Annotated in this window: 55 protein-coding genes and 2 pseudogenes (1 of these 57 only partly in view); 31 read left to right on the forward strand and 26 right to left on the reverse strand. The window is 70.8% G+C overall.

Features of this window, described 5'->3' with window-relative positions; translation table 11 throughout:
• A pseudogene (locus tag ACWEFB_RS24965) lies at positions 1–170 on the reverse strand (IS5/IS1182 family transposase); the annotation flags it as partial.
• Positions 171–526: 356 nt separating this feature from the next.
• Here ACWEFB_RS24965 and ACWEFB_RS24970 point away from each other — a divergent pair.
• Positions 527–1414: an NUDIX hydrolase gene (locus ACWEFB_RS24970; RefSeq protein ID WP_452289134.1), complete on the forward strand. Its 888-nt coding sequence runs from the start codon at positions 527–529 to the stop codon at positions 1412–1414.
• 132 nt (positions 1415–1546) lie between these two features.
• Here the strand turns inward: ACWEFB_RS24970 and pstB are convergent, their stop codons facing one another.
• From pstB to ACWEFB_RS25005, 7 genes are all read right to left on the reverse strand, one after another.
• Positions 1547–2323 (reverse strand): phosphate ABC transporter ATP-binding protein PstB, encoded by a 777-nt coding sequence (gene pstB, locus ACWEFB_RS24975; protein WP_326562324.1) that lies wholly within the window; start codon positions 2321–2323, stop codon positions 1547–1549.
• 20 nt (positions 2324–2343) lie between these two features.
• Entirely contained in the window at positions 2344–3426 is a 1083-nt protein-coding gene (gene pstA, locus ACWEFB_RS24980; protein ID WP_452289136.1) for a phosphate ABC transporter permease PstA, read from the reverse strand.
• Positions 3423–4520, reverse strand: a complete 1098-nt coding sequence (pstC, locus tag ACWEFB_RS24985) for a phosphate ABC transporter permease subunit PstC (RefSeq protein ID WP_452289138.1) — start codon at positions 4518–4520, stop codon at positions 3423–3425. Before pstC ends, pstA begins: the two co-directional genes overlap by 4 nt.
• 44 nt (positions 4521–4564) lie before the next feature.
• A complete protein-coding gene (pstS, locus tag ACWEFB_RS24990; protein WP_452289140.1) occupies positions 4565–5668 on the reverse strand; it encodes a phosphate ABC transporter substrate-binding protein PstS in 1104 nt (367 codons plus the stop codon).
• A 212-nt stretch (positions 5669–5880) separates the two neighbouring features.
• A complete protein-coding gene (mshD, locus tag ACWEFB_RS24995; RefSeq protein ID WP_452289304.1) occupies positions 5881–6822 on the reverse strand; it encodes a mycothiol synthase in 942 nt (313 codons plus the stop codon).
• A gap of 104 nt (positions 6823–6926) precedes the next feature.
• Complete coding sequence (locus ACWEFB_RS25000) at positions 6927–7868, reverse strand: polysaccharide deacetylase family protein (RefSeq protein WP_452289306.1); 942 nt, start codon at positions 7866–7868, stop codon at positions 6927–6929.
• Between the two features lie 250 nt (positions 7869–8118).
• Complete coding sequence (locus ACWEFB_RS25005) at positions 8119–8847, reverse strand: winged helix-turn-helix transcriptional regulator (RefSeq protein ID WP_326562328.1); 729 nt, start codon at positions 8845–8847, stop codon at positions 8119–8121.
• Between the two features lie 261 nt (positions 8848–9108).
• On the opposite strand from ACWEFB_RS25005, the gene ACWEFB_RS25010 reads away from it, so the two are divergent.
• The 5 genes from ACWEFB_RS25010 to ACWEFB_RS25030 all read left to right on the forward strand — a co-directional run bounded on the left by ACWEFB_RS25010 (position 9109) and on the right by ACWEFB_RS25030 (position 12690).
• The gene (locus ACWEFB_RS25010; RefSeq protein ID WP_452289143.1) at positions 9109–10215 is read left to right on the forward strand and encodes a hypothetical protein; all 1107 of its coding nucleotides are present in this window, start codon (positions 9109–9111) and stop codon (positions 10213–10215) included.
• Between the two features lie 154 nt (positions 10216–10369).
• Positions 10370–11194 carry an LmeA family phospholipid-binding protein gene (locus ACWEFB_RS25015; RefSeq protein WP_452289145.1) on the forward strand — a complete coding sequence of 275 codons (825 nt, stop codon included), beginning with the start codon at positions 10370–10372 and terminating at the stop codon, positions 11192–11194.
• 81 nt (positions 11195–11275) lie between these two features.
• Positions 11276–11353: an Ms5788A family Cys-rich leader peptide gene (locus tag ACWEFB_RS25020; RefSeq protein WP_311202345.1), complete on the forward strand. Its 78-nt coding sequence runs from the start codon at positions 11276–11278 to the stop codon at positions 11351–11353.
• Between the two features lie 164 nt (positions 11354–11517).
• Positions 11518–12366 carry a sulfurtransferase gene (locus ACWEFB_RS25025; protein ID WP_326562331.1) on the forward strand — a complete coding sequence of 283 codons (849 nt, stop codon included), beginning with the start codon at positions 11518–11520 and terminating at the stop codon, positions 12364–12366.
• A 3-nt stretch (positions 12367–12369) separates the two neighbouring features.
• Complete coding sequence (locus ACWEFB_RS25030) at positions 12370–12690, forward strand: DUF1416 domain-containing protein (RefSeq protein WP_326562332.1); 321 nt, start codon at positions 12370–12372, stop codon at positions 12688–12690.
• A 235-nt stretch (positions 12691–12925) separates the two neighbouring features.
• Here ACWEFB_RS25030 and ACWEFB_RS25035 read toward each other — a convergent pair whose 3' ends face one another.
• A complete protein-coding gene (locus tag ACWEFB_RS25035; protein WP_452289147.1) occupies positions 12926–17320 on the reverse strand; it encodes a S8 family serine peptidase in 4395 nt (1464 codons plus the stop codon).
• Between the two features lie 350 nt (positions 17321–17670).
• Between ACWEFB_RS25035 and ACWEFB_RS25040 the strand changes: the two genes are divergently transcribed.
• A complete protein-coding gene (locus ACWEFB_RS25040; protein WP_442792161.1) occupies positions 17671–18105 on the forward strand; it encodes a winged helix-turn-helix domain-containing protein in 435 nt (144 codons plus the stop codon).
• A gap of 79 nt (positions 18106–18184) precedes the next feature.
• Here the strand turns inward: ACWEFB_RS25040 and ACWEFB_RS25045 are convergent, their stop codons facing one another.
• Complete coding sequence (locus tag ACWEFB_RS25045; protein WP_452289149.1) at positions 18185–22300, reverse strand: S8 family serine peptidase; 4116 nt, start codon at positions 22298–22300, stop codon at positions 18185–18187.
• A 324-nt stretch (positions 22301–22624) separates the two neighbouring features.
• Here ACWEFB_RS25045 and ACWEFB_RS25050 point away from each other — a divergent pair, with 324 nt between their 5' ends.
• The 4 genes from ACWEFB_RS25050 to ACWEFB_RS25065 all read left to right on the forward strand — a co-directional run bounded on the left by ACWEFB_RS25050 (position 22625) and on the right by ACWEFB_RS25065 (position 25595).
• Positions 22625–23110: a winged helix-turn-helix domain-containing protein gene (locus tag ACWEFB_RS25050; RefSeq protein ID WP_326562336.1), complete on the forward strand. Its 486-nt coding sequence runs from the start codon at positions 22625–22627 to the stop codon at positions 23108–23110.
• Positions 23111–23160: 50 nt separating this feature from the next.
• Entirely contained in the window at positions 23161–24033 is an 873-nt protein-coding gene (locus tag ACWEFB_RS25055; RefSeq protein WP_452289152.1) for a hypothetical protein, read from the forward strand.
• 174 nt (positions 24034–24207) lie between these two features.
• Positions 24208–25005, forward strand: coding sequence for an inositol monophosphatase family protein (locus tag ACWEFB_RS25060; protein WP_452289154.1), 798 nt, complete (start codon positions 24208–24210; stop codon positions 25003–25005).
• A 26-nt stretch (positions 25006–25031) separates the two neighbouring features.
• Positions 25032–25595 carry a GNAT family N-acetyltransferase gene (locus tag ACWEFB_RS25065; RefSeq protein ID WP_452289156.1) on the forward strand — a complete coding sequence of 188 codons (564 nt, stop codon included), beginning with the start codon at positions 25032–25034 and terminating at the stop codon, positions 25593–25595.
• Here the strand turns inward: ACWEFB_RS25065 and ACWEFB_RS25070 are convergent.
• A complete protein-coding gene (locus ACWEFB_RS25070; protein ID WP_452289158.1) occupies positions 25589–25963 on the reverse strand; it encodes a DsrE family protein in 375 nt (124 codons plus the stop codon). The genes ACWEFB_RS25065 and ACWEFB_RS25070 overlap by 7 nt on opposite strands.
• 14 nt (positions 25964–25977) lie before the next feature.
• On the opposite strand from ACWEFB_RS25070, the gene mtfM reads away from it, so the two are divergent.
• Together mtfM and ACWEFB_RS25080 are read left to right on the forward strand one after the other, a co-directional pair.
• Positions 25978–26082, forward strand: a complete 105-nt coding sequence (gene mtfM / locus ACWEFB_RS25075; RefSeq protein ID WP_308714086.1) for a small membrane protein MtfM — start codon at positions 25978–25980, stop codon at positions 26080–26082.
• A gap of 29 nt (positions 26083–26111) precedes the next feature.
• Positions 26112–26687: an FABP family protein gene (locus ACWEFB_RS25080; protein ID WP_452289308.1), complete on the forward strand. Its 576-nt coding sequence runs from the start codon at positions 26112–26114 to the stop codon at positions 26685–26687.
• A gap of 141 nt (positions 26688–26828) precedes the next feature.
• Here ACWEFB_RS25080 and ACWEFB_RS25085 read toward each other — a convergent pair whose 3' ends face one another.
• Positions 26829–27686 carry an aminotransferase class IV gene (locus tag ACWEFB_RS25085; RefSeq protein WP_452289160.1) on the reverse strand — a complete coding sequence of 286 codons (858 nt, stop codon included), beginning with the start codon at positions 27684–27686 and terminating at the stop codon, positions 26829–26831.
• Between the two features lie 118 nt (positions 27687–27804).
• Between ACWEFB_RS25085 and ACWEFB_RS25090 the strand changes: the two genes are divergently transcribed.
• From ACWEFB_RS25090 to ACWEFB_RS25105, 4 genes are all read left to right on the forward strand, one after another.
• Positions 27805–28230 (forward strand): Fur family transcriptional regulator, encoded by a 426-nt coding sequence (locus tag ACWEFB_RS25090; RefSeq protein ID WP_326562342.1) that lies wholly within the window; start codon positions 27805–27807, stop codon positions 28228–28230.
• Between the two features lie 19 nt (positions 28231–28249).
• Complete coding sequence (ygfZ, locus tag ACWEFB_RS25095) at positions 28250–29362, forward strand: CAF17-like 4Fe-4S cluster assembly/insertion protein YgfZ (RefSeq protein ID WP_452289163.1); 1113 nt, start codon at positions 28250–28252, stop codon at positions 29360–29362.
• 86 nt (positions 29363–29448) lie between these two features.
• The gene (locus tag ACWEFB_RS25100; RefSeq protein WP_326562344.1) at positions 29449–30288 is read left to right on the forward strand and encodes a BKACE family enzyme; all 840 of its coding nucleotides are present in this window, start codon (positions 29449–29451) and stop codon (positions 30286–30288) included.
• Positions 30289–30333: 45 nt separating this feature from the next.
• On the forward strand, positions 30334–31296 hold the full coding sequence (locus ACWEFB_RS25105) for an asparaginase (protein ID WP_452289165.1): 963 nt from the start codon (positions 30334–30336) through the stop codon (positions 31294–31296).
• A 79-nt stretch (positions 31297–31375) separates the two neighbouring features.
• On the opposite strand, the gene ACWEFB_RS25110 is transcribed toward ACWEFB_RS25105, so the two are convergent.
• Positions 31376–32173 (reverse strand): alpha/beta fold hydrolase, encoded by a 798-nt coding sequence (locus ACWEFB_RS25110; RefSeq protein WP_452289167.1) that lies wholly within the window; start codon positions 32171–32173, stop codon positions 31376–31378.
• Positions 32174–32345: 172 nt separating this feature from the next.
• On the opposite strand from ACWEFB_RS25110, the gene ACWEFB_RS25115 reads away from it, so the two are divergent.
• From ACWEFB_RS25115 to ACWEFB_RS25130, 4 genes are all read left to right on the forward strand, one after another.
• The gene (locus ACWEFB_RS25115; RefSeq protein WP_452289169.1) at positions 32346–32966 is read left to right on the forward strand and encodes a helix-turn-helix domain-containing protein; all 621 of its coding nucleotides are present in this window, start codon (positions 32346–32348) and stop codon (positions 32964–32966) included.
• A 2-nt stretch (positions 32967–32968) separates the two neighbouring features.
• Positions 32969–33793 carry a hypothetical protein gene (locus ACWEFB_RS25120; RefSeq protein WP_452289171.1) on the forward strand — a complete coding sequence of 275 codons (825 nt, stop codon included), beginning with the start codon at positions 32969–32971 and terminating at the stop codon, positions 33791–33793.
• A 70-nt stretch (positions 33794–33863) separates the two neighbouring features.
• Positions 33864–34178 carry a DUF2516 family protein gene (locus tag ACWEFB_RS25125; RefSeq protein ID WP_326562349.1) on the forward strand — a complete coding sequence of 105 codons (315 nt, stop codon included), beginning with the start codon at positions 33864–33866 and terminating at the stop codon, positions 34176–34178.
• A complete protein-coding gene (locus ACWEFB_RS25130) occupies positions 34175–35065 on the forward strand; it encodes an alpha/beta fold hydrolase (protein ID WP_452289174.1) in 891 nt (296 codons plus the stop codon). The genes ACWEFB_RS25125 and ACWEFB_RS25130 overlap by 4 nt, the downstream gene beginning before the upstream one ends.
• 30 nt (positions 35066–35095) lie before the next feature.
• Here the strand turns inward: ACWEFB_RS25130 and ACWEFB_RS25135 are convergent, their stop codons facing one another.
• Positions 35096–35794, reverse strand: coding sequence for a nucleotidyltransferase domain-containing protein (locus ACWEFB_RS25135; protein ID WP_452289176.1), 699 nt, complete (start codon positions 35792–35794; stop codon positions 35096–35098).
• Between the two features lie 85 nt (positions 35795–35879).
• On the opposite strand from ACWEFB_RS25135, the gene ACWEFB_RS25140 reads away from it, so the two are divergent.
• Positions 35880–36827 carry an SDR family oxidoreductase gene (locus ACWEFB_RS25140; protein ID WP_452289177.1) on the forward strand — a complete coding sequence of 316 codons (948 nt, stop codon included), beginning with the start codon at positions 35880–35882 and terminating at the stop codon, positions 36825–36827.
• A 32-nt stretch (positions 36828–36859) separates the two neighbouring features.
• Here the strand turns inward: ACWEFB_RS25140 and ACWEFB_RS25145 are convergent, their stop codons facing one another.
• Complete coding sequence (locus ACWEFB_RS25145) at positions 36860–37867, reverse strand: helix-turn-helix transcriptional regulator (RefSeq protein ID WP_452289179.1); 1008 nt, start codon at positions 37865–37867, stop codon at positions 36860–36862.
• 148 nt (positions 37868–38015) lie between these two features.
• Here ACWEFB_RS25145 and ACWEFB_RS25150 point away from each other — a divergent pair, with 148 nt between their 5' ends.
• The 3 genes and pseudogenes from ACWEFB_RS25150 to ACWEFB_RS25160 all read left to right on the forward strand — a co-directional run bounded on the left by ACWEFB_RS25150 (position 38016) and on the right by ACWEFB_RS25160 (position 39106).
• On the forward strand, positions 38016–38870 hold the full coding sequence (locus tag ACWEFB_RS25150) for an EI24 domain-containing protein (RefSeq protein ID WP_452289181.1): 855 nt from the start codon (positions 38016–38018) through the stop codon (positions 38868–38870).
• Positions 38845–38955: pseudogene (locus ACWEFB_RS25155) on the forward strand (macro domain-containing protein); the annotation flags it as partial. The gene ACWEFB_RS25150 and the pseudogene ACWEFB_RS25155, both read left to right, overlap by 26 nt.
• Before the next feature lie 19 nt (positions 38956–38974).
• On the forward strand, positions 38975–39106 hold the full coding sequence (locus tag ACWEFB_RS25160) for a hypothetical protein (RefSeq protein ID WP_452289183.1): 132 nt from the start codon (positions 38975–38977) through the stop codon (positions 39104–39106).
• 20 nt (positions 39107–39126) lie between these two features.
• Here ACWEFB_RS25160 and ACWEFB_RS25165 read toward each other — a convergent pair whose 3' ends face one another.
• The 5 genes from ACWEFB_RS25165 to ACWEFB_RS25185 all read right to left on the reverse strand — a co-directional run bounded on the left by ACWEFB_RS25165 (position 39127) and on the right by ACWEFB_RS25185 (position 44511).
• The gene (locus ACWEFB_RS25165; RefSeq protein WP_326562356.1) at positions 39127–40143 is read right to left on the reverse strand and encodes a LacI family DNA-binding transcriptional regulator; all 1017 of its coding nucleotides are present in this window, start codon (positions 40141–40143) and stop codon (positions 39127–39129) included.
• Positions 40144–40181: 38 nt separating this feature from the next.
• On the reverse strand, positions 40182–41606 hold the full coding sequence (locus ACWEFB_RS25170; RefSeq protein ID WP_326562357.1) for a GH1 family beta-glucosidase: 1425 nt from the start codon (positions 41604–41606) through the stop codon (positions 40182–40184).
• A 323-nt stretch (positions 41607–41929) separates the two neighbouring features.
• Complete coding sequence (locus ACWEFB_RS25175; RefSeq protein WP_326562358.1) at positions 41930–42691, reverse strand: maleylpyruvate isomerase family mycothiol-dependent enzyme; 762 nt, start codon at positions 42689–42691, stop codon at positions 41930–41932.
• A gap of 229 nt (positions 42692–42920) precedes the next feature.
• Positions 42921–43712 carry a class I SAM-dependent methyltransferase gene (locus ACWEFB_RS25180; RefSeq protein ID WP_452289186.1) on the reverse strand — a complete coding sequence of 264 codons (792 nt, stop codon included), beginning with the start codon at positions 43710–43712 and terminating at the stop codon, positions 42921–42923.
• Between the two features lie 34 nt (positions 43713–43746).
• Entirely contained in the window at positions 43747–44511 is a 765-nt protein-coding gene (locus ACWEFB_RS25185) for an SDR family oxidoreductase (protein WP_452289188.1), read from the reverse strand.
• Between the two features lie 185 nt (positions 44512–44696).
• Here ACWEFB_RS25185 and mshA point away from each other — a divergent pair, with 185 nt between their 5' ends.
• Together mshA and ACWEFB_RS25195 are read left to right on the forward strand one after the other, a co-directional pair.
• Positions 44697–46082 carry a D-inositol-3-phosphate glycosyltransferase gene (gene mshA, locus ACWEFB_RS25190; protein ID WP_452289190.1) on the forward strand — a complete coding sequence of 462 codons (1386 nt, stop codon included), beginning with the start codon at positions 44697–44699 and terminating at the stop codon, positions 46080–46082.
• A gap of 25 nt (positions 46083–46107) precedes the next feature.
• Positions 46108–46641 (forward strand): YbjN domain-containing protein, encoded by a 534-nt coding sequence (locus tag ACWEFB_RS25195; protein ID WP_452289192.1) that lies wholly within the window; start codon positions 46108–46110, stop codon positions 46639–46641.
• Positions 46642–46736: 95 nt separating this feature from the next.
• On the opposite strand, the gene ACWEFB_RS25200 is transcribed toward ACWEFB_RS25195, so the two are convergent.
• Positions 46737–47147 carry a hypothetical protein gene (locus tag ACWEFB_RS25200; protein ID WP_452289194.1) on the reverse strand — a complete coding sequence of 137 codons (411 nt, stop codon included), beginning with the start codon at positions 47145–47147 and terminating at the stop codon, positions 46737–46739.
• A 27-nt stretch (positions 47148–47174) separates the two neighbouring features.
• Positions 47175–47360: a hypothetical protein gene (locus ACWEFB_RS25205; protein WP_452289196.1), complete on the reverse strand. Its 186-nt coding sequence runs from the start codon at positions 47358–47360 to the stop codon at positions 47175–47177.
• 10 nt (positions 47361–47370) lie between these two features.
• Between ACWEFB_RS25205 and ACWEFB_RS25210 the strand changes: the two genes are divergently transcribed.
• Positions 47371–47628, forward strand: a complete 258-nt coding sequence (locus ACWEFB_RS25210) for a hypothetical protein (protein ID WP_442792105.1) — start codon at positions 47371–47373, stop codon at positions 47626–47628.
• A 369-nt stretch (positions 47629–47997) separates the two neighbouring features.
• Here ACWEFB_RS25210 and ACWEFB_RS25215 read toward each other — a convergent pair whose 3' ends face one another.
• Together ACWEFB_RS25215 and ACWEFB_RS25220 are read right to left on the reverse strand one after the other, a co-directional pair.
• Complete coding sequence (locus ACWEFB_RS25215) at positions 47998–49278, reverse strand: MFS transporter (protein ID WP_452289199.1); 1281 nt, start codon at positions 49276–49278, stop codon at positions 47998–48000.
• 110 nt (positions 49279–49388) lie between these two features.
• Complete coding sequence (locus ACWEFB_RS25220; protein ID WP_452289201.1) at positions 49389–50675, reverse strand: MDR family MFS transporter; 1287 nt, start codon at positions 50673–50675, stop codon at positions 49389–49391.
• A gap of 142 nt (positions 50676–50817) precedes the next feature.
• Between ACWEFB_RS25220 and ACWEFB_RS25225 the strand changes: the two genes are divergently transcribed.
• The gene (locus ACWEFB_RS25225) at positions 50818–51576 is read left to right on the forward strand and encodes a phosphoglyceromutase (RefSeq protein WP_442792162.1); all 759 of its coding nucleotides are present in this window, start codon (positions 50818–50820) and stop codon (positions 51574–51576) included.
• 91 nt (positions 51577–51667) lie between these two features.
• Here ACWEFB_RS25225 and phoU read toward each other — a convergent pair whose 3' ends face one another.
• Positions 51668–52357: a phosphate signaling complex protein PhoU gene (gene phoU, locus ACWEFB_RS25230; RefSeq protein ID WP_452289203.1), complete on the reverse strand. Its 690-nt coding sequence runs from the start codon at positions 52355–52357 to the stop codon at positions 51668–51670.
• 220 nt (positions 52358–52577) lie between these two features.
• Here phoU and ACWEFB_RS25235 point away from each other — a divergent pair, with 220 nt between their 5' ends.
• Positions 52578–53867 (forward strand): sensor histidine kinase, encoded by a 1290-nt coding sequence (locus ACWEFB_RS25235; RefSeq protein ID WP_452289205.1) that lies wholly within the window; start codon positions 52578–52580, stop codon positions 53865–53867.
• Between the two features lie 31 nt (positions 53868–53898).
• Complete coding sequence (locus ACWEFB_RS25240; protein ID WP_326562369.1) at positions 53899–54582, forward strand: response regulator transcription factor; 684 nt, start codon at positions 53899–53901, stop codon at positions 54580–54582.
• A gap of 120 nt (positions 54583–54702) precedes the next feature.
• On the opposite strand, the gene ACWEFB_RS25245 is transcribed toward ACWEFB_RS25240, so the two are convergent.
• Positions 54703–55536: the 3' portion of a cellulose binding domain-containing protein gene (locus ACWEFB_RS25245; protein WP_452289207.1), read on the reverse strand. The gene runs 690 nt beyond the window's last position; only the last 834 of its 1524 coding nucleotides appear in the window; its start codon lies beyond the right edge, outside the window; it ends in the stop codon at positions 54703–54705.

A 55536-nucleotide genomic window follows, 5' to 3' on the forward strand; every position in this document is an offset into this window, starting at 1 on the left:
AGCAGTACCCGGTCCGGTAGGTCGAGAGACCACTGCCGGCCCGGCCGGCCGTCAGCGATCGCGTCCCCGCCACGCTCGGCGACCAGCGTGACGAGTCTGCGGAACTGGACGGGCTGCAGCCCGGTGAACGGGAAGATCCACTCCGGGCGAGCTGCCGAGATCACCTGCACACCGACATGATCCACCATGGACCACCTATCGAGTTACGAGACGTCCTTTAGGCTGGCCAGGTCGCCATGGGGCCCGCTCCCGATTTTTTCCACCATCACGGTCGTCCACCCTTGCTTGGCTTTCTTGAGTGCCACCACCTTATTGCAAGGTAGTGGCAACAAGGCTGGCGGGTGGTGCGTGAGCATCGGACCCGGTAGCCCTACCCCGACACGCGATTAGGTGCACGCTTTTGCCGCGATCCGCGCGCATCTCCCCGGCATGCGGGCTACCCAAGGTAGCGAGGTTGGCAAGCGCTTTCGTGGGCGTTCCCAACCGGCGCGTTCACCAGTCAAGATCTCCCACTAGGCTCGGCGGCATGACTATCGACAGCGGCGGGTCGCCGACTCGACCGGCGGTCACCCCGCTGACGTACGCCGCACCGGAGTCGCTGGTCGAGCACGCCCGCCGGTTCTACGCCGAGGGCGGGTCGCCGGCCACACCCAGGGTGGCCGCGACCGTACTGCTGGTCCGCCCGGCCCCGGCCGCCGACGGCGAGGCCGGGGACGACTTCGAGGTGTACGTGATCCGCCGGCTCGCCGCGATGACGTTCGGCGGCATGCACGCCTTCCCCGGCGGCGGCGTCGACCCGTCCGACTCGCGGGCCGCACTCGACTGGTCCGGCCCTCCGGCGGCGAGTTGGGGTGACCGGCTGGGCCTGGCCCCCGATGCCGCCCAGGCGGTGCTCTGTGCCGCCGCGCGGGAGGTATTCGAGGAGGCCGGGGTCCTGCTCGCCGGACCGGGCGCCGCCACCATCGTCGGCGACGTGAGCGGTGCCGAGTGGGAGTCGGCCCGGCAGGCGCTGGTCGACCGGCGGGCGAGCTTCGCCGAGCTGCTGAGCGAGCAGCGGCTCACCCTCCGGGCGGACCTGCTGCTGCCCTGGTCGAGGTGGGTCACGCCGGAGTTCGAACCGCGCCGCTTCGACACGTACTTTTTCGTGGCCCTGCTGCCGGCGGGGCAGCGGACCCGCGACGTCTCCGGCGAGGCCGACCACACGATGTGGATCCGGCCGACCGAGGCGCTGGCGCGGGCCGACGCGGGCGAGATCTCGATGCTCCCGCCGACCAGGGTGACGTTGGCCGAGATCGCCACCGCCGGTGGGCTGGCCGGGTTGCCGGCCGCCGCCGCCGAGCGGGACGCGGCCACGCCGGTGCTGCCCCGGTTCGAGTTGGCCGCGGACGGCACCGGTCGGTTCCTGCTCGGCTGACCGGCCGGGCGGGACCCCGAGGGGACGGGCGGATACCCGCCGAGCCCAACCGTCCGCGTGGGCCGAGAAACGGAAATGGCCTTCCGGTGACCCGAGCGGGTCGCCGGAAGACCACGTACGTCGTGCCGCCGGTCAGCCGAAGCGGCCGGTGATGTAGTCCTCGGTCTTCTTGACGCTCGGGTTGCTGAAGATCTTCTGCGTGTAGTCGTACTCGATCAGGCGGCCGGGGTCACCGGTGCGCTCGATCGAGAAGAACGCGGTACGGTCCGACACCCGGGCCGCCTGCTGCATGTTGTGCGTCACGATGATGATCGTGTACTGGTCCTTCAGCTTGAACATGAGGTCCTCGATCGCCAGCGTGGAGATCGGGTCCAGCGCCGAGCACGGCTCGTCCATCAGCACGACCTGCGGCTCGACCGCGATCGTCCGGGCGATGCACAACCGCTGCTGCTGACCGCCGGACAGGCCCGCGCCCGGCTTGCCCAGCCGGTCCTTGACCTCGTCCCACAGGTTCGCCGAGCGGAGCGCCTTCTCGGCCGCGTCCTCCAGCACCGACTTGCGGCGTACGCCGTTGAGCTTCAGCCCGGCCACCACGTTGTCGAAGATCGACATGGTGGGGAACGGGTTCGGGCGCTGGAAGACCATGCCGATCAGCCGCCGTACGGCGGTCACGTCCACGTCGTTGTCGTAGATGTTCTGACCGTCGATGGTCAGCTTGCCGTCGACCCGGGCCCCCGGCAGCACCTCGTGCATCCGGTTGATCGAGCGCAGGAAGGTCGACTTGCCGCAGCCGGACGGCCCGATCAGGGCGGTCACGGTCTTCGGCTCGACGGTCAGGTTGATGTTCTCGATCGCCTTGAACGACCCGTAGTACGCGGTGACGCTCTCCGCCTCGACACGCTTTGCCATGGTGATTGCCCCTCCGGGGTTCATCGGGAGATCTGGCTGCGGCGAGCGAGCAGCTTCGCCGCGATGGTGAGGACGAGTACGAGGGCCACCAGGGTCAGCGCGGCGGTCCAGGCCCGGTCGGGCGAATACCGCCCCGCCTCGGTCGCCTGCCCGTAGACGAACAGGGACAGCGACGACTGGTTGTTCTCGAACGGGTTGAAGTTGATCGCCGCGGTACCACCCGCGACCAGTAGCACCGGAGCGGTCTCGCCGGCGGCACGGGCGACGGCGAGCATCACGCCGGTGACGATGCCGGGCAGTGCGGTCGGGAGCACGATCTTCAGGATCGTCTTCCACTTCGGGATGCCGAGGGCGTACGAGCCCTCCCGCAGCGGCGCCGGGACGAGCCGGAGCATCTCCTCGGTCGACCGGACGATCGTCGGCAGCATCAGCACGCTCAGCGCCAGTGCGGCGGCGAAACCGGAGTAACCCGGCCGTCCATCCGCGCTGAAGTGCGGGGAGACGATGAGCACCCAGAACGAGAGGATGAACAGACCGGCGACGATGGACGGGACACCGGTCATCACGTCCACGAAGAAGCGGATCGTGTTGGCGAACCGGCCCCGGCCGTACTCGACGATGTAGATCGCACCGGCGACACCGAGCGGAACGGTGATCAGCGTGGCGATGCCGACCTGCTCCAGCGTGCCGATGATCGCGTGGTACGCGCCACCGTTCGCGTCCCGGGCACCGATGTTGTTCATCGAACTGCCGAAGAAGTCGCCGTCCAGCCGCGCGGTTCCCTTGGAGACCAGCGTCCAGACCACCGAGCTGAGCGGGAGTACGGCGAGCACGAACGCGGAGTGGATCAGTGCACTCCAGGTCCGGTTGTTGGCCGCCCGCTGCCCCTCGACGTTCCGGGCCACCAGGTAGAGCGCGACCAGGTAGAACACGGCGCCGAGGACGACCACCAGCACCCAGCCACCGATGCCGGTGCCGTAGACCACGACGGCCGCGAGAGCCAGCGCGAGTACGGCGATGCCGAGCGGTGCCCACTTGGACAGCCGCCGGCCGCGCAGGTCAACCCCGGTTCCGCTGGGGCTGACCAAGGTCGAGGCGCTCATGCTGCCCCCTCGGTGAACTCGCGGCGGCGGTTGAGGATCACCCGGGCGGTCATGTTGACCACCAGCGTGATGGTGAACAGGACCAGGCCGGAGGCGATGAGGGCGCCCCGGCCGATGTCGTTGGACTCACTGAATCCGTTGGCGATGTTGGCCGCGATCGAGTTGCCACCGGACTGGATGAGGTTGAACGAGATGGCGAAGGTGGCGCCGAGGGTCATCGCCAGGGCGATCGTCTCGCCGAGTGCGCGACCCAGCCCGAGCATGACCGCGGCGACCACACCCGGCCGCCCGTACGGCAGGACCGAGGTGCGGATCATCTCCCACTTGGTGGCGCCCAGGGCGAGGGCGGCCTCCTCGTTGGCCGTGGGGGTCTGCATGAAGACCTCGCGGGAGAGCGAGGTGACGATCGGCAGGACCATGATCGCCAGGACCAGCGCGCCGAGCAGGATCGCCCGGCCGAACGGCCCCTCCCCGCCGAAGAGCGGGATCCAGCTGAAGTATTTGTTGAGCCAGACCGAGAGGTCGGTGACCGGTCCGCTGAACACGTCGCGACCCCAGAGCCCGAACACGACACTGGGTACGGCAGCGAGCAGGTCGATGAGGAAGCCCAGGGTGTTGGCAATCCGCCGGTGGGCGTAGTGCGAGAGGTACAGCGCGATGCCGAGGGCCACCGGCACCGCGAGCAGCAGCGCGATGACCGCGCTCAGCACGGTGCCGAAGGCCAGTGCGGCGATGCCGAACCGGGGCTCGCCCTCGTTCGGCGCCCAGTTCTTGAAGGTGAAGAAGTTCTCGTGGTTGGCCTGTAGGGCAGGGACAGCCTTGCTGACCAGGAAGATCGCGATCGCCACGATGATGACCAGCACCATCGTGCCCGCGGCCAGGGTCAGCACGCGGAACAACTGCTCGGCGCCGAATGCGCGGCGCCGGGGCAGGGCACCGCCGCCGCCCAGTCCGCCCCCGTCGGGAGCACGGTGGGACGGTGTCGCTGAATACTCGGCCGATTGCGCCGAAGCACCGACGGGTCGGTCGTGACTCGTTGTCACGCCCGATCCGCCGGTGCCGGCGTCGGCCGAGCGGGGAGGGGTTTCACCCATCTGCTCGCTCGCTCCGTGTGGTGTCCGGGGGCTGGGTTACCGGGTCAGGCGAGGGTCTTGACCGCGGCCTCGACCTTGGTGCGGACCGACTCCGGCAGCGGGGCGTAGCCGAGGTCGGCCAGATCGGCCTGACCCTCGCTGCTGGCCGCGTGCCCGAGGAAGCCCTTGACCAGCGCCAGCTTGTCGGCGGCGAGGCCCTTGTTGCAGACGATCTCGTAGGTCACCAGGACGATCGGGTACGCCCCGGCCTCCTTGGTGCTGTAGTCGATCGACAGCTTCAGGTCGTCGCCCTGGCCGGTGACCTCGGCGCTGGCGATGGTCTTGCCGGCCGACTCGGCGTTCAGCGCGACGAACTCGCCGGAACCGTTGGCGACCTTGGCGGTGCTGAGGGAGGAGTTCTCGGCGAACGAGAGCTCGACGTAGCCGATGGTGCCGGCGGTCTGCTTGACCAGGGCGGCGACGCCGTCGGAGCCCTTGGCGCCGGTGCCGCCCGGTGCCTTCCACGCCTTGGCCTTGCCGAAGGTCCAGTCGGTCTCGGCGGCCTTGCTCAGGAACGCGGTGAAGTTGTCGGTCGTACCCGACTCGTCCGAGCGGTGCACGGCCTGGATGGCGGTCGACGGCAGGGTCGCGCTGGGGTTGTCGGCCTTGATCGCGGCGTCGTCCCACTTGGTGATCTTGCCGGAGAAGATCTGTGCCAGGGTGGCCGGCTTGAGCTGCAGGCCGTCCACGCCGGTCAGGTTGTAGGCGATCGCAACCGGGCCGATGACCATCGGCAGGTGGATGGCCTTGCCCGACGGGCACTTGGCGTCGGCCTGCGGCTGCTCGGTGTCCTTGAGCGCGGAGTCCGAGCCGGCGAAGTCAGCGGTGCCGGCGATGAAGGACTGGATGCCCGCGCCGGAACCCGAGGGGTCGTAGTTGATGGTCACGCCGGTGCACTGCTGCTGGTAGGTCTTGACCCACTCGGCAACGGCGTTCTTCTGCGCGGAGGAGCCCGCGGCGTTGATGGTGCCGGTGGCGCAGTCGGCTGCGGCGGCGGACCCGGAGGCCGAGGGCCCGGCGGGCTCGTTGTTGTCCGAGCCGCACGCACTGAGTGCAAGTGCCGCAGTCAGAGCGAGGCAGGCAAGAATGCCGTGCCGCTGGAGCTTCACCTGAGGGGTTTCCCTTCACATGGACGGAGCGCCGGGAACTGTGCCCCGGGAGCCGGCTATCCGCTGGCTACTACGCAAGTTAGAAGTGCCAGGTAGCCGGTTCGCCGGGCGCGAGTGAACGGGGAGTGAACAGGTGCGGCCGGCTAGATGGACCGCAGCTGAGGGCGAGTTGTCCGTTCCGTGAACTGAGGGGCGGGAGTTCGCTACGTCCGTTATGCGGCGCGCTGGTACTGCACGTGCGTCGTCCAACGGGAAAAGCCGAGTCGCCGGTAGAGCGCCACCGCCGAGGCGTTGGATTCGTCCACGTAGAGCATCACCCGGGTCAACCCACGGTCACCGAGATGACGCAGTCCGGCCGAGGTCAGGGCCTTGCCGAGGCCGAGACCGTGGGCCTCCGGTTCGACACCGACCACGTACACCTCGCCGACCGGTTCGCGCCGGACCCCGTCCGGTTCGACCCCGTCCGGCTGACCGTGCACCTTGGTCCAGTGGAAGCCGAGCAGGCGACCGGTCGACTCCTGCACCGCGAGCAGGAAGCCGGCCGGGTCGAACCACGGCTCCGCCATCCGTACGGCGAGGTCGGCCGAGGTCCACCGGCCCTGCTCGGGGTGTTCGGCGAAGGCCCGCCGGTTCACGTCGAGCCACGCCTCGTCATCCGTACCAGGACGGAACGCCCGTAGGACAACTCCGTCGGGCAGGGTGGGCTCGGCGAGGTCCCGGCCGAGTGGCCGACGCATCTGCCACAGTTCCCGGGCGCGGGTGAAATCCAGGTCGAGGGCGAGCGCGGCGGCGGACGGGTGGTCGCCGTGCGCCCAGAGCCGCAGTTCGGTGCCGACGCTCGCGGCGGTCAGCGCGGTGACCAGGGCGCGGCCCACTCTGGACCGTCGGTGGTCCGGATGTACGACGAGTTCCGCCTCGGCCCCGGTCGGGTCACCGGTCCGGTCGAGCTGGGCGTAGCCGACCGCCGTTCCGTCCTGGTCGCGTACGACCAGGTGGTCGACGGGGGCGGGGTCGTCCGGCCGGAGCCGGAGCGTCACGTGTTCGGACAGGGGGACCGCGCCGTCGGCGCGGTCCGCTGCCCGTGCCAGGGCCAGGATGTCCCGGATCTCGGCGGGGCCGAGTCGATCGGTCCGGACTACCTCTGGCACGCCCATGGTCACCCGGCCACCGTAGCCCGAGGGCGCCAGGTGCGGCGGGTGGGATCACCGGGCCGAGGGCGACGTCACTGTGGTGGCAGGTGCGGCACGTCCGTGGCCGCCTACGGGGATGTACCGCCCGACGCCTCGGGTCCGGCCGCCCGCGTGTCCGCCCGGTCGGTGTCGGAGGAGGTGTCCCGGGGCAGTCCGGTCGGCAGGGACTCCAGCTCGAACCGGCGGAGCAGGTTGGGCAGGATGGTCCGGAGCGCGGCGACCGTCTGTTGCCGGTCGCCGCCCGCGTCGTGCATCAGCACGATGGCCCCGGCACCGACGCCGCCCGTGACGGTCGAGGCGATGCTGCCGGCACCAGGCCGGGTCCAGTCCCGGGGATCCACGGTCCAGTGCAGCGAGGTCATCCCGAGTTCCCAGGCGGTTGCCACGACTGAATTGGTCCAGTTACCACCGGGCTGGCGGAAGTAGACGATCCGGGCGCCCGGCACCGCCGCCCGGATGGCCGTGTTGGTACGGGCCAGATCCGTCCGGATCGCCGTACGGGACCGGGCGCCGAGCGCGATGTCGTGCGACCAGGAGTGGTTGCACAGGGTGTGACCGGCATCGGCGATCGCCCGTACCAGGTCGGGGTGTGCGGCTGCCTGCTGGCCGACCAGGCAGAAGGTGGCCTTGACCCGGTACTTGGCGAGCAGCTCCAGCACCTGCGGGGTGTAGCCCGGATCCGGCCCGTCGTCGAAGGTGAGCGCGACCTCCCGTACGCCGGTGCTGATCCGGCTGCCGTACGGGCCGCCCTTTTCCAGGGCGAGCCGGGGGCGGTCGTCGGTGGGGATGGTCTCCCCGTCGGGGTTGGTGGGCGCGACCGACGAGGGGCTGGCCGACGGGGTGGCCGGTGCCGGGGTGCCGGTGGGGGAAGGCGTGCCGGTGGCGACCCCGGACGGGCCGGGTGTGGCGGCGACGCCGTTGCGGTCGGCTGCCGGGTCGGAGGTGCTGAGGGTACGGCCGAGCACGTACACGCTGCCGAGCACGGCGCCGACCGCCAGGGTGAGCACCATGATCAGTCGCAGGTGGGCCGAGCCAGCTCGGCGGTGTCCGTACTGGTAGTAGGCCGACGCCCGGCCACGTATCGATGCCACTGCCGTCCCTCCTGACGTCGCACCTGAAAACTCAGGGTACGTACGTTTTTGTCAGGTAAGAGGCGTTTCCAGGCATTAGACCGATTTGTCGAGCCTGACACGCCGAACGCCACCCAGTTGTTACACCGGATGGCGTTCGGGAGGGCTGCGGTACGGGGGTGGTGACGGATCAGACGGACATGGCCGCCGCCACGGCCGCCTCCGACTCCGACAGGGAGCGGGACGACGACGGCGGTACGACGAACTTGTAACCGACCTGGCGGACGGTGCCGATCATCGACTCGTACTCCGAGCCGAGCTTGGCGCGCAGTCGCCGGACGTGGACGTCGACGGTACGGGTGCCGCCGAAGTAGTCGTAGCCCCAGACCTCGCGCAGCAACTGGTCCCGGGTGAAGACCCGGCCCGGGTGCTGGGCGAGGAACTTGAGCAGCTCGAACTCCTTGTACGTGAGGTCGAGCGGGCGACCCTTCAGCTTGGCCGCGTAGGTGTCCGGGTCGATCGAGAGCTCACCGGCCCGGATCTGCCCGCCGGCACCGGCGATGGCGTTGGTGAGCCGGCCCACGGCGAGCCGCAGCCGGGCCTCGACCTCGGCCGGCCCGGCGCTGGCCAGGATCACGTCGTCCACGCCCCAGTCGGCGTTCAGGGCGATCAGTCCGGCCTCGGTGACGACCGCGATCAGCGGTACGCCGAGCCCGGTGGCGTGCAACATCCGGCAGGTGGCCCGAGCCTCGCTCAGCTCGGAGCGGGCGTCCACGAGTACGGCGTCCGGGCTGGGCCCGGCAACGAGGGTCCGGACGTCGCGGGGTGCGGTACGAATCGAGTGGGGGAGCAGGTCCAGAGCGGGCAGTACGGCCGACGGCTCGCCTGCACGCGCGGTGACCAGCAGCAGGATCTCCACACATCACCTCCGTCCCGGCGGCGCATCGCCGCGCGGTGGGCCAGCGTGTCTCCGGCTCTCGGCCGGCTGGCGTCACTGGTCAATGGTGTCGGTCCCGGCGTCGCTGACGGGGCGGGGTAAGGCCCGAGCTTATCGGATCCGTTGCGGACCGATCCCGGACGATCGCCCCTTCAGCTGTGTTCTCTGACTCAACGGGGGAGGTTTTTACCTCCCCGTAACCAGAATCCGTGCGTCTGCGGCCCGATCTGGCACGATCAGTGCGTGTTCCCCTCGACGTCACCCGAGACCGGTCGCGATTCCTGGGCCGACGGGCCCCGTACCGGGCAGGCCGGACCAGCGCCCGGCCCTGCCCCCCGTGGCGGTTACCCGCCCGGGCCGGGCCAGTCCGGCATGCCCTACGACGAACCGCCGGTCGCGGTGGAGGAGGAGCCGGAACTCGAGACCGGCCGGCGGCGGCTGCGCGGCAAGCGCGGCTCCGACGACCCCGTACCCGGTAGTGGTCTCGACCCGGACACCGACGACGAGGACGAGGAGGAGATCGAACCGGTCCCGATCCGCCGTCCGCTCGCGCTGGCGGTCGCCGGTTTCGCCGGCCTGCTCGGCCTCGGGCTGGTCTTCGGCGCGCAGACCTCTGGTCCGGGCGCCCGGGTCCCGTTCGCCCTGGTGGTGTTCGGGGTGCAGTTGCTCTACATCCTGGCCTGGACGATGGCGATGCGACCGCCCGCGCTGCCACTGGTGGCCGGGGTCTCGGTGGCGGTCGCCGCGGGAGCGGACGTGGCCGCGATCGTGCCGGACGTGGCCGCCCTCGGGCCGGTCGGCTTCGTGGCGGTGGCCGGGTTCGTGGCCGGTGTTCTCGGCCAGTTGGTCCGCCGGACCGACCGGGCGCGGGTCACCGAGTCGCTCGGTGCCACCCTGCTGATCGTGATCGGGGTGGTCGCGTTCGCGAGTCTGATCGTGCTCAGCCGGCTCCCGATCGGCACCCAGGCGATCTTCGTCTGCCTCGGCGGGAGCGGGGTCGCCCTGGTCGTCGCCCGGCTCACCGACGCGGTCCTGCCCTGGCCCCGGCTGGCGCCACAGGTGCCCCGCGGTGCGGCCGGGGTGGTCCTCGGCGCGATGCTGGGCACCCTGGCCAGTAGCCTGATCGGCGGTTACGTGGTCGGCTTCACCCCGACCAGCGGTGCGATCGTCGGGCTGGTCGCGGCGACCGCGGCGGTCCTCGCCGACCTCGGCGTCGGCTACTCCGAGGCGGGACGCCTGATGGCCGGTGAACCGCCGACGATGTGGGTGGCCCGGCACATGCAGGGCCCGCTCGGCGGCTTCGCCCTGGCCGCCCCGGCGGCGTACGCGATGAGCGTCTTCTTCCTCTGACACGTCGACACGGCAGGTATCCGGGCATCGACACGACCCCTCGGCCCGCCGTAGGGGATCATGGGATTTCCCGGGTTGAGCCTGACACGGGCCGGGTACATAAGCGGTTCCCGATCGGTCGCTCCGCCGATCCGGGCAGGCGGAGGCGGGTGGCGTGACAGACAGTTATCCGGCACAGGGTGAGAGTTATCCGCGGCGGTTGCCCCGGTCCCACCGGACCGAGGACCGCCCGCGTCGGCGGGGTCGCAAGGTGCTCATCGTCCTGCTGATCCTGCTGCTGGTGCTCGTCGCCGCGCTGGTGGTCGCCGACCGGTACGCGGTCGGCTTCGCCGAGCGGGAGATCGCCACCCGGATCAGCCAGGAGACCGCCCGGCAGGGGATCAAGACCGGTCCCCCGGACGTGACGGTGAACGGCACGCCGTTCCTCACCCAGGTGATCGCCGGCAACTACCAGTCGATCGTGATCGTGCTGCGGGACGTGGAGGCACCGGTTCCCGACGTGCAGGCGACGGTGGCCCTGCCGGAACTGCACGTCGACGCCCGGGACATCGCCGCGTCGATCAACACTCTGCGTACCGGGCAGGGGCAGGTGACCGCCGGGACCGTCAACGGCACCGCGACCATCTCGTACGACAGCGTGGTGAAGCTGATCGACCAGCCCGGCATCCGGTTGCGGGAGGAGGGCGGCAAGCTCCTGGTGGACGCCCCGCTCCAGTTTCTGGGGCAGCAGTTCACCGTGCACGGCGCGGCCAACGTCAAGATCGAGGGCGCCGAGGTGGCGCTCAGCTTCAGCAACGTGACCGTGGACGGACTGCCGGAGATCCCGCTGGCCCGCCTGGCGGTCCAGGAGGCGGCCCGCCAGATCGGTTTCCGGGTGCCGCTGCCGGAACTGCCGTTCAACCTCCAGGTGCAGGAGGTCACGCCGCGGCCCGAGGGGCTGGCCGTACGGGCCACCGCGAAGGACGTACCGATCAGCTAGCCCGCGTTCACCCGATCGTCGCCGTCCCGGATCGTGGTTGCCTGGTGACGCGAATATTTCCGGCTGGTAAGCTCCCTGCCCATGGGGACGCTCCTCACCAAACGGCGCGCGGTCGACCTGTGCCGCGTGGCCACCTGCCTGTGTCGCCCCGTCATCTGACGGCGGGGCTGCTCTCGCGTACCCTCTGATTTCCCTCACGCCCGGCAGCGGCGCCGTCGCACGAACCCGTGATCCTCTCGCTATGGGTCCCGCGCGTGGTGCGACGAAAAACATCGATACCCGCGCTGGCTCACCAATCCGTCATCCTTATTAGGAGTGATCTGATGAGTCGCGACACCGCACTCGTCTCGGCCGACTGGGCCGAGAAGAACCTCGACACCCCGGGCGTGGTCTTCGTCGAAGTTGACGAGGACACCACGGCCTACGACGGCGGCCACCTCGCCGGTGCGATCAAGCTCGACTGGCGCAAGGACCTCCAGGACCCGGTACGCCGGGACGCGGTCAACAAGGAGCAGTTCGAGGCACTGCTCTCCGAGCGCGGCGTAAGCAACGACGACGTCGTGGTCCTCTACGGGGGCAACAACAACTGGTTCGCCGCGTACGCGTACTGGTACTTCAAGCTCTACGGCCACCGCGACGTGAAGCTGCTCGACGGCGGTCGCAAGAAGTGGGAGCTGGACGCCCGTCCGCTGGTCAAGGACGCCGTTTCCCGCCCCGCCACCCAGTACGTCGCACAGGAGCCGGACCTGAGCATCCGCGCCTTCCGTGACGAGGCGGTCGCCGCGATCGGGGTCAAGAACCTGGTCGACGTCCGGTCCCCCGACGAGTACGCCGGTCGCCTGCTCGCCCCCGCGCACCTGCCGCAGGAGCAGTCCCAGCGGGCCGGTCACATCCCGACCGCGGTCAGCGTGCCGTGGTCGAAGGCGGCCAACGAGGACGGGACGTTCAAGTCCGACGACGACCTCCGCAAGATCTACGGTGAGGCCGGGCTGGACGACGGCCTCGACACCATCGCGTACTGCCGGATCGGCGAGCGCTCCTCGCACACCTGGTTCGTGCTCAAGGAGCTGCTCGGCCACCAGAACGTGAAGAACTACGACGGATCCTGGACCGAGTACGGCTCGCTCATCGGCGTCCCGATCGTGCTCGGCGACGAACCGGGGAGGGCCTGAGCCATGACAGCTCCCACCGCCGCCGGTTGCGCGGCTCCGGACCAGTCGGCCCCGCTGCCGGCCGGTCTGGACCTGAACCGGGAAACCGTCATCACCGGCGTGGTCCGGGCCGACTCGGGCGACGCCGTTCCCGGCGCCTACGTCCGGCTGCTCGACTCCACCGGCGAGTTCACCGCCGAGGTCGTCACGTCGCCGGAGGGCCAGTTCCGGTTCTTCGCCGCACCCGGCACCTGGACCCTGCGGGCCCTGTCCCGCCACGGCAACGGTGACGTCCTGGTCACCGCCGGCCGGGGCATCAACGAGGTCGGCGTCACGGTCGTCTGACCAGCGACAACAGCAGCGGATCCCCGCCCGGGCCGGTTGGCTCGGGCGGGGATCGCTTTTTGCGTACCCGGGTTACCCGCACACGGCGGTGGCCGCCGGACTCGGGTGAGTCCGACGGCCACCGTGGATCAGTAGCGGGTCAGTCGGTCCCGGGTTACCCGCACACGGCGGTGGCCGCCGGACTCGGGTGAGTCCGACGGCCACCGTGGATCAGTAGCGGGTCAGTCGGTCGGGATCAGATCCCGCCGACCCGGGTGTCGCAGGGCGTCACCGGATCCAGGGTGAAGTTGATCGTCGAAACGAAGCCGGCCGAGATGGTGATGCGCTGCACCTCGGGAATCCAGCCGTCCTTGGCGACGATCAGGTCGTACTTCCCCTTCGGCAACCAGAGACCGTAGGCCCCGGCGGCGTCGGAGGAGAGGGTGTAGCCGGTGTCGGGGTTGCCGTTCAGGTTCGCCCGTACCGTCGCCTTGACCGGTACGTCCGCGCCGGAGCAGCTGTCGCCGAGCACCGTGCCCTGGACCTTGCCCCAGCCGTTCGGCGGAGACACGTTCATCTCCACCGGCACGGACGAGACCGGGTACGGGGTGTCCGAGCCGAAGCCCAGCTCGGCGGTGTACGTACCCGGCTGGAGGACGCCGGCCTCGGCCGTGGCGGTCAGGGTGACCGTCACCTGCTTCGAGGCGCCCGGAGCCAGGGTGAAGGTGGACGGGGCCGTGGACAGCCACGACACGTCGCCACCGGCCTCGTCACAGAGCTCGAGACCACCGAGGTACTCGGTCTCCACCGAGCCGACGAACGAGCTCGGCGAACCACCGATCTTGTACGCACCACACGCACCGGCACCCCGGTAGCGGGTGAACGCCGCGTTCGGCAGGTTCTGCCAGGCACCGGTCGCCGGGTCGTACGCCACCGTCCGGTTGGTGATGGTGGCGGAGTTCGCGGTGACCCCACCGGCGATGACCAGCAGGCCACCGGCGGCGGCGTACTGCGAGCCCCACAGGTCGATCGGCAGGTCCGGCAGAGCCGACCAGGCGTTGGCCGCCGGGTCGTACTCGAACGCGTCGGTGGTGGTCGCCGAACCGGCCGTGCCGCCGCCGCAGTAGACCTTGCCACCGATGCCGCCGCAGGACATCCAGCCGATGACGAACGGGTAGTCGGCACCGGCGCTAAAGGTGTTGCTGGCCGGGTCGAAGATCACCGTGTTCTTCGTGCTGGTGCAGGTACCGTCGGCGCAGCCACCGACCAGGTAGATCTTGCCGTCGAGCACCGCCGTACCGGCGGCCGAACGCGCCGCCGGGTTGGTGACGCCGGCCAGGGTGCTCCAGGTGCCCGCCGCCGGGTCGAACACGTCGACCGAGGCGACCGGGGTGCCGCTGGCGCTCCAGCCACCGAGGACGTAGAGCTTGCCACCGACGGCTGCCGCGGACGCCTTGGAGCGGGCGCTCGGCATGTCGGGCAGCGTGCTCCACGCGTTGGTTCCCGGGTCGAGCACCCAGGTCTTGCGCTCGTTGCCGCTGCCGGAACCACCACCGACGGAGTAGATCTTTCCGTCGATCACGGCGGCGGCGTTGTCGAAGACCGCGGCCGGGGTGTTGGCAACCCGGGTCCAGGCGGGGTCGATCGCGGGAGCGGCCGCCGCCGAGTTACCGGCCGGGCCGTACGCGACGCCGTTCTGGGCCGGGCTGAGCCCCTTCACGCTGTACTCGTTGAGGGCCGCACCCTGACGGGACAGGAGCTCGAACGTACCGTCCCGTTCCAGCACCTCCACCTCGGCCGGCGCGTTGCCGGTGTTGGTGACGGTCACCTTGGCGGTACGGGTGCTGCCGTACGGCTGGTGCGACTCGATCTGCGGCGGGCTGACCGAGAGCCGACCGGCCTTGAGGGCGTAGTCGGTCCGCTTGACGTTGTCCGCCACCACGGCGACGTTCTTCGTCAGCGGCCGGTACGGCGCCTTGCTCGCGGTGAACGGGTGGGTCCCGGTCACGCTGGAGAAGAACGAGTAGAAGCCGTCACCGATGTTCGGGTCGTCCGCCGTGGCCGCCGAGACACCCTTGTCCGCCGGCACGTCGTTGCTGGTCACGGTGACGCCGTTGAGCGCGGCACCGGTGTTCTGGTCGGTGGTGAAGCCGGCCACCAGGCCACCGGGCAGCGGGGTGCAGACCCGGTTGACGACGGTGACGTTGTCGACCTCCCACCACCAGGCGAAGGTGCCGTTGAACCGGAACCGCACCTGGGCGGTGGCCGCCCCGGCGAGCCCGGTCAGCGGGACCTCCTCGACGCGCGGGCCGCGCCGGCTGGCCGTCTGGTGCCAGATGTTGGTCCAGGTGGTGCCGTTGGTGGAGACGTCGATGTCGGCCGTGTCGGTGATCCCGACCGCCCGCCAGTCGCTGTTGAACTTCAGCACCGGCGCGCTCACCCCGGACAGGTCCAGCGTCGGGGTGACCAGGTCGGCGTCCTGGGTGTTGCCCGTACCCAGGATGTCGCTGTCGATGATGGCGAAGTTGCCCGAGCCACCGGTCTGGTTGCCCCGGTTACCCGGGTCGTCGAACTCCCAGCCGCCGTCCTCGGTGCGGTTGACCACGGACCATCCGGCCGGGGTCGTCTCGGCGTCGAAGCTCTCCGAGAGCAGCGGGGCGCCCAGGTTGGCCGAGTATCCGGCCGCCAGGCAGTCCGCCGCCACCGGCACCGCGACGTCCAGGGTCTTCGCCGCGCCTTCGAGGACGAGATCCTTGGTCACGGCCGCGTAGCCGGCGGCCTTCGCCGTCGTGGTGACGGCGTACGTGGCGTTGCCCGGCACGGTGAACGAGTAGCGACCGGTGAACGGGTCGGTGAAGATCGGCCCACCGGGTCGACCGGCCACCTCGAGCTTGGCGTAGAGCGGCCAGCCGTGGCCGGAGCCGTCGGTGACCTTGCCGGAGACCGTTACCAACTGCGCCCCGACCAGGGCGAAGTCCTTCGTCACCGAGGTTCCGTCGGGAACGGTGACGGTAGCGGTCTGGGTGTGGAACCCGAACGCCGCCACGGTGAGCGTGGCGTCGCCGGTCGGCAGCCGCAGCGTGTACTTGCCGTCGGTTCCGGTGGTCGCGGTACGGGAACCGGTGCTGACGGTCGCGCCGGCGATCGGCTCGCCGCCGTCGGCCTCGGTCACCGTGCCGTTCACCTCACCGGCGCCGCCGCGCGGGGCCTCGAAAACAGCCTCGTACGCGTTGAGCCGGCCCTCACCGAAGGTGTTGTTGTCGTCGGCGGTGCCGCCACAGGCCAACGCCTCCACGTCGGTGGCGGTGTCGTCGAGCAGCGCCTCGGTGGCGGCGATGTCGTTGCGGATCGCCGGTGCCGCCGACCAGATCAGTGCGACCGTACCGGCGACGTGTGGTGCCGCCATCGACGTGCCGTTGAACGCCGAGTAGCCGCCGCCCGGAACGCTGGACCGGACGTTGCTGCCCGGTGCCGAGATGTTCGGCTTGATGGAGCCGTCGATCGAGGAGGTGCCCCGCCCGGAGAAGGACGAGATGTTGTTGTTGATGTCGTAGGAGCCCACCCCGTACGCGTTGGGGTAGTCACCGGGGTTCTCGGTGGTGTTGCAGCCGAGGTCCCCGTCGTTGCCGGAGGAGAAGTTGGGGAAGATCCCAGCCGCCCGCCAGGCGGCGACGGTCTGCTCGTACCACTCGTCGCCGCGGCCACCGCCCCAGGAGTTGTTCACGATGTCGGGGCGCAGGTCCGGCCGGGGGTTCTGGCCGGTGATGTCGGTCGGGGCGACGACCCACTGGCCGGCGGCGAGCAGAGACGCCTCGGAGCAGCCGGTGGTCTCGCAGCCCTTGGCCGCGATCCACTTGGCGCCGGGGGCGACGCCGACCTGGTTGGCGCCACCGTCGTCGCCGACCATGGTGCCCATGGTGTGCGTACCGTGGCCGTTGTTGTCACAGGGGACATCCCCGGCACAGATGTTGGCCGGGTCGAAGAAGTTGTAGTTGTGGTCGAAGTTGCCGCCGCCGAGGTTGCCCCGGTACTTGCCGACCACGGCCGGGTGGGTGTAGTCGACGCCGGTGTCGATGTTGGCGACAACCACGGTCTCGCCGCGTACGCCGAGTTCGTTCCAGACCCGCGGGGCCTGGATGTTGTTGATGTTCCACTCGACGGCGTTGGTGCCCGTACCGGTCGGGGTGGCCGGGGTTGGCTTGATCAGCTCGTAGCTCCGGGTCGGCGCGATCCGCTCGACCTCGGGACGTGCGGCGATCGCGTTGACCAGCGCCAGGTCGCCGGAGCTGACCTGGAGCGCGTTGGCCACCCAGAACGCCTTGTAGCTGGCCTTGCGGTCCTCGAGTGCGGCCCGCAGGTCGCGCTGGGTCCGGTCGGCGGTGCTGGTGAGCTGCTCGTAGACCTTGGTGGCCCGGGCGTCCGCGTCCCCGAGAGAGGCTGCGGCGCTCAGGTTGGCCTTTTCGCGCAGGTACACCGTGAAGTTGGTGTTGCCCTTGGCGCTCAGCTCGCTGAGCACCTGTGGGTCGACCGCCGCGGTAGCTGCGGGTGCCGCGAAGGCGAGTGCCGGTTGGGCGGTGATACCGAGTACGACAGCCGAGACGATGGCGAATGATCGCCAAAGTCTGGATCGGCTCCCTGTTCGGTGTGACATCTTTTCCTCCCCACTGGTCGGCGCCCCGATCGGTTCGGGACGCCTGCCGCGGCGCCGGGTTGTCCGGCACCGCGTAGCACGCGTGGGGGCCTCGTTGGACACGCAGAGCATCCCCCACATCGGCTAGGAGTCATGCTCTGGCGCATAGCGGTAGTGATCAATGGAACTTGTCAGCCAGTATTCGGGCAGTAACTGGTCGAGATGCGGGCGCGGGAGAGGAGATCATGGCATCGGTCGGTGTCGTTGTTGACTCCATCGATCAAAGGGGATTGGCTGTCCCCACGCTGCGGACGGGGAGGTTGCGGGTGTCCAACAATGAGGTTCCGCTCGTCGTGTGCGTGTCGTCGGACGTGGCGGTACGGGAGCGGGTGGTCCGCCGGCTCGACGACTTCGGCACGGTGGTGATCTGCGCGGACCTGTCGGAGTTGCGGGCGATGCTCTTTCCCGGTACGGCCACCGAGCCGGGAGTCGGGTTGACCCCGGTCAACCTGGGAGAACTCACCGTCGACCCGGGCGGCCATCTGGTCACCTGGCGCGGGGAGCCGCTGGCCCTGACCCGGCTCGAACGGGAGTTGTTGGCCCGGCTGGCGACCCCGCCGGTCGGGGTCTGGACCTACGAACGGCTCTTCGGCTCGGTCTGGGGTGGGGCGTACCTCGGCGACACGGCGATTCTGCACTCGGCGGTGAAGCGGTTGCGGCGCAAGCTGCGTGCGGTCGAGGGCGGTCCGCAGGTGCAGACCGTACGGGGTGTGGGTTACCGGCTCGCCTTCGGTCGGGGCGCCTGAGCGGGCGGCCGGGAACGACGGTGGCCGCCGTAGTCAGTGCGAGTACGGCGGCCACCCCCGTGCGTGGGTCCAGGGTGGATCAGAAGCCCCGGGTGCCCTTCGGCTGCACGGTCAGCGTGACGCCGAGCGTCGGCACCGCGTACGGGGTGTCCGCCCGCAGTGCCAGTTGGGCCAGGTAGTCACCGGGCCGGGCGATGCCGTGCGCGCCGTTGGCGACGATCCGAAGCGTGATCGCCTTCGACGCACCGGGTGCCAGGGTGAATTGGTTTGGTGAGGCGGTCAGCCAGGCCACGTCCGTGCTCTCGTCGCAGAGCCCGAGCCCGGTCATCCGCTCCGACTCCGGACCCGCGAGCGGTGCGAACGCCGCTCCACCGATCTTGAAGCCGCCGCACGCGCCGGCGCCCCGTACCCGGGGGACCAGCGTGTTCGGCAGGTCCTGCCAGGCGTTCGCCGCCGGGTCGTAGCCGATGGTCCGGTTGGTGAGCGTCTGGCCCTCGTCGATCACACCGCCGGCCAGCACCAGCCGGCCACCCGCCACGGAGTACTGCGAGCCCCAGAGGTCGACCGGCAGGTCGGCGATCGGGGACCAGGTGTCGGTGTCCGGCGCGTACGCGTACCCGTCGGTGTAACCCGACTCGTGGCTGAAGCCACCGGCGCAGTAGACCCGTACGCCGATCGCCCCACAGGACTGCCAGGCGACCTCGTGCGGGTAGGCGGCCTTCACCCGGAACGTGTTGCCCGCCGGGTTGAACGCGACCACGTCGGTGCTGGCGTTGCAGAGGAAGTCCAGGCAGCCGCCGACCAGGTACACCTGGCCCTCGATCACGGACGCGGTGCCCGCCGCCCGCGCCGCCGGGTTGCTGACGCCGGGCAGTGTCTGCCAGGCACCGGTGGCCGGGTCGAAGACGTCGACGGCCGGTTCGGTACCGCCGTCCGGGGTCCAGCCGCCGAAGACGTACAGCTTGCCGTTCACCGCTGCCGCGGCCGGCTTGTACCGGCTGTGCGGCATGTCGGGCAGGGTCTGCCAGGCGTCGGTGGCCGGGTCGTAGACGTACGCCTCCCGCTTCTCCTCCCGGTCCGTCGTGCCGCCGCCGACCGAGTAGACCTTGCCGCCGACCAGGGCCGCCGCGTTGTCGTAGACCGGTGCCGGCAGGTCCGCGATCCGGCTCCACGAGTCGTCCAGCGGCGTCACCGCCCCGGTACGGGCGGCCGGCTTCCCGGAGCCGGCGAACATACCGGCGCTGACCTTCGGCACCTTGTACTCGGTCAGCGGGGCACCCCTACCGGCGGCGAGTGCGGCGTAACCGCCATCGCGTTCCAGCACCTCGACCGTGGTCGGGGCGCTGCCGGTGTTGGTGACCGTGACCTCGGTGTTGCGGCTGCTGCCGTACGGCAGGGTGGGTTTGATCTCGGTGCTGCCCAGTGCCAGCCGGCCGACCTTCAGGTCGAAGTCGACCCGACGGGCGTCACCGGTCGCGATCGTGCTGCTCTTGCTCCGGTTCTGGTACGGCGCCAGGCCCGCGACGAACGGGTGCTTGCCGTCGACCAAGGTGGAGAAGAACGAGTAGAAGCCGTCTCCGATGCTGCGGTCCTCCGGGGTGGCCGCCGAGACGCTCCGCTCGGCCGGCCGGTCCGGGCTGCTGACCGGGACCCCGTTCAGCCCGGCGCCGGTGTTCGCGTCGGTGGTGAAACCGGCGACCAGGCCACCCGGCACCGGGGTGCAGGTACGGTCGACGACCTCGACGTTGTCGATCTGCCACCACCAGGAGTACTCGCCCCGGTAGCGGAACCGGATCTGCGCGTTCGCCTGGTTGGCGAGGGTCGGCAGGGGCACCTCCTCGGCCGCCGGGCCACGCCGGGAGACCTGCTGCATCGCGACGCCGACCCAGTCGACACCACCGTTGGTGGAGACGTCAATGCTGGCCGCGTCGCCGTTGCCGCCGATGTAGAGGTCGCTGGCGAAGCGGAGTACGGGCGCGTCGACCGTGCTGAGGTCGATGACCGGGCTGACCAGGTCGGTGTCCTGCGCCCTGTCCAGTCCGTAGTGGTCGCTGTCGGCGATCGCGAAGCCGCCGCTGCCGCCGGTCAGGTTCTCCCGGTTGCCCGGATTGTCGAACGCCCAGCCACTGTCGGCCCGGTTCACCACCGACCAACCGGCCGGGGCGCCGGGACCGGCGAAGCTCTCCGAGAGCAGGGTCCGGCCGGTGCCGGCGGTGTAACCGTCGAGCTCGCAGGCGACGGCCGCCGGCACCCCGATGTTCGCCGTCCTGGCCCGGTTGGCCACGGTGACCTCGGTGCTGACACTGCGGTACCCGGCGCTCACCGCGGTCGTGGTCAGCCGGTAGGTGCCGCCGGCGGGCACGGTGAGCGAGTACCGGCCGCTGGTCGGGTCGGTGAAGACCGGTCCGCCGGGGCGGCCGGCGACCTCGATCCGGGAGTAGAGCGGCCACCCCTGGCCGGAGCCGTCGGTGACCTTTCCGGAGAGGGTCACCAGGGGGAGCGCGGCCAGCGCGAAGTCCAGGGTGACCTGGGTGCCGGTGGCGATCACCGTCGCGGTCTGGCCGGTGAAGCCGTACGCCTCGACGGTGGCCGTGTACGTGCCTTCGACCACCGGGAGGGTGTAGTGACCGAACTGGTCGGTTCGGGCGGTACGGCCGTTCACCGCGACCGTGGCGTTGGCGATCGGTTCACGGCTGCCGAGTACGGCGACCGTGCCACTGATCTTGGTGACCGGTCCACGCGGGGCGGCGGTGACCGCCCGGTAGACGTCGAGCCGACCCTCGCCGAAGTTGTTGTTGTCGTCGATCGTGCCACCGCAGCCGAGCGACTCGACGTCGATCGCGGTGTCGTCGAGCAGCTTCTCGGTGGCGGCGATGTCACCGCGCAGCAGTGGGGCCGCCGACCAGATCAGCGCGACCGCGCCGGAGAGGTGCGGGGCCGCCATCGACGTGCCGCTGCTGATGCCGTACTGGTTGCCGGGGATGCTGGAGATGATGTCGACGCCGGGTGCGGAGACGTTCGGCTTCGGCTGGCCGTCCACCAGGGACGATCCTCGGCTGGAGAACTCGGCGATGTTGTTGTCGACGTCGTACGCGCCGACTGCGTACGCCTCCGGGTTGTCGCCGGGGGAGTTCGCGGTCCCGCAGCCGTACTCGCCGCTGTTGCCGGCGGAGAAGGTGGGGAAGATGCCGGCGGCCCGCCACGCGGCGATGGTCTGCTGGTACCAGAGGTCGTTCTGGCCACCGCCCCACGAGTTGTTCACGATGTCGGGGCGCAGGTCCGGCCGGGGGTTCTCACCGTTGAGGTCGGTCGGGGCGAGGATCCACTGGCCGGCGGCCATCAGCGACTCGCTGGAGCAGCTCGCGGTCTCGCAGCCCTTGGCCGCCATCCACTTCGCACCGGGCGCGACACCGATCTGGTTGCCGGCGCCGTCGTCGCCGACCATGGTTCCCATGGTGTGGCTGCCGTGCCCGGCGTTGTCGCAGGGTGCCTGGGTCGGGCAGACGCCCGCCGGGTCGAACCAGTTGTAGTTGTGGTCGAAGTTGCCGTTGCCGAGGTTGCCCCGGTACGCGCCCACCAGTGCCGGGTGGTCGAACTGCACGCCACTGTCGATGTTGGCGATGACCAGGCCCTCGCCCCGGTCGGCGTACTCGGACCAGACCCGGGGCGCGCCGATGTTGGTCACGCCCCAGCCGATGCCGGTGACGTCCTGCGGTGCTGCCCCGCTCGACTTCGGTTCGACCAGCTTGTACGTGCGCGCCGGTTCGATCCGCTCCACCTCGGGGCGGGCGGCGATCGCGTCGACCAGGGCCTTGTTGCCCTGCACCTGCACCGCGTTCGCGATCCAGAACGACTCGTGTTTGGCCTTGCGCCGGGTCAGCTCGTCGAGCAGCCCGCGCTGCGTACGCGTCGCGGTGCCGGTGAGCTGCTGGTAGACCTGGCCCGCGCGGGCGTCCGCATCCCGCACCTTCGCCGCGTTGCCGAGCTGCGCGCGTTCACGCAGGTAGACGACAAAACTCGCGTTGCCCTTGGTGCTGAGTTCGGTCAGCACCTGCGGGCTCACCGGGGCGGCCGGACCGGCTGCCGTGGCGATCGCCGGTTGGGCCGTGACGCCGAGTACGACGGCCGAGACCATGGCGAGCGACCGCCAGAGTCTGGACCGGCTCGCCCCTCGGCGTCCCAGTCGGTGTGTCATCTCTCCTCCACCTCCGCGGCGCCCCGACTGCTTCCGGGGCGCCGTCCACGCCGCTCCGGGATGTCCGGCGCGGCTGGGGCGGGTGCGGGGCCTGACTGCGACGTTGGAGGGGGTCCGCGCACCGGCCCAGGAGACATGGTCGGGGTCGTTTTGACCATGATCAAGACCGGAGGTAGGCAGTATTCGGGCAGTATTAAGCCCGAATACAGTCATCTTGACGTCCCTGGGAGGGTGCCCATCCAATTGGGAGGGTGCCCACAGGCCGTTGACTCCGCCGACCGGAGCGCGTTGGCTGATGCGAGCCGATGCACGGGGAGGATCCGGTTGACTGAGACCGAGGTACCGCTCGTCGTATGCGTGTCCACCGACGCGGCCGTACGAGCCAGGGTACTGCGCCGACTCGACGACTTCGGCCGCGTACTCATCGTCGCCGATCTGGCGGAACTGCGGGCGACGCTGTTCCCCCCGGAGGGTGCCCCGACGGGCCCGCCAACCCTGCCGTCCGCCCTGCCGGTGAGCATCGGCGAACTCTTCGTCGACCCGGTCGGGCACCTGGTCACCTGGCGCGGGGAGCCGTTGGCGCTGACCCGGCTGGAGCGTGAACTGCTCGCCCGGCTGATCGGACCGCCGCTGATGGTCTGGACCTACGAGCGGCTGTTCGACTCGGTCTGGGGTGGTGCCTACCTCGGGGACACGGCCATTCTGCACTCCGCGATCAAGCGCCTGCGCCGGAAACTCCGGGCCATCGAGGGCGGTCCGCAGGTGCAGACCGTACGCGGAGTCGGCTACCGGCTGCTGCCCGTACTCTGACCGCCGGGCGGCCGTACTTTGACCTGCCCTGACGTGTCACGATGGCGGGCGTGAGTACAGACGCGGCGGTGTACCCGCCGCCGGCCAGCCCACCGGAGCCGGGGCCGGCGTTCCCCCGATCGCGGCGACGTTGGCTGCTCGTCGGGGTCGCCGCCTGGGCGGTTCTGCTGCTCCTGGTCGCCTATGTCTCGATCCGCCGCGACGCCCCCACCGTCCGGGAACAGCGCGACGTCGTCGCCGCCATGCCGGTGCTCCGCCGGGCCATGGGCCTGCTCCTGGCCGGCGCGGGATCCGACCCGGTGGTCGAGATCAGCGGTCCGGCCATGGAACGGGGCTGCCGGATCACCCCGGTACGCGACGGCGGGGAACTGGTCGGCACCATCACCCTGCGGACCGCCGAAGCCGAAGCCCCGGCCCTGCTGGACCGGGTGGCCGAGCACCTCCCCGACGACTACCAGGCCCGGGTACGGCACAACCCGACACTCGGCACCCATACCCTGCGCGCCGACGCGGGCGAGTTCGTCGCCGTCTACGGCGACGTCACCGACCCCGGCGTTGTCGAGCTCACCGCGGAAAGCGGCTGCCGACCCGTTCCCGCGAACTTCGACTTCGTCGAAAACCTGATCGGCCTGCCCATCGACGCCGAACCCGCCCGGGTGCTGGCCGCCCTCGGCCTGACCGCCCCCACCCCCGCGCAACGCGTCGGCAGCATCCCCTGCCCCACCGGCGGCCTCGTCCACACCGCCACCGCCTCAGCCCCCGGCACCCCAACCCCCGCCGCCCTACGAGCCCAGCCCCCTCAGGGCGCAACGATCATCACCGCCGACCCCAACCTCCACGCCTACCGCACCCCCACCCAGAGCGTGGTCATCACCCTCACCCCCACCCAAACCCAGGTCCACACCACCACCCCCTGCCCCTGACCCTTCGGCGTCGAGTCTCCCGCGTTGATCATGAAGTTAGCGCAGGTTTTCGTCGCCCACGGCGTCGCTAACTTCATGATCAACCGCTTGGGGCATCACCTGTACGCGGGGGGCGGGGTGGGGTGGGCGTGGTTTGATCGTTTGGGGAATGTTGCGTGCGGGGAGGGGTCGGGGATGACCGACTACGGGGATCTGTTGCCGGTGGCGCACGCGGCCGTCGACCTGGCCCGGGACATGATGCGTACGCTCCGGCCGGGGGTGCTGACCGGCAAGGGTGACCGGGACATGGCCTCCGAGGTCGACTTCGCCATCGAGCGGAAACTCCGCACCTTCCTGGCCGAACGTACGCCGCAGGTCGGCTTCCTCGGCGAGGAGGAGGGGACCAGCGGGGCGGGTGACGACCTGACCTGGTCACTCGATCCGGTCGACGGCACGGTCAACTTCGTACACGGGTCACCGCTGTGCGCGGTCTCGCTCGGTCTGATCGAGCGGCGGCGGTCCGTGCTCGGGGTGATCGACCTGCCGTTTCTCGACCACCGTTACTTCGCCGCGCTGGGGCACGGCGCCTTCGTCGACGGGGAGCGGATCCACGCCAGCCGGACCGGCGACCTGACCGAGGCGCTGGTGGCGGTCGGGGACTTCGCGGTCGGCGAGGGTGCGGCCGGGCTGAACGAACACCGGCTCTCGATCACCGCCGCCTTCGCCGAGCAGGCCCAACGCGTACGGATGTTCGGCTCCGCGGCCATCGACCTGGCCTGGCTCGCGCACGGGCGGCTCGACGCGTTTGTCATGTTGAGCAACAAGCCGTGGGACACCAGTGCCGGGGTGATCATCGCCCGGGAGGCGGGCGCCCGGCTGGCCGACCTGGACGGCACCCCGCACACCGCCGACTCCGGGGCGACCATCGGCGCCAACGAGGCACTGCTGCCGTCGGTGCTGGCACTCGTCCGACAGGCCGCGCCGGTCCGCTGACCCGTTCGGGGCGGCACAATGAAGCCATGTACATCCGTACGGCCCGGATCGACGAACTGCCTCTCCTGCAGGAGATAGAGCGCGCCGCCGGGAAGTGTTTCCGGGACATCGACATGGTGGAGATCGCCGAGGACGACCCGCCGAGCCTGGCCGAGCTCACGGCGTACCAGGAGGGCGGCCGGGCCTGGGTCGCGGTCGATCCGAGCGACCACCCGATCGCGTACGTGATCACCGACGAGGTGGACGGGAACCTGCACGTCGAGCAGATCTCGGTGCACCCTGACAGTGCCAGGCGCGGGGTGGGACGACGGCTGCTGGAACACCTCGCCGCCGAGGCGACCGCCAACAAGGTGGGTGCGCTGACCCTCACCACCTTCGTCGAGGTGCCGTGGAACGCGCCGTACTACGCCCGGTGCGGATTCCGGCCCCTCGACCCCGGCGAGCTGACCCCCGGACTGCGGGCGATCCGGGACCGGGAGGCCGCGCACGGGTTGGACCGCTGGCCGCGTACGGCGATGCGGTGGGACCTGTCCGGGCGGGACGACCGGCCCACCGACCTGTCGGGGCGGGACGACCGGCCGGGTCAGTAGACCAGCGCCTGGGCGCCGTCGGCCATCGCCTCCTCGACGAAGGCCGCCGCCCCGGCGATCCGTACGCCCGGCAGGACGTCCGCCTCGCCGATCTCCCGCCGGGCCGCGCACTGGGAGCAGACGGTGACCCGACCGCTGGTCAGGATCACGTGCAGCAGTTCGGCCAGCGGGGCCGAGTGGGGCAGCTCGAACTCGGCCGCCCGGCCGGGCAGCGCGAACCAACTCGACTCCCCGGTGAGCCACAGCGACACGTCCACTCCCGCGGCGACGGCCGTGGCGGCGACGGTGAACGCCTGGGCGCACCGCTCCGGTGAGTCGGAGCCAGCCGTGGCCTTGACGACGAGAGTGCGTGCCATACCGACCAGCATAGGATGACCTTGTCATGGTTACCGAGATTGGGTTCGTCAGCCTGCTGGTGGCGGGCTTAGGCCTGCTGGCCGGTGGCCTGGTCTATCTTGCGGTACGAATCTCGAGAGGACGCTGGTGAGCGCGGAGAGCACCTCCCCGGACAATCCGATGGCACCGCCGCCGTGGCTGAACGCGCCACCGGTCGACCCGTACCCCTTCGAGGAGACGTTCGACCTGCGGGTGGGTCCGGACCTGCACCCGGCGTTGCTGGGGCTGCTGCCGTACGTCGGACTGTGGCGGGGGCGCGGGCGCGGCGGCTACCCGACGATCGAGGACTTCGACTACGCCCAGGAAATCAAGATCAGCCACGACGGGCGGCCGTTCCTGCACTACGAGTCGCGCGCCTGGCTGCTGGACGGGGACAGCCAACCGATCCGTCCGGCCGGCCGGGAGGTCGGCTGGTGGCGGCCGGTGATGGTCGACGGGCGGGCGACCGACGAGGTCGAGGCGCTGATGAGCACCCCGACCGGGATCATGGAACTGCATGTCGGCAAGCTCGACGGGCTCAAGCTCGAACTGGTCACCGACGCGGTGGTGCGTACGGCCACGGCCAAGGAGGTCACCGCCGGTCACCGCCTCTTCGGCATCGTCGAGGGTGCCCTGCTCTACGCCCAGGAACTCGCCGCCGTCGGCCAGTCCCTCTCCCCCCACCTCTCCGCCCGCCTCATCCGCGTCGGCGGCTAACCCCCCCGCCACCGCACCCCCGCCACCGCGAGGAAGAGCGCTGATACAGAGAAAGAGTGGCTATTCCGAGCCGGATAGCCACTCTTTCTCTGTATCAGCGCGGGAGGGGGAGGGGGAGGAAGGGGGGCGGGGTCGGCCGGGTCAGGCGGTGGGGAAGCCCAGGAGGTCGCGGAGCGGGGGGGTGTGTGCGGAGGGGGGGAGGGGCATCCCGTCCAGGGTGCGGATCTCGGCCAGGCCGCGTACGGACGAGGTGAACCACGCACCGAGGCAGACACCCTCGCGCAGCTCGGCCGGGGTGATCATGCGTTCCTCGGCGGACAGACCGAGCGAGCCGGCGTGGGCCAGCAGCCAGGCGGCGGTCACCCCGGGCAGGATGCCGGTGCTGGCGGCCGGGACCGTGCAGAGGGTGTCACCGGCCAGCCAGACCAGGTTGGCGCTCGGCCCCTCCAGGGCGTAACCGTCGGTCGAGGTCCAGAGCACGTCGTCGACCCCGTTCGCCGCCGCCCACCGGTGCGCCGCCTGGCTCGTCCCGTACGACGTCGACTTGACCCCGGCGAGCAGCCAGGGCAGTCCGGCGCGGGCCCCGGCCGCCACCCCCAGCGGCAGGGTGGCGACGTTGACCCCGGCGGTCCGGGCCAGCCGCAGCGCGGGGGCGACCGGCGACAGGGTGGCGAACACGGTCGCCGGCCCGCCGCTCACCGGTCCCCGGGTGCAGACCAGCCGGAGCGCGCCCTCGGTCTGGGCCGGCCAGGCCGCGCAGGCGGCCTCCAGCAACTCGGCCAGCTCGGTGGCGTCCGGCAGCAGCAGGTCGACCGAGGTGGCGGCGCGGGCCAGCCGGGTCAGGTGCTCGTTGCGCAGCCACGGGCGACCGTCGCGTACGTGCATCGTCTCGAACAGGCCGTCGCCGTGCAGCACCCCCCGGTCGTCGGCGCGCACGATCGGCTCGTCGGCCGGCAGCACGCCCCGGCCCAGCACGGCGACTATCTGCTGCCCGGACACGACTCCAGAGCGTAGCGGTGGCCGGGGAGCCGGACCGGGCAACCGGGCACGCCCCGCCGGATCGGGTACGTCGATGCCGGAATCGGTGGACACCGGCCGGGGGAACTACACTCGTACGGTGTCGGAATCATCGCTGGCCGAGATGTTGCGCTCCCGTGGGCTGCGCCTGACGGCGCAGCGGCAACTGATTCTCGAAGCCGTCCTCGAACTGGGCCACGCCACCCCGGAGCAGGTGCACACGGCGGTACGGGGTATCGCCGCCGGAGTGAACATCACCACTATTTACCGAACGCTGGAATTGTTGGAGCGGCTTGGCCTGGTTACCCATACGCACCTGTCGCACGGTTCTCCGACGTACCACGCGGCCGGTGAGGACCAGCACGTCCATCTGGTGTGCCGGTCCTGCGGGGAGGTCGAGGAGATGGAGCCGGAACTGCTCCGGCCGCTCGCCGACCAGTTGGCCGGTGAACGAGGGTTCCAGGTCGACGTAGGGCACGTGGCACTTTTCGGCGTCTGCCGGAAGTGCGGGGAGCAGCAGGACTAGTCGACGGCGGGGTGCACCAATGATCGACATCGCGGGCGCGGTGGCCATCGAGGTACTGGACGAACAGACGCCGGACCAACCGGGGCCGGAGCACGTCGCGGCCGGCGTACGCGGAGTCGCCGCCCACTACGGCGACCCGATGCGCGAGCAGCGCCACCTCGCCACCGACGTGGGCCTGGTCGACCGCTCCCACCGGGGCGTGATCGCGGTCCCCGGCGTGGAACGGGCGAGCTGGCTGCACACCCTGACCACCCAGCACCTGGCCGACCTGAGCGCAGGGCAGGGCAGTGAGTTGCTGGTGCTGTCCCCGCACGGGCACATCGAGCAGCACGCCATGGTCGCCGAGGACGGCGAGACCACCTGGCTGGACACCGAGCCCCGGGACATCGCCGGCCTGCTGACCTACCTGGAGAAGATGCGCTTCTTCACCCGGGTCGACCCGGGTGACGCGACCCCCGAGTGGGCGGTGCTGTCGCTGGTCGGCCCGCGCGCCACCGAGGCCGTCGGCATCCTCGGCGTCACCGGGCTGGAGGCGCCGGACGCGCTGCCGGTGCCGGGTCCGAAGTTCGCCGGCGGGGCCGTGCCACCCCGACCGACCACGAGGTACGACGTACGCCCGTTGCCGGGTGGCGGTTGGGCCCGCCGGGTGGAACTCGGGGTGGATCTGCTGGTGCCCCGGGGCGAGGTGGACCGGGTGGTCGCCGACCTGACCGGGGCCGGGGTGCCGCTCGCCGGGCTGTGGGCGTACGAGGCGATCCGGGTGGCCGCCCGGCTGCCCCGGGTGGGCTTCGAGACCGACCACCGGACCATCCCGGCCGAGGTGGACCTGATCGGTCCCGCCGTACACCTGGACAAGGGCTGCTACCGGGGTCAGGAGACGGTGGCCCGGGTGCACAACATGGGTCGGCCGCCGCGCCGGCTGGTGCTGCTGCACCTGGACGGGATCAGCTCCGACCAGCTCCCCGCCGTAGGCACGCCGGTGGCGAACGGTGACCGTACGGTGGGCTTCGTCGGCACCGCCGTACGTCACTTCGAGCTGGGGCCGGTGGCGCTCGCCGTACTGAAGCGGAACGTGCCCGAGGACGCCCAACTGCTGGTCGACGGGACGGCGGCGGCGATCGACCCGTCCTGAGCGTCGGCGTCCCCGTCGCGGGTTGGCGGCGGGGGCGTACCGCTGGTGTGGCGGGGGCCGGACGGGCCCTGGTTAGGATCGCCGGCATGACAACAGGGACGTTGATCACGGTGGCCCCGACCGGGGCGGAGTCGACCAAGGCCGAGGTGCCGGCACTGCCGGTGACCCTGGATGAGCTGGTGTTGACCGCGAAGGAGTGCGAGGCGCTCGGCGCGGCCGTGATCCACGTACACATCCGGGACAACCAGGCCCGGCCGACGCTCGACCCGGCCCGACTGCGGGACACCGTTGCCGCGCTGCGGGAGAACACGGACCTGATCGTCCAGCTCTCCACCGGCGGTGCGGTGACCGACCCGGAGGTCGAGCGGCTGGCCGTGCTCGACGCCGGCCCGGAGATGGCGTCCTGCACCATGGGTACGGTCAACTTCGGCGACGACGTGTTCCTGAACCGGTGGGAGTTCATCGTCGAGCTGCACACCCGGATGCAGGAACGCGGGATCGTCCCCGAGTACGAGATCTTCGACCTCGGCCAGCTCACCACCCTGCGCCGGCTGCTCGACAGGTACGGCCTGCCGGCCGGTGGGCACGTGCACGTCGACTTCGTGATGGGCGTACCGGGTGGCATGCCGGGCACCACCGAGGCCCTGGTGGCCTGCCGGCAGGCGCTGCGGGACCTGCCCGAGGGCAGTACGTTCTCCGCCACCGGTATCGGGCGCAGCACGATCTCCGTACTGCTCGCGTCGCTCTCGACCGGTGGTCACCTCCGGGTGGGCATGGAGGACACCGTCACGTACGCGAAGGGTCGGCCGGTCGAGTCGAACATGCAGTTGGTGGCGCGCGCCGTCGGCTTCGCGCAACTCGCCCAGCGGCCCCCGTTGACCAGTGCGCACGCCCGTGAGCTGCTGGGACTTCCGTCCCGAAACTGAGGGCTCCTTAAGGTGCCGGTCGGGGCACTCGCTACCGTCTGCGCCATGGCACAGAGCTACACGGGCGGGGAGCCGCTCGCCGAGGTGGTCCGGTCCGGTTTTGTCGAGGGGTCGCACCGGGGTTCGGTGGTGGTTCTCGACGCGGGCGCCGAGGTCGTGTTCTCGGCCGGCGACGTACTGGCGCCGATCTTCCCGAGGTCGTCCAGCAAGCCGTTGCAGGCGATCGGGATGCTCCGCTCGGGTCTGCGGCTGGTCGACTCGGCCGACCTGGCCCTGGTCTGTGGCAGCCACTACGGCGAGGACTTCCACCTGGCCCGGGTCGGTGCCCTGCTGCGCAGCGCCGGACTGACCGAGGCGGCCCTGCGGTGCCCGCCGGACATGCCGATCGGCGAGTCGGCGCGGGCCGCCGTGTACCGGGCCGGTGGTGGCCCGGCCAGGATCCAGATGAACTGCTCCGGCAAGCACGCCGGGATGTTGCTGACCTGCCTGGCGGCGGGGTGGCCGGTGGAGGACTACTGGCGGCCGGAGCACCCGTTGCAGCAGCGGTTGCGGGCCGCGGTCGAGGAGTTCACCGGCGAGTCGGTCGCGGCGGTCGGGGTCGACGGTTGCGGCGCCCCGGTGCTCGCGGTTTCGCTGACCGGGATGGCCGGCGCGTTCCTGCGCCTGGTGTCGGGTACGCCGGGCTCGGTGGAGCGGACCGTCGCGGACGCGATGCGTACGCACCCGGAGCTGGTCGCGGGCACCGGTGCCGAGGACACCCGGCTGATGAACGGTGTTCCGGGCCTGCTCTCCAAGGTGGGTGCGGAGGGCGTCGTGGTGTGTGCGGTGCCCGGCGTCGGCGCGGTCGCCATCAAGATCGACGACGGCGCCTCCCGCGCCCGGCAGCCGGTGCTGGTCGCCGCCCTCCGCCGGCTCGGCGTGACCGCCCCCGTCCTGGACGAGATGGCCGAACTTCCCCTGTTCGGCGGCGGCACCCCGGTCGGCGCGGTCCGCGCCCTCCAGCCGTGAGGAGTGGCCCCTTCCCGTTGTTTCCGGTCCGGGAACCGTTGTTCCGGTCCGGGAAGGGGCCGTTCCCGACCGGGACGGGCTAGCTGAGGAAGGCCAGGAGGGCTTCGTTGACCGGGGCGGGGCGCTCCAGCGGGAGCAGGTGTGCGGCGTCGGGTACGTCGGGCAGCCGGGTCGCCAGGGAGGCCTGCGCGGCGATCAGGTCGGCCAGTACGCCGATGTCCGGTATATCTTCGGCACCCGCTCCGACCAGCACCGGAACCCGGATCTCGGCGAGCCGCCCGATGGCGGGTGGGTCGAGTTCGCGTACCGCCACGTTGCCGAGTGCGGCCTCGGCGGCCAACGCGCGGCGATCCATCTCCCGGGCGAAGTCCAGGAACGCCGGGTCCGGGTCCTCCGGGCGGCGCCCCGGCCCGACCACCCAGAACCGGACCTCGGCCTCGGCGGTGGCGTCGAGGTCCTCGTCGTCGACCTCGCCGATCAGGGTGTCCCAGAGGTCGTTGGTCTCGTCGGACCATTCGTAGCCGGACACGGCCGAACCGAAGAGGGCGAGCGCGGCGACCCGGTCGGGATGGGCGAGCGCGGTGTCGATCGCCACCGCGCCGCCGAACGAGCAGCCGACCAGGGTGGCCCGTTCGATGCCGAGTGCGTCGAGGAACCCGACCACGTCGTCGTGGTGGGCGAAGGGGTGCTCCGGCAGGTCGGACTCGCCGTACCCGCGCAGGTCCAGGCTGAGTACGCGATGCCGGCCGGCGAGCGCCTCGACCTGGCCACGCCACATCCGGCGGTCGGCGATGCCGGCGTGCAGCAGGACAACCGGGGTGCCGTCACCCAGGTCGTCGTAGGCCAGCGTGGCCCCATCCAATTCGATCTTCGACATCAGGCGGACGTTACGCAGTTACGTGGGCGGTTTGCAACGTGATTGCCCGACCTGCGGTGGCCGGCGTACTTCGTGACCTGGGTGGGGGATCGAAGGTCGGGGATGAGACTTCGCTAACTCTGGCAAGCGTTTTGCTTGCAGGAGCTAGCACTCGCGAACTACCGTCGAACGCATGGCGAACCCCAAGGACCTGCCCCGCGACGTCGGTGGGTTCATCCGTGACCTGCGACGCAACGCGAAGATCTCGCTGCGCCAGCTCGCCGACCAGGCCGGGGTCAGCAACCCCTACCTGAGCCAGGTCGAGCGCGGACTGCGCAAGCCCAGCGCCGAGGTGCTGCAACAGCTCGCCAGCGCGCTGCGGGTGTCCACCCCGGTGATGTACCTGCGCGCCGGCCTGCTCGACGACAAGGAGGGGCACGGCGTACTCGCCTCGATCGCCGCCGACCCCGACCTGACGATGCCGCAGAAGCAGTCCCTGAGCCAGATCTACGAGACCTTCCGGCGGGAGAACGCCCGCCAGGCCGAAACCGCCGCCCCGACCGAGGCAGCCGCCCCGACAACCGCGCCGACGGAAACGACCGCGCCGGCCGAGGCAACCGCGCCGACGGAAGCAGCCGCGCAGACGACAGCGCCGACACCGGGCGACGGCGGCAGCGAGGCCGTGGACGACGTACTCGAATCGGTGGCGCGGACCGAGACGGGCACCGCGCCGGCCCCGAACGCATCCCAACCAGCCAAGCGAACCGCCCGCAAGGCGGCCCGGAAGACCGCTCCCGCGGTCGAGGAGGAGTAGTCATGACCGACCCCCGGACCAGCAACCGCATCCCCGCCCCGCTCTACGCCGTCGCCGGTGTCGGCGACCTCGCCCTCCAGCAGCTCCGCAAGCTGCCCGCGGTGGTCACCGAGCTGAGCGAGAAGGCCGCCGTCAGCACCGCCGAACTCCGCGACAAGGCCGTCACGGGAACCGGGGAACTGCGCGAGCGCGCCGTCACCGGCACCACCGGGCTGCGCGAGCGGGCGGCCACCATCACCACCGCCGAACTGCGCGAGACGGCCGCCACCCGTGCCGCCGAGTTGCGTGAGCGGGCGGTCACCGGCACGGCCGAGCTGCGCGAACGCGCGACCGACGTGCTGCGTACCGCGAACACCACCGCGGCCGGGCTCCGTGGCCGCGCGGCCGCCCCCGAGCTGGACGTCCGCCGGCTGCGTACCGCGGCGATCCGCAACGCCGCCGTGGTCGTCTCCGGCGCCTACACCGCCTCCGAGCGGGCCGCCGCCGCTTACGAGGCCCTGGTCGCCCGGGGCGAGCGGGTGGTCGGCGCGGCCGGCACCCCGGCTACCGCCCCGCACCACACCGCACCGAAGTCCGCGGACATGGACGCGCCCGAGGTGCCCGCCGAACTGACCGCCACCCCGGAGGTCCTGGCCAGCAAGGACACGGTGGCCAAGGCCGCCGCGACCAAGGCCACCCCGAGCCCGGCGGCGAAGACCCCCAAGGCGCCGACCACCAAGGCCACCGCCGCAAAGGCGCCGGCCACCGCCAAGGCGCCGGCCGCGAAGACCACCGCGACCAAGGCGACCAGGTCGGCCAAGAACGCCGCGACCACCGACGAGAAGTAGGCACAGGTCGGACAGGCCCCGGGTACGGCATGTAGCCCGTACCCGGGGTTGCCGACATAAGCTTCACGGCATGGTTACTGCCGCGCCGATCTTCTACTCCGACGTACGGACCGTCATCGAGTTGGTGCTCCTCGTCTTCGCTCTCATCATCGAGGGAGTGGCGCTGGTGCACGCCATCACCCAGCGATCGGACGCCTTCCCGGCGATCGGCACCCTGCCCAAGGGCGGCTGGATCGCCATTCTCGGCGTCTGCCTGGCGCTGACCCTGCTCGGCTTCGGCGTACTCAGCATCTTCGGCCTGATCGGCATCGCCGCCGGTCTGATCTACCTGCTGGACGTCCGGCCCGGACTGCGTGACCTGACCGACGGCAAGGGCTTCTGGTGAGAGATTTCCGCTGGCCTCCGCCGCCGGACGGCGGGCCTCGGACGTACGGACCCGGTCCCAGCGCACCCCGGACCGGGCGACCGGCGCTGCCCGAACCGGAGACGGAACTGGTCACCACCCCGCACGGCCTACGGCTGGAGCGGCTGGTCACCGGCGCCGGTGACCCGGTGACCGTCTTCGCGCACGGTCTGGGCGGTGGCATCGCCGTCACCCGACCGTTGGGCAGTGCGGTCAACGGCCGGCGGGTGTTCTTCCAGTTCCGGGGCCACGGCCGGTCGGACGCGCCGGACGGCGAGTGGACCTACCTGGACCTGGCCCGCGACCTGCGGGCGGTCGCCGACCTGAGCCGGGCCACCCGGGCGGTCGGCGTCAGCCTCGGCGCCGGTGCGCTGACCCGGCTGCTGCTGGAGAGCCCGGAACGTTTCGACCGGGCCGTCTTCTTCCTGCCGGCGGTGCTGGACGAACCTCGGCCGGCGGCGGCCCGCGAGCGGTTGACCATGCTGCTCGAAGCGGTACGCAGCGGCGACCCCGCGACGGTGGCGGAGGTGGCTTCCGCGGAACTGCCGGCGGCGGTACGGAACACCCCGGCCGGTTGGGCGTACCTGCGTCAGAGGATCGACCAGTTGATGCGGGACGGGTTGGCGGACGGGTTGGCGGGCCTGCCGGACCAGGTGCCCGTACGCGACGCCTCGGCCCTCGCCGCCGTCACCGCCCGCGCCCTGGTGATCGGTTGTGCCGGTGACGAACTCCACCCGGTGGCGGTCGCGGAGCAACTCGCCGCCGCCCTGCCGAACGCCACCCTGCACGTGTACGACCGCCCCGGTGTGCTCTGGACGCACCGCGCCGACCTGCGTGGACGCGTCTCCGAGTTCCTGAACGGGCAGTAGTCCCGGCGCGGTTTCGCAACGTCGAGAGGGTCAGCCGGCGGGTCGGCCGTAGCTGGCCGCCCGTACGTCGAGCAGCCAGCGTTCCACCGTCTCCTCGTCCGGCCGCTCCGGCAGCGGCGTACGGATGGCGTCGAAGTCCCGTTCGGCCTCGGCCAGGAGGTTCCGCGCCCGGTCGACCCGGCCGGCGGCGACCTGCTCGCCGAAGTCCACGAAGGATCGCGGGTCGTCCAGGCGGATCGGCAGGTGGCCGGTGGCGTAGAGCAGCCGGCCCTGGTGCAGGAGCCGGGCCAGGTGCCGGGCGTGTTTGGCGGTGCGTTGCCGGGTGTCGGCCGAGAACGAGCCGTCGCCGCGCGATTCGAGCTTGCGGAACTGCTGGCCGGCGTAGCCGAGGTAGGCGGACCGGACCCGGGGCGCCGCCAGGAATGCCGACCGGATCCCGATCAGCCGGTCGCCGAGGTCGGTCCGGGTTTCGTAGAGGTCGTCGGGCAGCCAGGCGAGTTCGGTCGCGGTCGGGTTGCCGCTCAGCGCGAGCCGGCACCACTTGCCCGCCTCGTGCAGCGTCCGGTCGGGTGCCGTGGTCACGATCGACTCCCTGGGCGGGTGCAGCCCGTGGAAGGCGACCGTGGGCGCGGCGAACAGGCCGAGCCGGTCCACGTCGGAACCGGGACCGGCCAGGCCGTACGCGGTCGAGCCGACGATTCCGGCGAGCAGCAGGCGCATGCCGGACATGATCGCGTACGGGACCGGGCGGGTGGACGGAGTTGTTGGTAAATCCGGCCATCGGCTGTCAGGTATTGCTGGTTACCTCGACGGTATGACCGAATCGAACCAACTCGGTACGACCGAATCGAACCGACCACTCAGCGGGAAGATCGCGCTCGTCGCCGGTGCCACCAGGGGCGCCGGCCGGCAGATCGCGGTGCAACTCGGCGCCGCCGGCGCCACCGTCTACGCGACCGGGCGCAGCACCCGCGGCCAACGGTCGGAAATAGACCGGCCCGAGACCATCGAGGAGACCGCCGAACTCGTCACCCGGGCGGGTGGCGTCGGCATCGGGGTTCCGGTCGACCACCTGGAGCCGCAGCGGGTGCAGGCCCTGGTGGAACGGATCGACCGGGAGCAGGGCCGGCTGGACGTGCTGGTCAACGACATCTGGGGGGCCGATTCGATGATCGGCTGGGACCAGCCGGTCTGGCAGCACTCGCTGACCGACGGGTTGCGTACGCTCCGGCTGGCGATCGACACCCACATGATCACCAGCCACTACGCGCTGCCGCTGCTGATCAGGTCGCCGGGCGGGCTGGTGGTGGAGATGGGCGACGGCACCCGCGAGTACAACGACAGCACGTACCGACTGAACGCGTTCTACGACCTGGCCAAGGTCGCGGTCACCCGACTGGCCTTCAGCCAGGCCCACGAACTGCGGGAGTACGGCGGCACCGCGGTCGCGCTCACGCCGGGCTGGCTGCGCTCGGAGACGATGCTCGACCTGTTCGGCGTCACCGAGGAGAACTGGCGGGACGCGACGGACAAGCAACCGCACTTTGTCATCTCGGAGTCACCGGCGTACGTCGGTCGGGCCGTCGCGGCGCTGGCCGCGGATCCGGACCGGGCCCGCTGGTCCGGCCAGTCACTCTCCAGTGGCCAACTCGCCCGGGTGTACGGCTTCACCGACCTGGACGGTAGCCAGCCCGACGCCTGGCGGTACATCGTCGAGGTGCAGGACCTCGACCGTCCCGCCGACGCCACCGGCTACCGCTGACCGGTGCGGCCGACCGCGGCCCGACAGGCGCGTCACGGTCGTCCGTCCGGTGACCCGTCGAGCGGTCGTTCGTCCGGTGACCGGTAGAGCGCGCTGAGTCGGACCGCCGCCTCGGCGAGCCGGGTACGCAGGGCCGGCGGGTCGAGCACCTCCACCTCCGGTCCGAACCGGAGCAGCATCGGAAAGGCGATGTCGAGCGACTCGACGGGCAGACGGGTCACCACCCAACCCTGCTCGTCGGGTTCGCCCGCGCCGGCAAGTGCCTCCTGCGCGGCCGGTGGCTCGACCACGTACCGCAGGGAGCGCAGTCCCGCCGGGCTCAGCCGTACGCCGATCCGGTCCGGGAACATGGCCCGGACAAAATTGCTCACCCCGGCCGACCAGAACCCGGCCAGGTCGAAGCTCTCGTCCCGGTCGAAGCCGTCGGTGGTGACCTCGACCCCGGTGACCCGGTCCACCCGGTACGTCCGGTGGTCGTCGCCGACCCGCCCGACCAGGTACCAGACCCCGCCCTTGAGCACCAGCCCGTACGGCTGCACGGTCCGGGTCACCTCACGGTCGCGCCGATAGCGCAGCTCGATCACCCGGTCCTGCCAGACCGCCCCGGCAAGGTCGGTGAGCAGCGGCGGCGGGTCGGCGGTCCCGAACCAGCCGGGTACGTCCAAATGGAACCGTTGACCGGAGCGCTGTGCGGCGTCCCGCAGTGGCGGGGGCAGTGCGGCCAGCACTTTCAACCGGGCAGCGGCGACCGGTTCGGCGAGCCCCATCTCGTCGACCGGTCCGGGCAGCCCGGAGAGGAACAGCGCCTCGGCCTCGGCGCGACTCAGCCCGGTCAGCCGGGTCCGGTAGCCGCCGACCAGCCGGTAGCCGCCGGCCCGCCCCCGATCCGCGTACACCGGCACCCCCGCCGCCCCCAACGCCAGCACGTCCCGATAGACAGTCCGCTCCGAAACCTCCAGTTCCTCCGCCAACTCCGCCGCCGTCATCACCCCCCGCCCCTGCAGCAGCAACACCAACGAAATCAACCGAGCCGCCCGCATCCCCCCATCCTCCCCTCCACCCCGGTTTACCCCGGTCCACCCCGGTTGACCTCGGTTGATCATGAAGTTAGCGACGGTTTCAAGCCGGAAACCGTCGCTAACTTCATGATCAACGGGGGTAGAACGGGGGGCAGTAGGGTTGCGGGTTGTGGGCGCAGCCAAGGTCGCGGGGCCGGCAGTTGGGGTGGTGTGGCAGTTTTTTGGTGGGGCCGGGTTGCTGGTGCGGGGGCTCGGGATGTACGCCCGTACGCCACGGCTGGTGTTGCTCGGGATCCTGCCGGCGCTGATCACCGGAGGGCTTTTCCTGGCCGGGTACGCCACACTGATCTACTTCGTCGACGACCTCGCCGGACTGGTCACCCCGTTCGCGGATGACTGGGCGAGCTGGGCCCGGGATCTGATCCGGGTGCTGGCCGGGTTCGCGTTCCTGGCCCTGGGGGCGGTGCTCGGCGTACTGACCTTCACAGCGGTCACCCTGGTCGTCGGCGACCCGTTCTACGAGGAGATCTCCGCTCGGGTCGAGGCTCGATACGGCGGAGTGCCGGGTGAGATCGAGGTTTCCTGGTGGCGGTCGCTGCGCCGGAGCATGGTCGACTCGCTGCGACTGGTGACCCGTTCCGTGCTGCTGGGCGTACCGCTGTTCTTCGCGGGTTTCATCCCGGTGGTCGGGCAGTTTGTCGTACCGGTGATCGCCGCGGCGGTCGGCGGCTGGTTCCTCGCCCTGGAACTGGTCGGCGCCCCCTTCTACCGCCGGGGGCTGCGGCTGCCCGACCGGCGGCGGCTGCTGGGCGCGCAGCGGCCGGTGTCGCTCGGCTTCGGGGTCGCCGTCTTCTGCTGCTTCCTGATCCCGCTCGGCGCGATCCTGGTCATGCCGGCGGCGGTGGCCGGCGCCGCCCTGCTCGCCCGCCGCTCGCTCGGCGAGTCCATCGACGAGCCGGGCCGGTGGACCGAACACCCGTCGCCGAGCGTGGAGGCTGATGGACATCGTGCTGGTCCAGGGTGACATCACCACGGTACGGGTCGACGTCATCGTCAACGCCGCCAACTCGTCGCTGCTCGGTGGTGGTGGCGTCGACGGCGCGATCCACCGGGATCTACCGCTGGCCGGTGGATGACGCGGTCCGGCAGGCGCTGGCCGTGCTGGGGACGGCCAGGCCGGCGAACCTCACCGAGTCCCGGCTGGTGCTTTTCGACGCGACCACCCTCTCCATCGCCGAACGGGTACGAGACGCCGGTTGAAGCTGTGCCGGCGCGGCCGGTCAGGCGGAGTCGCGGAGGATGAGTTCGGTCGGCAGGACCACCGCCGGCTCGACCTCCTCGCCGGCCGCGATCCGGAGCAGTTGCCGGGTCATCTCCCGGCCGATCTGCAGGATCGGCTGGCGGACCGTACTCAGCGGCGGATCGGTGTAGCGGGCCGACTCGATGTCGTCGAAGCCGATCACGGCCACGTCGTCGGGCACCCGGCGACCGGCCTCGCGCAGCGTACGCAGGGCGCCGTGCGCCATCAGGTCGGAGGCGACGAAGACCGCGTCGAGGGTGGGGTCGTCGTCGAGCAGTTGGCGCATGGCCAGTGCCCCGGACTCGCGGGTGAAGTCGCCGACGGCCACGATCGACCGGCGGCGGGAGTCCTGCAACTCGGTCCGATAGCCGGCCAGCCGCTCGATGCCGGCGACCATGTCCTGCGGGCCGGCGATGGTGGCGATCCGGCGCCGACCCGAGTCGAGCAGATGGCGTACGGCCTTGGCCACCCCGCCGATGTGGTCGACGTCGACGTACGGCACCGGCACGGTGGCCCGTCCCAGCGGCCGACCACCGCAGACGACCGGGATGCCCATCCGGGCCAGCGCGCTGGGCAGTGGGTCGGCACCGTGCAGCGAGGCGAAGAGCACCCCGTCGACGTGCCGACCCATCGCGTAGCTCTCCACCCGGTCGTGGCTGGCGGTGGAGCCGGCGAGCATGAGCACCAGTTGCTTGTCCGCCGCCTCCAACTCCTGGCTCACCCCCCGGATGATGCCGGGGAAGAAGTGGTCGTCGGAGAAGACCCGGGTGGCCGCCTCGGGCAGGATCAGCGCGATCGAGTCGGTTCGCTGGGTCACCAGGCTGCGGGCGGCCAGGTTGGGGACGTACCCCAGCTCCTGGACCGCCCGACGGACCGCTTCCCGGATCGGTTCGGCGACCGTGGTGGAGCCGTTGACCACCCGCGACACGGTCGCCCGGGAGACACCGGCGCGCCGCGCCACCGCCTCCAACGTCGGTCGCTCCCGCGCCATGGTCATGCCACCGCCTCCTACTTCTACTCGCCGTGCCGGCCGAATTAGAGGCCGTTGCGCCGGATGACCTCCTGGTACCACCGTGCGCTGTCCTTGAGCACCCGCCGCTGGGTCAGGTAGTCGACGTGAACGATCCCGAACCGCTTACGGTAACCCTCGGCCCACTCGAAATTGTCCAGCAATGACCATACGAGATACCCACGGAGGTCGACGCCCCTCGAAATGGCCTCGTGTGCGGCACGAAGGTGCCCGTCGAGGTAGTCCACCCGGTCGGCGTCCGGCACCCGGCCGTCGGCGTCGGGGTCGTCGCGGTTGAACTTGTCCGGGAAGGCGGCGCCGTTCTCGGTGATGATCATCGGTACGCCCGGGTAGTCCTCGGAGATGCGTACCAGCAGGGTGGTCAGGCCGCGCGGCTCGATCATCCAGCCCATGTCGGTGAGCGGGCCGACCGGGGCGACGAACTCGATCCCCTCGGTGCCCGGGTAGGCGCCGCCGCCACCGGTCGCGCCGTCGCGGGCGGTGACGTAGGTGGGCTGGTAGTAGTTGATGCCGAGCAGGTCGATCGGGACGTTGATGATTTTCTCGTCGCCGTCGCGCAGGTGGCTCAGGTCGGTGAACCGGGCCACGTGCTCCAGCACGTCGGCCGGGTACTCGCCGCGCAGCATCGGGTCCAGGAAGATCCGGTTGGCCAGGCCGTCGACCAGCCGTACCGCCGCCTGGTCCGCCGCGCTGGCGGGGTCGACCGGGATGGCGGTGGTCGGGTTGAGGGTGATACCCAGGGTCTGCGCGCCGGCCGCGCGCAGCGCCCGACCGCCCAGGCCGTGGGCCAGCAACAGATGGTGTACGGCCTTGAAGGCGGCTGCCGGGTCCTCACGACCGGGAGCGTGTACGCCGTTGCCGTACCCGAGGTAGGCCGAGCACCACGGCTCGTTCAGTGTGGTCCAGGTGCGGACCCGGTCGCCGAGTCGGGCGTAGACGGCGGTGGCGTAGTCGGCGAAGTACTCGGCGGTCGCCCGGTTGGTCCAGCCGCCCCGGTCCTCCAGGGTCTGCGGCAGGTCCCAGTGGTAGAGCGTGACGATGGGGTCGATGCCCCGTCCGATCAGCTCGTCCACCAGCCGGTCGTAGAAGTCCAGTCCGCGCGGGTTGACCGGGCCGGAGCCGTCCGGCTGGATCCGGGGCCAGGCCACCGAGAAGCGGTACGCGTGCAGCCCGAGGTCGGCCATCAGCGCCACGTCCTGCGGGTACCGGTGGTAGTGGTCGCAGGCCACGTCGCCGGTGTGGCCGGCGTAAACCTTGCCCGGCGTACGGCTGAAGGTGTCCCAGATCGACGGGCCGCGCCCGTCGTCCTGGGCCGCACCCTCGATCTGGTACGACGCTGTCGCCGCTCCCCAGACGAAGCCCTCGGGGAAGCGCACCGCCGCCTCCGCCGGTGCCGGGAGCACCGCTTGCTGCGTGTCAAGAGTGGTCATACCGTTACCGCACCTTTCCTGATGCCGCCGAGGATCCCGCGACGACGACGTGAACGACGAGCAGCGGCACCCGGGCGGTCGCGGCGCCCGACGCAGGTCCGCGTGCCATCCGAGCGGTGGCCGTTCGACGGGCGCGCGGGGAGACTTCTCTTCCGAGCGTGAACGCGGGTTACCCGAGTGTCAAGAGAGCGCTCTCACAAAGTTACACGGTGCCTCCACGTGATACGCGGGCGTAGTCATGGGCACCGCCGATCGGCGCCCGGCCCAGTATCGCCGGCCGGGCGCCACCCGTGGGGGACGGGAAAGATAAAGGGCTGAGAAACTCAGCCGGCCCGCAGACCCTGGAGCAGGGTCACGTCGCCGGAAACCTCGAGTACGTCGAAGTTGATCCGACCCCAGAGGGCAAGCAGCAGGTCGCTGGCGTTACCGGTGACGTGGGCGCGGGCATGGTGGTCGTCGCTGTCCAGGATCGTGTCCGTGTCCAGCAGGGCCACGCCGGTGCCCCGCAGCCGCAGGTACCAGTCCTGACCCGCGTCGACCGCGACCAGTTGCACCACGCCGTACCGGGGCTCGGGGGAGCGCCGCCGGCCCGCCGGCAACCAGGTGTCCAGCACCTCGCTCACCCCGTCGGCGGCGAGCTTCGCCTCGATCGGCTCGGCCGAGGCGATCGCCAACTGGGCGTCCCACCGGTGCACCGTGGTCTCGAGGGCCATCCGGCGCGGCCAGAACCCGACCTTCTTCGGCTGCGGCGCCCAGTTCCAGGCCGGCGTCTCCGGGTCGAGCGCGTCGAACGCGGTGAGGAGCTGGTCGTACTCGTGCTGCCACCACTCCAACCCGGCCGTGCCGGAGGGCAGACCGTCCTCCACCGGCGGTTGGCTCGGGGCCTCCACCCCGCCGCCGGTCACCACGCCCCGGACCCAGCGGTAACGGGAGCCGAGGTGGTGCACCAGGTCGGTGGTGGTCCAATCGGGACAGGACGGCACCGGAGCATCCGGCGGCGCCTCGGCCACGGCCGCGCGGAATGCCGGCCCGTCCGCCCGCAGCGCACCGAGCCAGAAATCCTTCGTGCCGTGCAGTCTGCTCATCACGATCCTCCCGCGCTACCGGGCCACCAGAAGGGTCGCCTGGCTCGCCTCCAGCCTAGGGTGAACAACGCGCCAGACGTTAACGCCCATTCGACCAACGCCGATTTTGGCGCGCCAATCGGTCCCGCAAGAACAATCGGATTAAATCGTACAAGGCTTATGGCGGGTGGAACCGCTCGGGCGGGCGGGACCGCGAGCTGCCAGCTCAGGAGCCGGGTCGGCGGCGAGGTCAGGGCGCGACGGCGGACCAGGCGACGGTGATCTCGCCGAGCCGCCACCGGGCCGCCCGGTCGAGCACCGGCCACCCGGCGTCCCGAACCGAGGCGACCGTACGCAACCAGCGCTGCCGGGGACCGAAGGTCGCGTACGCGGCCGCGTCGCGCCACCCGTCGTCCAGCGCCCGGACCAGCGCGTTCACCCCGGTACCCGGCACGTTGTGGTGGATCAGCGCCTTCGGCAGCCGCTCGGCCAGCGCCGCCGGACTCTCCAGAGTGGCGAGCCTCGGCGCCAGGGTCAGCGACCGTGGCTGCCCGCTCCCGTCCACCAGCACCCAGGTCGCCAGCCGCCCCAACTCGTCACAGGTGCCCTCGACGACCAGCCCGTCCGGGGCGAGCCCGGCGGCCATCGTCCGCCACGCCGGGCCGACCGCCGACTCCTCGTACTGGCGGAGCACGTTGAAGACCCGGACCACCACCGGGCGCAGACCGGCGAGTTCGAAGCCACCACGGGCGAAGGTGAGCCACGGTGGGTCGGCCGAGGCGGCGGCGGCTGCCACCCGTACCGGATCGATCTCCAGCCCGACCACCCGGACGTCCGGCCGGACCGCGACGGCCAGCCGGGCCCGCAGCTCGACGGCGGTGACCGGGGTGGCGCCGTAACCGAGGTCGACCACCAGCGGATCCACCGCGTCGCGCAGCGGACCGGCGCAGCAGGCCGCGATCCAGTTGTCCACCCGGCGCAGCCGGTTGGGATTGGTCGTGCCCCGGGTCACCACCCCCAGCGGCCGGCGCGGCGGTGGCATCAACCCGTCCGGTGGCGTCGGCTCGGCGGCGGCATCAGGTCACCCGGTGCACCTTGTGCTGGGCCGCCTGGGCGACCGGGCGGACCACCAGCCGGTCCACGTTGACATGTTGCGGTCGGGTGGCGCACCAGGCGATGCAGTCCGCGATGTCGTCCGCGACCAGCGGCTCCGCCACCCCGGCGTAGACCGCCGCCGCCCGTTGCTCGTCCCCGCCGAAGCGGTGCAGCGCGAACTCGTCCGTCCGGACCATGCCCGGGTCGATCTCGATCACCCGGATCGGCCGGCCGACCAGTTCCAGCCGCAGGGTACGGGTGAGCGCGGTCTGGGCGTGCTTGGCCGCGGTGTAACCACCGCCGCCCTCGTAGACGTCCAGCCCGGCGGTCGAGCTGACCACGATCACCGTCCCGGCGCCGGAGGCCTCCAGCACGGGCAGCACCTCGCGGGTCACCCGCAGCGTGCCGAGCACGTTCACGTCGTACATCCACTGCCAGTCGGCGACCGAGGCGGACTCCACCGGATCGAGGCCGATCGCCCCACCGGCGTTGTTCACCAACAGCTTCACCGGCCCCGGCAGCCCGGCCGCGGTACGCGCCAGGGCCGCCACGGACTCGTCCGAGGTCACGTCGCAGACGGCGGCGGTGGCCGTACCGCCGTTCTTCTCGATCTCTTCGACCAGTTCGGCCAGCCGGTCGGCGCGACGGGCGGCGGCCAGGACGTGAAAGCCCTCGGTGGCCAGCCGCCGGGCGGTGGCCGCGCCGATCCCGCTGGAGGCACCGGTGACGATCGCGACAGGAGTCATCCCGGCATTGTTTCCCATCGACGGGCCCCTCCGGCCGCAGGGCGGCGGATGAGGTCGGTCACCCGTGCGGGTACCGGGATGAATGGTTCTGGCTTGATCGGGAAGATGAGGTTCGACGTAACGGTTGATGTCTGGGGCGCCCGGATCATGCCGGACCGCGTGTCACCTTGACCAAAGGAGTGGTTGTGGCGGAATCGCACACGGGCGTCGGGCGGCAGCGGGGCGCCCGGCCATGGCCGACACCGGCCCGGATCGCCACCGTTTCCGTGCACACCTCACCGTTGCACCAGCCGGGCACCGGCGACGCCGGTGGCATGAACGTCTACATCGTCGAGGTCGCCCGGCGGCTGGCCGACGCCGGTGTCGAGGTGGAGATCTTCACCCGCGCCACCGAGAGCGGCCTGCCGCCGGTGGTCGAGATGGCGCCGGGGGTCCTGGTCCGGCACGTCACCGCGGGCCCGTTCGAGGGCCTCGCCAAGGAGGAACTGCCGGGTCAGCTCTGCGCCTTCACCAACGGGGTGCTGCGGGCCGAGGCGGCCCACCCGCCGGGCTTCTACGACCTGATCCACTCGCACTACTGGCTTTCCGGACACGTCGGCTGGCTGGCCAAGGAACGCTGGGGCGTACCGCTGGTGCACACCGCGCACACCCTGGCGAAGGTGAAGAACTCGCGGCTCGCCGAGGGGGACCGGCCGGAGCCGAAGTACCGGGTGATCGGCGAGGAACAGCTCGTCGCCGAGGCCGACCGGATGGTGGCGAACACCGCCGTCGAGGCCCGCGACCTGATCGCCCGCTACGCGGCCGACCCCACCCGGGTCGCGGTGGTCGAGCCCGGCGTCGACCTGGACCGCTTCCGGCCGGCTCCGACCGGGTCGGGCACCGACGGCCGGGTCGCCGCCCGCCGCCGTCTCGGCTTGCCCGAGTACGGGTACGTGGTCGCGTTCGTCGGCCGGATCCAGCCACTGAAGGCCCCCGACGTGCTGCTGCACGCGGTCGCCGCGCTGCGTGAGCGTGACCCGCACATCGCCGACCAGTTGACGGTCGTGATCGCGGGCGGCCCGAGCGGGAGCGGGCTGGACCGGCCCACCGCCCTGATCGAGTTGGCCACCTCCCTCGGCATCACCGAGTCCGTCGTGTTCCGGCCGCCCTGCACCGGCGAGGACCTGCCGGACCTGTACCGGGCGGCCGACCTGGTGGCGGTGCCGTCGTACTCCGAGTCGTTCGGGCTGGTGGCCCTGGAGGCGCAGGCGTGCGGTACGCCCGTTGTCGCCGCCGCCGTGGGCGGCCTGGTCACCGCCGTACGGGACGGGGTGAGCGGGATCCTGGTCGACGGGCACGACCCGGTCGACTGGGCCCGTACGCTCAGCGGCCTGCTCACCGCGCCCGGCCGGCGGGCGGCGCTCTCCGCCGGTGCGGTCCGGCACGCCCAGGACTTCTCCTGGACCAGGACCGCCTCCGGGCTGCTCGCGGTCTACCGTGGTGCGGTGGCGGAGCACCGGGACAGGCTGGCGTCGGAGTTGGGCGGGACCGGGGTCGGGGCGAGCGTGGTGCTGCCGGCGGGGGTCCGGTGAGCCGGCCGACCGGGTGGGGCGACCGATGACCGGGCGGGAAGAGCGGGCCCGGATCGGTGCGCTGATCGAGTCGGCCTGCGCCGAGCGGGAACTGCCCTGTGAACCGACGGGTGAGTTCGCGTACGCGGTCACGCTGCCCGGCACCCACAAGCTCAAGACGATCTGCAACCTGATCGTCGGGGAGCACGCGCTACGGGTCGAGGCGTTTGTCATGCGCCAGCCGGACGAAAGGCGCGAGGAGTTGTGGGCCTGGCTGCTGCGGCGCAACGCCCGGATGTACGGGGTGGCGTTCTCCATCGACGCCGTCGGCGACGTCTACCTGACCGGCCGGGTGGGCCTGGGCGGGGTGGACGAGGACGAACTGGACCGGCTGCTCGGTTCGGTGCTGAGTTACGCCGACGATTCGTTCGACACGATGTTGGAGATCGGTTTCGGTACGGCGATCCGCCGGGAATGGGATTGGCGCCTCAAGCGGGGTGAATCAGTGGCGAATCTGGCGGCGTTCTCCCATCTTTTCGAGCCGTCGAAATCCGTCGAGCCTGATTTGGACCGCCCCTGACGGGTATGGCAGCGGTGGCGCACGGACGATCGGGTACGCGCGCCCCATGCCGATGACAGACTGTCCAGGGAGCGTGAGAATCTCATGGCTCAAGCTCAACGAAGCAGTTCGAGTCGCGGCGGCAACGCGACCGCGACCAGGAACCGGACGATCAGCGCCGGAAGCAGCAGTCCGAGTGACATCGCCCAGATGACCGCCGAACAGATCCGTGGGCAGCTTCGCAAGCGCGGCGTCACCGGTATCTCGGCGTTGCGCAAGGGCGACCTGGTGCAGGCCCTGGCGAGGGCGCTGCGCAACGAGGGGCGTCGCGGCGGTGGTTCGGCGAGGACGAGCACCCGTCCGACGAAGCGGACCGCGTCGGCGGCACGCAAGACCAGTCCGGCGCGCAAGAGCACCGCGTCGGCGCGTACGACCGCCTCGGCGGCGCGTAAGAGCGCCTCGACGGTGGCGCGCAAGGCCACCTCGGCCGCGCGCAAGAGCACCTCTCCGTCGCGGAGCAGGACCACGTCGGGCGGGGTGAGCGCGTCGGCCCGTCAGCGCCGCTCGTCCCCGTCGAAGGCGTCACCGAGTACGGCGGCGCGTACCGCCGAGCGGGCGAAGGCCGCGGCGGCGAACGGGATCCGGATCGGCCGGACCATGTCCCGGTCGCTGAAGTACGCCCAGCCGATCTCCTCTCCGGACCAGAAGCCGGAACGGCCGGGGCGGAGTCTCGTCACCACCAGTCACGAGGTGATCCGCCGTTGGGCGCAGGCCCGTAAGGCGAAGCCGGCGACGATCGAGGGTACCGAGCGGGATGGTCGGGCCGGCGTACTGACGTTCAACTTTCCGGGGTGGCGGGAAGGTGGCCGGCTGAAGCAGATCACCTGGGATCAGTGGTTCAAGACGTTCGACCTGCGTCGCCTGAATTTCATCTACCAGGAGAGGCGTTCGGACGGTAAGCAAAGTAACTTCTTCAAGCCGGAATCACCGGACCGTGAGGATGGCTGAACATGGTGGAGTTGGTTCGTGGACGGCACCGCTGAATGCGGGTGTCGTGTGACCGGCGAAACAGTGACTGAGCTTGTGCCGGTTACGGACCGCGAACTACCGTGAGCGCGGGCGCCACGCTCGGAACGGTTCGGGGGAACCGCGAATCGATCAGATTCGAGCACGAGTGGGCGGCGCCCGGGGGACGGGTGGCACTAAGCCGTTGGGGGACGGCGCCACCTGAGACCGGCGGTGTGAGCGGGCGACGCTTACGGGGGTGAGTGTCGCCCGCCGCCGCCGGGCCGCACAACGAAGCCGGCGCGTGAGAACTCGTTCCGCGCCGGCTTCGGCGTGCCCTACCCTGCCTCGCTGTTCGGCGACAGCTCCGGGCTATTCCGCGACCGCTCCGGCGGCGTGCGGCAGCGGCCCGGTCGGGGACGCGGATCGGATCGCCGCGACCCTGCGCTCGCGGGCCGGGCCGGCGAGCAGGTGCCCGAGTGCGGCGGCCAACCCGAGACCACCGGCGATGATCCAGTGCCAGTCGCCGAGGTACTGCAGGCTGACCCCGCCCACGGCCGGCGCGACGAACGCCGCCGCGGGGAAGGTCAGGTAGAACACCGACTGGTAGCGGGCCCGCAGCACGGCCGGGGCCAGTTCCGCGTTGATCTCCGCGTTCGGCGGCGCGGCCAGCATCGAGCCGACCGTCCAGATCACCGCCGCGGTCAGGTAGACCGGCAGGTGGTCGGCGAGGGCCAGCGCCCCGAACCCGACGGCGAGCAGGGCGGTCGAGACGGCCAGGACCACGTGCTTGCGGTACCCGTCGATCAGCCGGGGCACGAACAGTTGCCCGACCACGATCAGCGCGCCGCCGAGTGCGACCACCACGCCGTACGACGCCGGACTCAGGCCGTCGGCCCGCATCGCCAGGGGCATGATGGTCGAGGTCTGCGTGGTGAGCACGGCCAGCACGAAGGTCAACCCCACGAACACCATGAACGTACGGTCGGTCAGCGCGGTGACCAGTCCGGCCTGCCGTCGCGGAATCCCACCGGCTCGTGTCCCCGGCGCGGCGGCCCGTCGGCGGGTCTGCCGGCGCAGCGTCTCCGGCACCTTCCACGCGATCAGCCCGGTGGTGATCAGCGTGGCGGCGGCGTCGACCAGGAACAACGCCAGGAAGCTCGTCTCGGCGAGCAGTCCGGCAAGGAACGAGGCGGCGGCCATCCCCAGGTTGAAGGCCCAGAACTGGAGGTTGAACGCCCGCGACCGGCGGTCGGAGGGCACCACGTCGATGATCGCCGCGACGAACGCCGGCCCCGGCATCGAGTGCACCACCCCGATCAGCCCGGCGAGTACGGCGATCGCCGCCAGGTCGGTGGTGAACGCGAGTACGGCCATGCCGAGCGCGGCGGCCAGGTGGGACCAGACCAGGGTGGCCCGTCGTCCCCAACCGTCGGCGAGCACCCCGCCGAGCAGTACGCCCACCGCACCGCCCGCGCCGTACGCGCCGACCACCAGACCGGCCAGCCCCTCGCTGGCTCCACGGCTGTCGGTCAGGTAGAGCGACAGGAAGAGCATCGCGAACGCGCCGACCCGGTTGATCAGCAGCCCGGTCCAGAGGTACCAGTAGGTGGCGGGGAGTCCTCCGGCGGTTTCGCGCAGCCAGCTCCGCACCGCGTACCTCTTCTCGAAAGTTTCTTTCCAGTCCAGCTTGATCCTAAAAACCACACCAGCCCAGCACCACCGTGCCGAACGTCACCCGGCTCCGACGGCCGAGCGGGGGGTCAGGCGGCCTGAGAGGTGAGGACCGGAGCGGTGGCGTCGGGCTGGACGGCGGGGCGGCGGAGTTCCACCGCGCGGCGCTCGCGTACGGGTCCGGAGAGGAGGTGCGCGACGGCCAGGGCGAAGCCGATGGCGGCGCAGCCGAGCCAGAGGGTGGAGTTGCCCAGGTGCTCGCGTACGAGGCCGCCGAGGATCGGGGCGCTGAACCCGGCCACCGACCAGGAGAGCGCGAAGACCCCCTGGTAACGCCCGCGTTTGCCGGGCTGGGAGAGCTCGGCGATCAGGGTGGAGTTGGACGGCGAGTTGAGCATCTCGCCGAGGGTCCAGGTCAGCACGGTGAGCGCGTAGAACCAGGCCGCGTCGGCGAAGGCGGTCAGGCCGAACCCCACCCCCATGATGATCGCGGCCAGGGCGAGTACGTGCGACCGGCTGCGACCCCGGATCAGCCGGGGGACAAAGAGCTGACCGCCGACGATCAGGATCCCGTTCAGGGCGATCACGGTCCCGTAGGTCGAGGGGGCCAGCCCGTCCTCTCCCATCGCGATCGGGAGCATCGAGATGTGCTGCACGAAGACCAGCGCGGTGAAGAGGTTGATCAGTACGAAGCCGAGGAAGACCCGGTCACCCAGGACGCTGAGCAGCCCGTCCCCGGCGCGCCCGGTACGCGTACCCGGGGTTGACGGAACGCGACCGACGGGGATCCGGCGCGGCTCGCGGACCTTGAGGAAGATGACCGCCGCGGTGGTCAGCGTGGTGGTCGCGTCGATCAGGAAGAGCAGTTCGTAACTGACCTGGGCGGCGAATCCGGCGAGGATCGCGGCGCAGGCGAAGCCCAGGTTGATGGCCCAGTAGTTGAGCGAGAAGGCGCGCAGCCGGTCCCGTTCCGGCACCACGTCGACCATCATCGCGGCGAACGCCGGCCGGGCCGACTCGGCGAACATGCCGAGCAGGAGCGCGCCGGCCGCGATCACCCAGAGTCCACGGGCGAAGCCCAGGGCCACCATCATCGAGGCGGCGCCGATATGGGCGGTGAGCAGCGTGGGCCGCCGGCCCCACCGGTCGGCGAGGATGCCACCGCTGAGGGTCCCGACCGTCCCGCCGGCCCCGTAGAGGCCGATCACCAGACCGGCTTCCACCGAGGAGAAGCCCCGCGCGGTGGTCAGGTAGATGGCGAGAAAGATCAGTACGAATGAACCGAGGCGGTTGATCAACGTACCGGTCCAGAGGTACCAGAACGTGGCGGGTAGCCCGCCGGTGGTGTTACTGACCCAGCCCCGTACCGACCGCACGTCGCCCCCCGGATGCGTAATGACCGACGTCCGGTCAATGCCTTACCAACCTAGTCGTCGTGATCACCCGGAGTCATGTTGATTTCCACGTGGCGGTCGTCACCGGCGGGTGTCGGCACGTCAGAACCGGGCCTGCGGAAGGATGTGGGGCATGACAGTTGGGACCCTCGTGCTGCTGCGGCACGGCGAGAGTGATTGGAACGCCAAGAACCTCTTCACCGGCTGGGTCGACGTGGACCTGACCGCGAAGGGTGAGGGCGAGGCGAGGCGCGGTGGCGAGCTGCTGCGCGAGCACGACCTGCTTCCCGACGTGGTGCACACCAGCGTGCTGCGTCGGGCGATCCGGACCAGCGAGTTGGCGCTGAACGCCGCCGACCGGCACTGGATCGCGGTGCGCCGGTCGTGGCGGCTCAACGAGCGGCACTACGGCGCTCTTCAGGGCAAGGACAAGAAGCAGACCCTGGCGGAGTACGGCGAAGAGCAGTTCATGCTCTGGCGCCGGTCGTACGACACGCCTCCGCCCCCGATCGACGACAACGACGAGTGGTCGCCGGCCGGTGACCCCCGTTACGCCCTGGTCCCGCCGGAGCTGATGCCCCGTACGGAGTGCCTCAAGGACGTGGTCGAGCGGATGCTGCCGTACTGGTACGACTCGATCGTGCCGGACATCCTCGCCGGTCGTACCGTCCTGGTGGCGGCGCACGGCAACTCGCTGCGGGCCCTGGTCAAGCACCTGGACCAGGTCTCCGACGAGGCGATCGCCAAGCTGAACATCCCGACCGGGATCCCGCTGCGCTACGACCTCGACCCGCAGCTTCGTCCGGTCACCTCCGGCGGCACCTACCTCGACCCGGAGGCCGCGAAGGAGGCCGCCGCCGCGGTCGCCAACCAGGGCCGCTGACCTCCGAAGCCGACAGGTACGCAGAAGGGGCCCTTCCTCGCCGTTCCAGGCGCGGGAAGGGCCCCTCTCCTACATCTTGGCGCTGGGCACGCTACTCGCCGGCGGGTCGCTCGTCCGAGAACTCGCCGGCCGCCAGCTCGTCGGAGAACTCTCCGGTCACCAGGTAGACGACCCGCTCACCGGCGTTGACCGCGTGGTCGGCGTACCGCTCGTAGAAACGCCCGAGCAGTGCCCCGTCGATCCCGGTCTCCACCCCGTACGGCCAGTCGTCGCTGAGCAGCACCGCGAACAGGTCGCGGTGCAGGTCGTCCATGGCGTCGTCGTCCCGCTCCAGTTCGGCGGCGAGGTCGGCGTCGGGCTTGGAGAGGACCTGGCCGATCTTGTGGGCGATCCGGTCGGCGACGGCGGCCATGTCGGTGAAGACCCCCCGCAGCTCGGCCGGTACGGCCGGCGACGGGTGCCGGCGCAGTGCCGTCTTGGCGACGTGGTCGGCGAGGTCGCCCATCCGTTCGAGATCGGCCGCGACGTGCAGTGCGGTGATCACCGCTCGTAGGTCGGAGGCGACCGGTGCCTGACGGGCGAGCAGGTCGGCGACCCGCTCCTCCACCTGCCGGTAGATGCTGTCGATCTCGGCGTCGCGGGCGATCACGGCCTCGGCAGCCGCCCGGTCGGCGGTGAGCAGCGCCTTGGTGGCCTTGCTCATCGCCGCACGGACAGCCTCCGCCATGTCCACCAGTAGTTGGCTGACGATGTGCAGGTCGGTCCGGAACTCGTCGCGCATGATCACGTCCTGTGGTCGGTGGGCTCGCCGGTGGGCCACCGCCGCCGACGGACCCGCACGGGGTTGGGGCAGGTAACCCGCCCACCGTAGGGCGGCCGGACGGCCCGTGGGTGAACGCAGGTGAACGACGCGAGGCCGGAGCGTGAACTTTGCCATGCCCGCGCCCGAAATGTCCTGTTGTATGGGGCCACCCGGATAACAATGACCCTACGATCGCCGGGTGGAATGGGGGGTCGTAGCCGGCGTGGCCGGTGGACTGGTGATCGGGCTGATCATCGGTCCCATGCTGGTGCGCGCCATCCGGCGGGCACCGGAGCACGGCGTGCGGCGACTCCCGGGCGGGGGCGACCTCACCCCAGCCGACGGGAGGCCGGCGATCGCGAAACACCAGAAGGCCGAACCGTCCGGGCTCGGCCGCAAGAGCATCGACTCCCTGCGGGTCGGCGTTGTGGTCCTGGACACCGAGGACGTACCGGTCCTGATCAACCCGGCCGCGCGGGCCATGGGCCTGCTCCGCGCCGGAGTCAGTCCCGGCACGATCGCCGCGCACCCGATCATCCGTACGCTGGCCGGCCAGGTGCGCCGGACCGGGGTACGGCGTGAGGTCGAACTCGACCTGCCGCGTGGCCGCGACGGCGGAACCCACGATCCGCTCGGTGTGCACCTGCGCGCGATGGGGATCGGCAACGGGTTCGTCGCGGTCGAGGCCGCCGACGTGACCGAGTCGCACCGGGTCGCCCGGGTACGGCGGGACTTCGTGGCCAACGTCAGCCACGAGCTGAAGACCCCGATCGGGGCGCTGCAACTGCTCGCCGAGGCGTTGCTCGACGCCACCGAGCCGCCCGCCGACAACGGGGGCGTCGAGCCGTCCGAGGACGTGGTCGCGGCCCGGCGCTTCGCCGAGCGGATCCAGCACGAGTCGACCCGACTCGGCCGGCTGGTCAACGAGCTGCTCGAGCTCACCCGGTTGCAGGGGGCGGAGCCGCTGCCGGAGCCGGAGCCGGTCGCACTGGACTGGGTGGTGGCCGAGGTCATCGACCGGACCCGGACCACCGCCTCCGCGCGCAAGGTCGAGGTCGTGGTCGAGGGCCAGCGCGACCTGACCGTGTACGGCAGCGACAGCCAGGTCGCCACCGCCGTCGCCAACCTGGTGGAGAACGCGATCGCGTACTCCGCCGAGGAGACCAGGGTGACGGTGACCACACGGGCGGACGACGACCACGTCCAGATCTCGGTGGCCGACCAGGGCATCGGGATCGCCCCGAACGAGGTGGACCGGATCTTCGAGCGCTTCTACCGCGCCGACCAGGCCCGATCCCGGGCCACCGGCGGCACCGGGCTCGGCCTGGCGATCGTGAAACACATCGCCACCAACCATGGCGGACGGGTCGAGGTGTCAAGCACGCTAGGTGGAGGCTCGACGTTCACCCTGCGGTTGCCCGCCAGCCCGCCGGACGCTGTCCTACCGCTACCCCCGTCAATTGAGATCGATACCGGTCCGACCCAGTAACCCCAGGTCGGACAGAGGAAAGGAAAGTCCGTTGGCCCGCGTTCTCGTGGTCGAGGATGAGGAGTCGTTCTCCGACGCCCTCTCCTACATGCTGCGCAAAGAGGGTTTCGAGGTATCGGTCGCACCGACCGGTCTCTCGGCGCTCACCGAATTCGACCGCACCGGCGCGGACATCGTGTTGCTCGACCTGATGCTGCCCGAAATGTCTGGTACCGAGGTCTGTCGGGAACTTCGCCAGCGTTCGCATGTGCCGATCATCATGGTCACCGCCCGGGACAGTGAGATCGACAAGGTGGTCGGCCTGGAGATCGGCGCCGACGACTACGTCACGAAGCCGTACTCCCCGCGTGAGCTGGTCGCCCGGATCCGGGCGGTGCTGCGGCGCAAGAGCAGCGAGACGGTGGATCTGGCCGCGCCCACCCTGGCCGCCGGCCCGGTACGGATGGACATCGAGCGGCACGTGGTGACGGTCGACGGTGGTGCCGTACAGCTTCCGCTCAAGGAGTTCGAGCTGCTCGAGCTGCTGCTGCGCAACGCCGGCCGGGTGCTGACCCGTGGACAGCTCATCGACCGCGTCTGGGGCGCCGACTACGTCGGTGACACCAAGACCCTCGACGTCCACGTCAAGCGCCTGCGCTCCAAGGTCGAACCCGAACCCAGCACCCCCCGCTACATAGTCACCGTCCGCGGCCTCGGCTACAAATTCGAACCCTAACCCCAGACCCACCCCACCCCACCCACCCGGATCTGGGCGTTGATCATGAAGTTAGCGACGGAAAATCGGCCCTCGGGCTGCGCTAACTTCATGATCAACGCGCGTGTCAGGGGGTGGGTGTCAGGGGGTGGTGGGGATGTTTGTGAGGCCGTTTAGGGCTGCTGTGACCGTGTTGGTGGTGCGGACGGTGTTGGGGTTGTTGGGGCACTTCGAGGTTGAGGTGACGTTGATGGCCCAGCGGCCTACTCCGCCGAGGTTGGACGTGTTGCTTCGCCAGGTGTTGCCGCAGCCGTAGCCGGTGAGCAGGTTGTGGGTCTCGTAGCCGTTGGCGAAGGTCCCCGGTGGGCTGAACGAGCCGGTGTTCCGCTCGAAGAGGTAACCGTTGCCCTTGACGTCGACCCAGGAGTCACCGGAGTTCTGACCGGTGATGCCCCGGCCGTCGAAGGTGTTGCCCCGTACCACGCCGCCCTCGGTCCCCTCCTTGATGTCGAGGTGCTCGGCGGTCACGTACGGGCCGATCCGGTTGTCCAGCACCTGCACCCGGTCCGAGCGGTCGATCCCGCCCGAGTTGCCGTGGCAGTCGAAGTTCGACTGGGCCGAGCCGAGGTAGACGCCCTCGCCGTAGCCGGGCTGGACCAGGCCGGTGTACTCGACCTGCGAGTTGCGCAGGATCCCGTCCGACGACGAGCGTCGGAAGTGCACACCCTCCTCGTCGGTGTGGTGCACGTACACCCCGTCGATGGTGACGTGGTGCGAGTTGTCGAGCATGATCCCCTTCTTCGACTCCGCCACCGTGAAACCGGACAGATTCCAGTACGGGGCGTTGAAGAGCCACACGCCGTACCCGGAATCCCAGCCGGCGGTCGGTGCCGGACACGACGGGCCGCTCCCCGACGGGCCGTCGTTGATCAGTACGGCGCCGCGCGGCCCGGTCAGGGTGATTTGGGCGGACGC

This window comes from Micromonospora sp. NPDC004704 (genome assembly GCF_053601675.1).

Bases quoted from the DNA above. Each gene is read 5' to 3' on its own strand.
- ACWEFB_RS25065 (WP_452289156.1), top strand. From the start codon at position 25,032: ATGTACATCCGTACGGCCCGGATCGACGAACTGCCTCTCCTGCAGGAG.
- phoU (WP_452289203.1), bottom strand. From the start codon at position 52,357: ATGCGCGACGAGTTCCGGACCGACCTGCACATCGTCAGCCAACTACTG.
- ACWEFB_RS25000 (WP_452289306.1), bottom strand. From the start codon at position 7,868: ATGGTGCTCACCCTGGCGGTCGGCGCCGTGCTCGGCAGCGTGTACGTG.
- pstA (WP_452289136.1), bottom strand. From the start codon at position 3,426: ATGAGCGCCTCGACCTTGGTCAGCCCCAGCGGAACCGGGGTTGACCTG.
- ACWEFB_RS25145 (WP_452289179.1), bottom strand. From the start codon at position 37,867: ATGCGGGCGGCTCGGTTGATTTCGTTGGTGTTGCTGCTGCAGGGGCGG.
- ACWEFB_RS25110 (WP_452289167.1), bottom strand. From the start codon at position 32,173: ATGTCGAAGATCGAATTGGATGGGGCCACGCTGGCCTACGACGACCTG.
- ACWEFB_RS25140 (WP_452289177.1), top strand. From the start codon at position 35,880: ATGACCGAATCGAACCAACTCGGTACGACCGAATCGAACCGACCACTC.
- ACWEFB_RS25175 (WP_326562358.1), bottom strand. From the start codon at position 42,691: ATGAGCAGACTGCACGGCACGAAGGATTTCTGGCTCGGTGCGCTGCGG.
- ACWEFB_RS25185 (WP_452289188.1), bottom strand. From the start codon at position 44,511: ATGACTCCTGTCGCGATCGTCACCGGTGCCTCCAGCGGGATCGGCGCG.
- ACWEFB_RS25165 (WP_326562356.1), bottom strand. From the start codon at position 40,143: ATGACCATGGCGCGGGAGCGACCGACGTTGGAGGCGGTGGCGCGGCGC.
- ACWEFB_RS25195 (WP_452289192.1), top strand. From the start codon at position 46,108: ATGACCGGGCGGGAAGAGCGGGCCCGGATCGGTGCGCTGATCGAGTCG.
- ACWEFB_RS25035 (WP_452289147.1), bottom strand. From the start codon at position 17,320: ATGTCACACCGAACAGGGAGCCGATCCAGACTTTGGCGATCATTCGCC.
- ACWEFB_RS25070 (WP_452289158.1), bottom strand. From the start codon at position 25,963: ATGCTGGTCGGTATGGCACGCACTCTCGTCGTCAAGGCCACGGCTGGC.
- ACWEFB_RS25125 (WP_326562349.1), top strand. From the start codon at position 33,864: ATGGTTACTGCCGCGCCGATCTTCTACTCCGACGTACGGACCGTCATC.
- pstC (WP_452289138.1), bottom strand. From the start codon at position 4,520: ATGGGTGAAACCCCTCCCCGCTCGGCCGACGCCGGCACCGGCGGATCG.
- ACWEFB_RS25135 (WP_452289176.1), bottom strand. From the start codon at position 35,794: ATGTCCGGCATGCGCCTGCTGCTCGCCGGAATCGTCGGCTCGACCGCG.
- ygfZ (WP_452289163.1), top strand. From the start codon at position 28,250: ATGATCGACATCGCGGGCGCGGTGGCCATCGAGGTACTGGACGAACAG.
- ACWEFB_RS25045 (WP_452289149.1), bottom strand. From the start codon at position 22,300: ATGACACACCGACTGGGACGCCGAGGGGCGAGCCGGTCCAGACTCTGG.
- ACWEFB_RS25105 (WP_452289165.1), top strand. From the start codon at position 30,334: ATGGCACAGAGCTACACGGGCGGGGAGCCGCTCGCCGAGGTGGTCCGG.
- ACWEFB_RS25025 (WP_326562331.1), top strand. From the start codon at position 11,518: ATGAGTCGCGACACCGCACTCGTCTCGGCCGACTGGGCCGAGAAGAAC.
- ACWEFB_RS25100 (WP_326562344.1), top strand. From the start codon at position 29,449: ATGACAACAGGGACGTTGATCACGGTGGCCCCGACCGGGGCGGAGTCG.
- ACWEFB_RS25115 (WP_452289169.1), top strand. From the start codon at position 32,346: ATGGCGAACCCCAAGGACCTGCCCCGCGACGTCGGTGGGTTCATCCGT.
- ACWEFB_RS25060 (WP_452289154.1), top strand. From the start codon at position 24,208: ATGACCGACTACGGGGATCTGTTGCCGGTGGCGCACGCGGCCGTCGAC.
- ACWEFB_RS25030 (WP_326562332.1), top strand. From the start codon at position 12,370: ATGACAGCTCCCACCGCCGCCGGTTGCGCGGCTCCGGACCAGTCGGCC.
- mtfM (WP_308714086.1), top strand. From the start codon at position 25,978: ATGGTTACCGAGATTGGGTTCGTCAGCCTGCTGGTGGCGGGCTTAGGC.
- ACWEFB_RS25170 (WP_326562357.1), bottom strand. From the start codon at position 41,606: ATGACCACTCTTGACACGCAGCAAGCGGTGCTCCCGGCACCGGCGGAG.
- ACWEFB_RS25120 (WP_452289171.1), top strand. From the start codon at position 32,969: ATGACCGACCCCCGGACCAGCAACCGCATCCCCGCCCCGCTCTACGCC.
- mshD (WP_452289304.1), bottom strand. From the start codon at position 6,822: ATGGGCGTGCCAGAGGTAGTCCGGACCGATCGACTCGGCCCCGCCGAG.
- ACWEFB_RS25020 (WP_311202345.1), top strand. From the start codon at position 11,276: ATGGGGACGCTCCTCACCAAACGGCGCGCGGTCGACCTGTGCCGCGTG.
- ACWEFB_RS25225 (WP_442792162.1), top strand. From the start codon at position 50,818: ATGTGGGGCATGACAGTTGGGACCCTCGTGCTGCTGCGGCACGGCGAG.
- ACWEFB_RS24970 (WP_452289134.1), top strand. From the start codon at position 527: ATGACTATCGACAGCGGCGGGTCGCCGACTCGACCGGCGGTCACCCCG.
- ACWEFB_RS25080 (WP_452289308.1), top strand. From the start codon at position 26,112: ATGGCACCGCCGCCGTGGCTGAACGCGCCACCGGTCGACCCGTACCCC.
- pstB (WP_326562324.1), bottom strand. From the start codon at position 2,323: ATGGCAAAGCGTGTCGAGGCGGAGAGCGTCACCGCGTACTACGGGTCG.
- ACWEFB_RS25180 (WP_452289186.1), bottom strand. From the start codon at position 43,712: ATGCCACCGCCGCGCCGGCCGCTGGGGGTGGTGACCCGGGGCACGACC.